62 protein-coding genes and 1 tRNA gene (2 of these 63 only partly in view) are annotated in these 53365 nt (G+C 75.5%); 28 read left to right on the forward strand and 35 right to left on the reverse strand.

What is annotated here, in order from left to right; genetic code table 11:
• The 3 genes from ACYVOF_RS04890 to ACYVOF_RS04900 all read right to left on the reverse strand — a co-directional run.
• On the reverse strand, positions 1–812 hold the 5' portion of the coding sequence (locus ACYVOF_RS04890; protein WP_460864404.1) for a hypothetical protein. The gene continues 1162 nt to the left of window position 1, outside the view; 812 of the gene's 1974 nt are visible here — the first part of the coding sequence; it begins with the start codon at positions 810–812; its stop codon lies off the left edge, out of view.
• 25 nt (positions 813–837) lie between these two features.
• Complete coding sequence (locus ACYVOF_RS04895; protein WP_460864405.1) at positions 838–2241, reverse strand: sigma 54-interacting transcriptional regulator; 1404 nt, start codon at positions 2239–2241, stop codon at positions 838–840.
• Positions 2242–2314: 73 nt separating this feature from the next.
• Positions 2315–3151 (reverse strand): class I SAM-dependent methyltransferase, encoded by an 837-nt coding sequence (locus ACYVOF_RS04900; RefSeq protein ID WP_460864406.1) that lies wholly within the window; start codon positions 3149–3151, stop codon positions 2315–2317.
• Between the two features lie 136 nt (positions 3152–3287).
• Here ACYVOF_RS04900 and ACYVOF_RS04905 point away from each other — a divergent pair, with 136 nt between their 5' ends.
• Positions 3288–4094, forward strand: coding sequence for a class I SAM-dependent methyltransferase (locus ACYVOF_RS04905; RefSeq protein ID WP_460864407.1), 807 nt, complete (start codon positions 3288–3290; stop codon positions 4092–4094).
• Entirely contained in the window at positions 4085–5068 is a 984-nt protein-coding gene (locus tag ACYVOF_RS04910; protein ID WP_460864408.1) for a phytanoyl-CoA dioxygenase family protein, read from the forward strand. Before ACYVOF_RS04905 ends, ACYVOF_RS04910 begins: the two co-directional genes overlap by 10 nt.
• 169 nt (positions 5069–5237) lie before the next feature.
• Here the strand turns inward: ACYVOF_RS04910 and ACYVOF_RS04915 are convergent, their stop codons facing one another.
• The 7 genes from ACYVOF_RS04915 to ACYVOF_RS04945 form a co-directional block, all read right to left on the reverse strand.
• Positions 5238–5549 carry a protealysin inhibitor emfourin gene (locus ACYVOF_RS04915; protein WP_460864409.1) on the reverse strand — a complete coding sequence of 104 codons (312 nt, stop codon included), beginning with the start codon at positions 5547–5549 and terminating at the stop codon, positions 5238–5240.
• An 11-nt stretch (positions 5550–5560) separates the two neighbouring features.
• Positions 5561–6664 (reverse strand): M4 family metallopeptidase, encoded by a 1104-nt coding sequence (locus ACYVOF_RS04920; protein WP_460864410.1) that lies wholly within the window; start codon positions 6662–6664, stop codon positions 5561–5563.
• 46 nt (positions 6665–6710) lie between these two features.
• The gene (locus tag ACYVOF_RS04925; RefSeq protein WP_460864411.1) at positions 6711–8150 is read right to left on the reverse strand and encodes an MFS transporter; all 1440 of its coding nucleotides are present in this window, start codon (positions 8148–8150) and stop codon (positions 6711–6713) included.
• Between the two features lies 1 nt (position 8151).
• Complete coding sequence (locus ACYVOF_RS04930) at positions 8152–9015, reverse strand: SCO1664 family protein (protein ID WP_460864478.1); 864 nt, start codon at positions 9013–9015, stop codon at positions 8152–8154.
• Positions 9016–9043: 28 nt separating this feature from the next.
• The gene (locus ACYVOF_RS04935) at positions 9044–9637 is read right to left on the reverse strand and encodes a DUF3090 domain-containing protein (protein WP_460864412.1); all 594 of its coding nucleotides are present in this window, start codon (positions 9635–9637) and stop codon (positions 9044–9046) included.
• A 58-nt stretch (positions 9638–9695) separates the two neighbouring features.
• On the reverse strand, positions 9696–10415 hold the full coding sequence (locus ACYVOF_RS04940) for a histidine phosphatase family protein (protein ID WP_460864413.1): 720 nt from the start codon (positions 10413–10415) through the stop codon (positions 9696–9698).
• A 74-nt stretch (positions 10416–10489) separates the two neighbouring features.
• Entirely contained in the window at positions 10490–11320 is an 831-nt protein-coding gene (locus ACYVOF_RS04945; protein WP_460864414.1) for an undecaprenyl-diphosphate phosphatase, read from the reverse strand.
• Positions 11321–11453: 133 nt separating this feature from the next.
• Between ACYVOF_RS04945 and ACYVOF_RS04950 the strand changes: the two genes are divergently transcribed.
• Positions 11454–12374, forward strand: coding sequence for an aldo/keto reductase (locus ACYVOF_RS04950; RefSeq protein ID WP_460864415.1), 921 nt, complete (start codon positions 11454–11456; stop codon positions 12372–12374).
• Positions 12375–12380: 6 nt separating this feature from the next.
• Here ACYVOF_RS04950 and ACYVOF_RS04955 read toward each other — a convergent pair whose 3' ends face one another.
• Entirely contained in the window at positions 12381–12776 is a 396-nt protein-coding gene (locus ACYVOF_RS04955; protein ID WP_460864416.1) for a hypothetical protein, read from the reverse strand.
• Positions 12777–12930: 154 nt separating this feature from the next.
• Between ACYVOF_RS04955 and ACYVOF_RS04960 the strand changes: the two genes are divergently transcribed.
• From ACYVOF_RS04960 to ACYVOF_RS04970, 3 genes are read left to right on the forward strand one after another with little or no spacing between them, the layout of a single operon-like run.
• On the forward strand, positions 12931–13950 hold the full coding sequence (locus ACYVOF_RS04960) for an NHL repeat-containing protein (RefSeq protein WP_460864479.1): 1020 nt from the start codon (positions 12931–12933) through the stop codon (positions 13948–13950).
• Positions 13947–14180, forward strand: coding sequence for a DUF5703 family protein (locus tag ACYVOF_RS04965; protein WP_460864417.1), 234 nt, complete (start codon positions 13947–13949; stop codon positions 14178–14180). The genes ACYVOF_RS04960 and ACYVOF_RS04965 overlap by 4 nt, the downstream gene beginning before the upstream one ends.
• A 1-nt stretch (position 14181) precedes the next feature.
• On the forward strand, positions 14182–15252 hold the full coding sequence (locus ACYVOF_RS04970; protein WP_460864418.1) for a quinone-dependent dihydroorotate dehydrogenase: 1071 nt from the start codon (positions 14182–14184) through the stop codon (positions 15250–15252).
• A 72-nt stretch (positions 15253–15324) separates the two neighbouring features.
• Here the strand turns inward: ACYVOF_RS04970 and ACYVOF_RS04975 are convergent, their stop codons facing one another.
• Genes ACYVOF_RS04975 through ACYVOF_RS05000 form a run of 6 tightly spaced genes read right to left on the reverse strand, consistent with a single transcriptional unit; the run spans position 15325 to position 20322 of the window.
• Positions 15325–15726 (reverse strand): arsenate reductase ArsC, encoded by a 402-nt coding sequence (locus ACYVOF_RS04975; protein WP_460864419.1) that lies wholly within the window; start codon positions 15724–15726, stop codon positions 15325–15327.
• A complete protein-coding gene (gene arsB, locus ACYVOF_RS04980; protein ID WP_460864420.1) occupies positions 15723–16793 on the reverse strand; it encodes an ACR3 family arsenite efflux transporter in 1071 nt (356 codons plus the stop codon). The genes ACYVOF_RS04975 and arsB overlap by 4 nt, the downstream gene beginning before the upstream one ends.
• The gene (locus tag ACYVOF_RS04985; RefSeq protein WP_460864421.1) at positions 16790–17146 is read right to left on the reverse strand and encodes an ArsR/SmtB family transcription factor; all 357 of its coding nucleotides are present in this window, start codon (positions 17144–17146) and stop codon (positions 16790–16792) included. The genes arsB and ACYVOF_RS04985 overlap by 4 nt, the downstream gene beginning before the upstream one ends.
• Before the next feature lie 41 nt (positions 17147–17187).
• Positions 17188–18168, reverse strand: a complete 981-nt coding sequence (locus ACYVOF_RS04990; protein ID WP_460864422.1) for an NADPH:quinone oxidoreductase family protein — start codon at positions 18166–18168, stop codon at positions 17188–17190.
• Complete coding sequence (locus tag ACYVOF_RS04995) at positions 18168–18968, reverse strand: SDR family oxidoreductase (protein ID WP_460864423.1); 801 nt, start codon at positions 18966–18968, stop codon at positions 18168–18170. Before ACYVOF_RS04995 ends, ACYVOF_RS04990 begins: the two co-directional genes overlap by 1 nt.
• Position 18969: 1 nt before the next feature.
• The gene (locus ACYVOF_RS05000) at positions 18970–20322 is read right to left on the reverse strand and encodes a M20/M25/M40 family metallo-hydrolase (protein ID WP_460864424.1); all 1353 of its coding nucleotides are present in this window, start codon (positions 20320–20322) and stop codon (positions 18970–18972) included.
• A 110-nt stretch (positions 20323–20432) separates the two neighbouring features.
• On the opposite strand from ACYVOF_RS05000, the gene ACYVOF_RS05005 reads away from it, so the two are divergent.
• A tRNA-Leu gene (locus ACYVOF_RS05005) sits at positions 20433–20518 on the forward strand.
• A 19-nt stretch (positions 20519–20537) separates the two neighbouring features.
• Here ACYVOF_RS05005 and ACYVOF_RS05010 read toward each other — a convergent pair.
• Positions 20538–21314 (reverse strand): SDR family NAD(P)-dependent oxidoreductase, encoded by a 777-nt coding sequence (locus ACYVOF_RS05010; RefSeq protein ID WP_460864425.1) that lies wholly within the window; start codon positions 21312–21314, stop codon positions 20538–20540.
• 169 nt (positions 21315–21483) lie between these two features.
• On the opposite strand from ACYVOF_RS05010, the gene ACYVOF_RS05015 reads away from it, so the two are divergent.
• The 3 genes from ACYVOF_RS05015 to ACYVOF_RS05025 are packed head-to-tail and all read left to right on the forward strand — an operon-like array spanning position 21484 to position 23579.
• Entirely contained in the window at positions 21484–21867 is a 384-nt protein-coding gene (locus tag ACYVOF_RS05015) for a phage holin family protein (protein WP_460864426.1), read from the forward strand.
• A gap of 50 nt (positions 21868–21917) precedes the next feature.
• The gene (locus ACYVOF_RS05020) at positions 21918–22061 is read left to right on the forward strand and encodes a hypothetical protein (protein WP_460864427.1); all 144 of its coding nucleotides are present in this window, start codon (positions 21918–21920) and stop codon (positions 22059–22061) included.
• 60 nt (positions 22062–22121) lie between these two features.
• Positions 22122–23579, forward strand: coding sequence for a protein adenylyltransferase SelO (locus tag ACYVOF_RS05025; RefSeq protein ID WP_460864428.1), 1458 nt, complete (start codon positions 22122–22124; stop codon positions 23577–23579).
• 129 nt (positions 23580–23708) lie between these two features.
• On the opposite strand, the gene ACYVOF_RS05030 is transcribed toward ACYVOF_RS05025, so the two are convergent.
• On the reverse strand, positions 23709–24386 hold the full coding sequence (locus ACYVOF_RS05030) for a TetR/AcrR family transcriptional regulator (protein ID WP_460864429.1): 678 nt from the start codon (positions 24384–24386) through the stop codon (positions 23709–23711).
• A gap of 83 nt (positions 24387–24469) precedes the next feature.
• On the opposite strand from ACYVOF_RS05030, the gene ACYVOF_RS05035 reads away from it, so the two are divergent.
• The 3 genes from ACYVOF_RS05035 (at position 24470) to ACYVOF_RS05045 (ending at position 28272) form a co-directional block, all read left to right on the forward strand.
• Entirely contained in the window at positions 24470–25195 is a 726-nt protein-coding gene (locus tag ACYVOF_RS05035) for a DUF998 domain-containing protein (RefSeq protein WP_460864430.1), read from the forward strand.
• Positions 25196–25452: 257 nt separating this feature from the next.
• Positions 25453–26082: a TetR/AcrR family transcriptional regulator gene (locus tag ACYVOF_RS05040; RefSeq protein WP_460864431.1), complete on the forward strand. Its 630-nt coding sequence runs from the start codon at positions 25453–25455 to the stop codon at positions 26080–26082.
• A gap of 3 nt (positions 26083–26085) precedes the next feature.
• Positions 26086–28272: an MMPL family transporter gene (locus ACYVOF_RS05045; RefSeq protein ID WP_460864432.1), complete on the forward strand. Its 2187-nt coding sequence runs from the start codon at positions 26086–26088 to the stop codon at positions 28270–28272.
• Here the strand turns inward: ACYVOF_RS05045 and ACYVOF_RS05050 are convergent.
• A complete protein-coding gene (locus ACYVOF_RS05050; RefSeq protein WP_460864433.1) occupies positions 28259–29221 on the reverse strand; it encodes a helix-turn-helix transcriptional regulator in 963 nt (320 codons plus the stop codon). The two genes, ACYVOF_RS05045 and ACYVOF_RS05050, sit on opposite strands and share 14 nt — an antisense overlap.
• A gap of 93 nt (positions 29222–29314) precedes the next feature.
• Between ACYVOF_RS05050 and ACYVOF_RS05055 the strand changes: the two genes are divergently transcribed.
• Positions 29315–29881 carry a DinB family protein gene (locus tag ACYVOF_RS05055; protein WP_460864434.1) on the forward strand — a complete coding sequence of 189 codons (567 nt, stop codon included), beginning with the start codon at positions 29315–29317 and terminating at the stop codon, positions 29879–29881.
• A gap of 28 nt (positions 29882–29909) precedes the next feature.
• On the opposite strand, the gene ACYVOF_RS05060 is transcribed toward ACYVOF_RS05055, so the two are convergent.
• Positions 29910–30413 (reverse strand): phenolic acid decarboxylase, encoded by a 504-nt coding sequence (locus tag ACYVOF_RS05060; protein WP_460864435.1) that lies wholly within the window; start codon positions 30411–30413, stop codon positions 29910–29912.
• A gap of 239 nt (positions 30414–30652) precedes the next feature.
• On the opposite strand from ACYVOF_RS05060, the gene ACYVOF_RS05065 reads away from it, so the two are divergent.
• The 4 genes from ACYVOF_RS05065 (at position 30653) to ACYVOF_RS05080 (ending at position 34682) form a co-directional block, all read left to right on the forward strand.
• Positions 30653–31831, forward strand: coding sequence for an acyl-CoA dehydrogenase family protein (locus ACYVOF_RS05065; protein ID WP_460864436.1), 1179 nt, complete (start codon positions 30653–30655; stop codon positions 31829–31831).
• A gap of 31 nt (positions 31832–31862) precedes the next feature.
• A complete protein-coding gene (locus ACYVOF_RS05070) occupies positions 31863–32999 on the forward strand; it encodes an acyl-CoA dehydrogenase family protein (protein ID WP_460864437.1) in 1137 nt (378 codons plus the stop codon).
• Positions 32999–33475, forward strand: a complete 477-nt coding sequence (locus tag ACYVOF_RS05075) for a nucleoside deaminase (RefSeq protein WP_460864438.1) — start codon at positions 32999–33001, stop codon at positions 33473–33475. The genes ACYVOF_RS05070 and ACYVOF_RS05075 overlap by 1 nt, the downstream gene beginning before the upstream one ends.
• A 241-nt stretch (positions 33476–33716) precedes the next feature.
• Positions 33717–34682 (forward strand): SDR family NAD(P)-dependent oxidoreductase, encoded by a 966-nt coding sequence (locus ACYVOF_RS05080; protein ID WP_460864439.1) that lies wholly within the window; start codon positions 33717–33719, stop codon positions 34680–34682.
• Between the two features lie 59 nt (positions 34683–34741).
• Here the strand turns inward: ACYVOF_RS05080 and ACYVOF_RS05085 are convergent, their stop codons facing one another.
• The 6 genes from ACYVOF_RS05085 to ACYVOF_RS05110 form a co-directional block, all read right to left on the reverse strand.
• Positions 34742–35140: a hypothetical protein gene (locus tag ACYVOF_RS05085; RefSeq protein WP_460864440.1), complete on the reverse strand. Its 399-nt coding sequence runs from the start codon at positions 35138–35140 to the stop codon at positions 34742–34744.
• Between the two features lie 65 nt (positions 35141–35205).
• A complete protein-coding gene (locus ACYVOF_RS05090; RefSeq protein WP_460864441.1) occupies positions 35206–36777 on the reverse strand; it encodes an AMP-binding protein in 1572 nt (523 codons plus the stop codon).
• On the reverse strand, positions 36777–37220 hold the full coding sequence (locus ACYVOF_RS05095; protein WP_460864442.1) for a hypothetical protein: 444 nt from the start codon (positions 37218–37220) through the stop codon (positions 36777–36779). Before ACYVOF_RS05095 ends, ACYVOF_RS05090 begins: the two co-directional genes overlap by 1 nt.
• A 105-nt stretch (positions 37221–37325) precedes the next feature.
• The gene (locus ACYVOF_RS05100; protein ID WP_460864443.1) at positions 37326–38648 is read right to left on the reverse strand and encodes an MFS transporter; all 1323 of its coding nucleotides are present in this window, start codon (positions 38646–38648) and stop codon (positions 37326–37328) included.
• Positions 38645–39067 (reverse strand): MarR family winged helix-turn-helix transcriptional regulator, encoded by a 423-nt coding sequence (locus ACYVOF_RS05105; RefSeq protein WP_460864444.1) that lies wholly within the window; start codon positions 39065–39067, stop codon positions 38645–38647. The genes ACYVOF_RS05100 and ACYVOF_RS05105 overlap by 4 nt, the downstream gene beginning before the upstream one ends.
• Before the next feature lie 122 nt (positions 39068–39189).
• Entirely contained in the window at positions 39190–39594 is a 405-nt protein-coding gene (locus ACYVOF_RS05110) for a VOC family protein (RefSeq protein ID WP_460864445.1), read from the reverse strand.
• 139 nt (positions 39595–39733) lie between these two features.
• Here ACYVOF_RS05110 and ACYVOF_RS05115 point away from each other — a divergent pair, with 139 nt between their 5' ends.
• Positions 39734–40228: a MarR family winged helix-turn-helix transcriptional regulator gene (locus tag ACYVOF_RS05115; protein ID WP_460864446.1), complete on the forward strand. Its 495-nt coding sequence runs from the start codon at positions 39734–39736 to the stop codon at positions 40226–40228.
• Between the two features lie 18 nt (positions 40229–40246).
• Here the strand turns inward: ACYVOF_RS05115 and ACYVOF_RS05120 are convergent, their stop codons facing one another.
• Together ACYVOF_RS05120 and ACYVOF_RS05125 are read right to left on the reverse strand one after the other, a co-directional pair.
• On the reverse strand, positions 40247–41035 hold the full coding sequence (locus ACYVOF_RS05120; protein ID WP_460864447.1) for a helical backbone metal receptor: 789 nt from the start codon (positions 41033–41035) through the stop codon (positions 40247–40249).
• Positions 41032–41541: a metallophosphoesterase family protein gene (locus ACYVOF_RS05125; protein ID WP_460864448.1), complete on the reverse strand. Its 510-nt coding sequence runs from the start codon at positions 41539–41541 to the stop codon at positions 41032–41034. The genes ACYVOF_RS05120 and ACYVOF_RS05125 overlap by 4 nt, the downstream gene beginning before the upstream one ends.
• Positions 41542–41550: 9 nt before the next feature.
• On the opposite strand from ACYVOF_RS05125, the gene ACYVOF_RS05130 reads away from it, so the two are divergent.
• The 7 genes from ACYVOF_RS05130 to ACYVOF_RS05160 all read left to right on the forward strand — a co-directional run bounded on the left by ACYVOF_RS05130 (position 41551) and on the right by ACYVOF_RS05160 (position 47790).
• Entirely contained in the window at positions 41551–42474 is a 924-nt protein-coding gene (locus ACYVOF_RS05130; RefSeq protein WP_460864449.1) for a pseudouridine synthase, read from the forward strand.
• Between the two features lie 147 nt (positions 42475–42621).
• Positions 42622–43815, forward strand: coding sequence for a CaiB/BaiF CoA transferase family protein (locus ACYVOF_RS05135; RefSeq protein WP_460864450.1), 1194 nt, complete (start codon positions 42622–42624; stop codon positions 43813–43815).
• Positions 43812–45311 (forward strand): carboxyl transferase domain-containing protein, encoded by a 1500-nt coding sequence (locus ACYVOF_RS05140; protein WP_460864451.1) that lies wholly within the window; start codon positions 43812–43814, stop codon positions 45309–45311. The genes ACYVOF_RS05135 and ACYVOF_RS05140 overlap by 4 nt, the downstream gene beginning before the upstream one ends.
• Before the next feature lie 43 nt (positions 45312–45354).
• Positions 45355–45780 carry a malonate transporter subunit MadL gene (gene madL, locus ACYVOF_RS05145; RefSeq protein WP_460864452.1) on the forward strand — a complete coding sequence of 142 codons (426 nt, stop codon included), beginning with the start codon at positions 45355–45357 and terminating at the stop codon, positions 45778–45780.
• Positions 45780–46541, forward strand: a complete 762-nt coding sequence (gene madM, locus ACYVOF_RS05150; RefSeq protein WP_460864453.1) for a malonate transporter subunit MadM — start codon at positions 45780–45782, stop codon at positions 46539–46541. The genes madL and madM overlap by 1 nt, the downstream gene beginning before the upstream one ends.
• Before the next feature lie 44 nt (positions 46542–46585).
• On the forward strand, positions 46586–47299 hold the full coding sequence (locus tag ACYVOF_RS05155) for a 2-phosphosulfolactate phosphatase (protein ID WP_460864454.1): 714 nt from the start codon (positions 46586–46588) through the stop codon (positions 47297–47299).
• Positions 47296–47790: a GNAT family N-acetyltransferase gene (locus ACYVOF_RS05160; protein WP_460864455.1), complete on the forward strand. Its 495-nt coding sequence runs from the start codon at positions 47296–47298 to the stop codon at positions 47788–47790. Before ACYVOF_RS05155 ends, ACYVOF_RS05160 begins: the two co-directional genes overlap by 4 nt.
• On the opposite strand, the gene ACYVOF_RS05165 is transcribed toward ACYVOF_RS05160, so the two are convergent.
• The gene (locus tag ACYVOF_RS05165; RefSeq protein ID WP_460864456.1) at positions 47768–48643 is read right to left on the reverse strand and encodes an NAD(P)H-binding protein; all 876 of its coding nucleotides are present in this window, start codon (positions 48641–48643) and stop codon (positions 47768–47770) included. The genes ACYVOF_RS05160 and ACYVOF_RS05165 overlap by 23 nt on opposite strands.
• Before the next feature lie 92 nt (positions 48644–48735).
• Between ACYVOF_RS05165 and ACYVOF_RS05170 the strand changes: the two genes are divergently transcribed.
• Positions 48736–49122 carry a winged helix-turn-helix transcriptional regulator gene (locus ACYVOF_RS05170; RefSeq protein WP_460864457.1) on the forward strand — a complete coding sequence of 129 codons (387 nt, stop codon included), beginning with the start codon at positions 48736–48738 and terminating at the stop codon, positions 49120–49122.
• Here ACYVOF_RS05170 and ACYVOF_RS05175 read toward each other — a convergent pair.
• Positions 49103–49822, reverse strand: coding sequence for a DUF6319 family protein (locus tag ACYVOF_RS05175; protein ID WP_460864458.1), 720 nt, complete (start codon positions 49820–49822; stop codon positions 49103–49105). The two genes, ACYVOF_RS05170 and ACYVOF_RS05175, sit on opposite strands and share 20 nt — an antisense overlap.
• A gap of 154 nt (positions 49823–49976) precedes the next feature.
• Between ACYVOF_RS05175 and ACYVOF_RS05180 the strand changes: the two genes are divergently transcribed.
• Entirely contained in the window at positions 49977–50675 is a 699-nt protein-coding gene (locus tag ACYVOF_RS05180; RefSeq protein WP_460864459.1) for a TVP38/TMEM64 family protein, read from the forward strand.
• A 30-nt stretch (positions 50676–50705) separates the two neighbouring features.
• Here ACYVOF_RS05180 and ACYVOF_RS05185 read toward each other — a convergent pair whose 3' ends face one another.
• From ACYVOF_RS05185 to ACYVOF_RS05200, 4 genes are all read right to left on the reverse strand, one after another.
• Positions 50706–51941: an SPFH domain-containing protein gene (locus tag ACYVOF_RS05185; protein WP_460864460.1), complete on the reverse strand. Its 1236-nt coding sequence runs from the start codon at positions 51939–51941 to the stop codon at positions 50706–50708.
• A gap of 79 nt (positions 51942–52020) precedes the next feature.
• Positions 52021–52452, reverse strand: a complete 432-nt coding sequence (locus ACYVOF_RS05190) for an NfeD family protein (RefSeq protein WP_460864461.1) — start codon at positions 52450–52452, stop codon at positions 52021–52023.
• 148 nt (positions 52453–52600) lie between these two features.
• Entirely contained in the window at positions 52601–52795 is a 195-nt protein-coding gene (locus ACYVOF_RS05195; RefSeq protein ID WP_460864462.1) for a hypothetical protein, read from the reverse strand.
• 83 nt (positions 52796–52878) lie between these two features.
• On the reverse strand, positions 52879–53365 hold the 3' portion of the coding sequence (locus ACYVOF_RS05200) for a DUF3097 domain-containing protein (protein WP_460864463.1). It continues 362 nt past the right edge of the window; the window shows 487 of its 849 coding nt (coding positions 363–849); the start codon falls outside the window, past its right edge; the stop codon is at positions 52879–52881.

The raw sequence follows: 53365 nt of genomic DNA on the forward strand, positions 1-53365 counted from the left end.
TGGTCGGCCAGCTCGGGGCTGCCGAACGCCTGCTGCGCGAGCTGGTCGAGCTCGGCGCGCTGCTCGGGGGTCATGGAGTTGCGGGTCCGCTGCGCGGCCGCGGCCTGCCGGGCCAGCGAGTCCAGCAGCTCCTCGACCGTGCTGGGCTGGTCGGGGAAGAAGTCCCCGTGCTTGGCCATGAACTCGTCGAAGGACTGGCTGGTGTCGTCGCCGCGGGCGTGCTCGGCGAGCAGCTCGTTGAGGTCGCGCAGCATGTCGTTCACGCGGCGGCGGTCCTCGTCGGTGGCGCCCTCCAGGGCCTGCTTCATGCCCTGGAACCGCTCCTCGAGCAGCTCGCGGCCCAGCAGGTCCTTGATCTTCTCGAAGTCCTCCCGGGCCTGGCTGGAGCGCCAGTCGTAGTCGCTGAGCTCGCGGACGGCCTGCGCGGTGGACGGGCTGCGCGCCTCGAGCTGCATCTCGGCGAAGCGGGCCTCGTCGTCGAGGTCGCGGGCCAGCTGCTTGCGCTCCTCGGTGACGGCGCGCTCCAGCAGCTCCTGGACCTCCTGCAGCGTGCCGTCGAGGTTGGTCTCGCGCAGCAGCTGCTTGCGCCGGGCGTTGGCCTGGCGGCGCAGCTCGTCGAGCCCGGTCGTGCTCTGCGTGCCGCGGCGCATCATCTCCCGCAGCGCGCGCCGCGGGCTGGTGCCGCCGAGGACGTCCTCGCCGATGGCGTCGAGCGCCTCGCGCAGGTCCACGGGTGGGGCCAGCGGGTCGGGGCCGCCGCTGAACCGGCCGTAGGCGTAGCGCCGGGCGCGCCGGCGTGCTTCCTCGCTCATGGGCGGGCCTCCCCCGTGGTGGTGGTCAGGACGAGTAGCGGGTGTTGCCGGCGTCGTCGGACTCCTTGGAGACCCGGCGCGCCAGGTAGAGCCCCTCGAGGGCCAGCTCGGCCGCGGCGGCGCGCTCGCCGTCGGTGTCGGCGTCGAGCCGGGCCTCGATCTCCCGGAGCACCGGCACCGAGGGCAGCGACCCCAGCAGGTCCGCGACGGCCACGGCGTCCCCGGAGACCACCGGCCGGCCCTGCTCCAGCGCCTTGACCAGGGGGCCGAGGTCGATGCCGCCGAGGGCGGCGCGGGCGGTCTCGGCCACCGAGCGGCGCAGCAGGTGCTCGAGGACCTCGTCCTCGCGGCCCTCCTCGCCGGACTCGAACTCGAGCTTGCCGCGCAGCACGTCGGGCACCGCGCCGAGGTCACCGACCCGGGCCACCGGGGTCTCCTCCCCCAGCAGGGCCGAGCGGCGCAGCGCGGCGGCGGCGACCGTCTCCGCGGCGGCCACGGCGAACCGCGCCGACACCCCGGAGCGCTGGTCGATCGAGGTGGACTCCCGCAGGTTGCGGGTGAACCGGGCGATGGCCTCGAGCAGGTGGTCCGGCAGCGTCGCCACCAGGTCCGCCTCCTGGGCGATGACGTCGATCTCGTCGCCCAGCTCGAGGGGGTAGTGGGTGCGCACCTCGGCGCCGAAGCGGTCCTTGAGCGGGGTGATGATGCGACCGCGGTTGGTGTAGTCCTCCGGGTTGGCGCTGGCCACCAGCAGCACGTCCAGCGGCAGCCGCAGGATGTAGCCGCGCACCTGGATGTCGCGCTCCTCCATCACGTTGAGCAGCGAGACCTGGATGCGCTCGGCCAGGTCGGGCAGCTCGTTGATGGTGACGATGCCGCGGTGGCTGCGCGGCACCAGGCCGTAGTGGATGGTCTCCGGGTCACCCAGGCTGCGGCCCTCGGCCACCTTGACGGGGTCGACGTCACCGACGAGGTCACCGACGGACGTGTCCGGGGTGGCGAGCTTCTCGGCGTAGCGCTCGCTGCGGTGCCGCCACGCCACGGGCAGGTCGTCACCGAGCTCGGCGGCGCGGCGGATCGAGGCCGGGGTGATCGGCTCGTAGGGGTGCTCACCGAGCTCGGCGCCCGCGATGACGGGGGTCCACTCGTCGAGCAGGCCGGTCAGGGTGCGCAGCAGCCGGGTCTTGCCCTGGCCGCGCTCCCCGAGCAGCACCAGGTCGTGCCCGGCGAGCAGGGCCCGCTCGAGCTGGGGCAGCACCGTGTCGGCGAATCCGACGATGCCGGGCCAGGGGTCGCGTCCCTCGCGCAGGGCGGTCAGCAGGTTGTGGCGGATCTCGTCCTTGACCCCGCGCTGCACGTGGTCGCTGGCGCGCAGGGCGCCGAGGGTGGTGGGACGGTCGGAGGTGGTGGTCTCGCTGGGGGCACTCACCCCGACCACGCTACGAGCGTGCGACGGACACCGCGCGACCGAGCGGGCCGGTGTTCGCCCCCGGCGAACCGTGTCAGGCGAGGGTGAAGGCGCACACCGGGTGCGGCAGGACGACGCGGTCGGGGTCGGTGCTGGCCGAGGCGAGCAGGGCCAGGACCTCCGCGCGGCGGTGCCCGGCCAGGCGGGCCTGCACGGCGAACTCGAGGACGGCGGGGTCCTGCTCCTCGCACCCGGTCAGGTCGACCTCGGCCGTCACCGGCTCCTCGGCGAGGCCGAGCCGCCCCGCCCGCGCGCAGTCCTGCAGGGCGGCGCGCACCGTCTCGTCCCACCACTGGGGGTGCCCCCCGGTCTCGGGCGCCAGCGCGGCCGCGACCTGGTTCAGCTCGCCGCGGGGGGCGTGCAGCACCAGCAGTTCCCCGCCCGGCACGAGGTGGGCCACCGCGGCACGCACGGACTCGGCCACGTCGCGGACGTAGTACAGCGAGTGGACGAACGTGACGACGTCGAAGCGTCCGGTCCCGGCGGGCAGGTCCTCCGGGAAGCGGCCCTGGTGGACGACGGTGGTGGCCCCGGTCGACCCGACGCGGCGCAGGAAGGCGGTGGCGCTCGGCCCGTGCGGCTCGACCCCGGTCCAGGCGACCGGCCGGCGGGGGTGGCGGGCCCGCACGGCCGTGGCGAGGGCGGCGTCCACGGTGCCGTCGCCGCAGCCGACGCTGAGCACCCGCAGCGGGCGGTCGGTGGGCCGCGCCGCGAGCCGGTCGGTGAGCCAGCCGACGATGGCGGCGCGCTGCCCGGAGCGGGCCTCGAACAGGTGGTGCCCGCGCGCGTAGGTGTCACCGTCGAGCGGGGGCAGCGGGTCCCACTCCTCGAGGAGCGCGGCCCGGTCGGCGAAGGTCTGCCTGGCGCTCACCCGTGGTCTCCGTCCCGGACCCCGCGGGGACCCCTGCCGGACCCGGCGGGCCGTCGGGGCCGACCGTAGTCTGGCTCACAGCGCACCACGGGCCACGCCGGCCCGCAGGGCGACCCCCGCCACCACCAGGAGCCCCATGTCGTCCGCGCAGGACACCGCCGCCCGCAGCCTCGCCCACTGGAGCGAGGAGGGCCGCCGGGAGATGGAGGCGTTCTACGTCCTCGCCACGGAGGACTACCGGCAGCTCGCGGCGGCCGCCGACTGGCCGGCGCTGCTGGCCGGGCGCTCCCGGGTGCTCGACGTGGCCTGCGGCTCCGGCAAGTTCCCCACCGCCCTGGTGCGGGACTCGCTGCCGCCCGAGCCGGCGATCACCGTCGACCTGCTCGACCCGTCGGCGTTCTCCGTCGCCGAGGCCCGCGCCGCGCTCGCCGCCCCGTTCACCCCGGGTGAGGACCTGGTGGTGACGCTGCAGGACCTGCCGCAGCGCGAGCCGTGGGACGTCGTGTGGGCCACCCACGCGCTCTACGCCCTGCCGCCCGACGAGCTCGGGGTGGCGGCGGAGCGCTTCGTCGCCGCGATCGCCCCGGGCGGGTTCGGGTTCGTCGCCCAGGCCGCGGCCACGTCGCACTACCTGGCCTTCTACGACGCGTACCGGGCCGGCATCCCCGCCGCCGCCGCCGTGGCGCCGTACACCACCGGCGAGCAGGTCCGCGACGCACTGGCCGCCGCCGGCGCGACGGTGCGCGACCAGCGGGTGCACTACACGACCTCGACCGACGACCGCGCCGTGGCCGAGGGCTTCCTGCAGCGCTGCGCGTTCGACGACTCCGTGAGCCTCGACGAGATGGAGGCCGCCCCGGTGCTGGGCGACTACCTGGCCGGCTGCCGTGGCACCGACGGCACCTACACCTTCACCCACGAGGCGGTCCTGCTGTGGCTCTGAGCTCCTCCGGTTCGAACGACCTGCTGCCCGAGGCCAACCGCGGCGAGGGCATCCACACCGAGTGGGCCGGTGACGACCAGCAGTGGTGGGACTGGTACGTCACCCTGGCCGAGAACCCGGAGGCCGCAGGGCCGCTCGTCGACGGCCCGGGCCTGCCCGACGTGCCCGCGGCCACCGACGAGGAGGTCGCCGTCCTGCTCAGCGAGCCCTACGCGGTGCCCGCCGAGGCCGTGGCCGCGTTCCGGGCGGAGGCGTTCGTCAAGCTGCCCGGGGTGCTGACCGCGCCCGTGGTGCGCAGGCTCGCCGAGCGGCTCGCCGAGCTGCTGCGCGCGGAGCACGGTGAGGACACCGCCGGGCGCTTCACGGCGCTGGAGCAGATGTGGCTGCACGACGACCTCATGCGGCTGGTCGCGACGTCCCCGCGCCTGGGCGGCATCGCGGCGACCCTGCTGGGCGAGGACGCGGTGCGGATCTACCACGACAACGCGTTGAGCAAGGAGCCCGGCTGCGGGCGCACCCCGTGGCACCACGACGACGAGCACTTCCCGATCGCCTCGACCCAGGCGGTCACCGCGTGGATGCCCGTCTCGGCCATCCCCGCCCCGATGGGTCCGCTGTCGTTCGCCCGGGGCGCGGACCTGCGGGGGGTGCTGGAGGGCCTGGAGTTCGACAAGGTCGGCACCACCTACGACGTGGCCGTGTCCCAGCGTTTCGGCACCGAGGGCGTCGCCGTCGAGGACGGGCCGTACGAGGTGGGCGAGGTGTCGTTCCACTCCTCGCTGTGCTTCCACACCGCGGGGCCCAACCGCACCACGCAGCCGCGTCGCGCCCTGGCCACGACGTACTACGCCGACGGGGCCCGGGTCGTGGACTCCCCCACGATGATCAGCGGCGCCTGGCGGGACTTCATCCCCGACACCGCGCCGGGTGCGGTCGCGGCCAGCCCGCTCAACCCCGTGGTCGGCCGCTCCTAGCCCTCCCCGTGGCCGCCGCGGCGGCCGCCGCGGCCGCGCCGGGCGCACTCTGCGGTGTCCTGGGCGCCGCGGGACCGCGCCGGGCGCACTGTGCGGTGTTCTGGGCGAAGCGGGACCGCGCCGGGCGCACTCTGCGGTGGCTGGGGGTCGCGGGGTGGCGGCGGGGGGATCAGGACCGGCGGGGGGCGCCCTCGCGCAGCGCCCGCTCGGCCAGGGTCCGCAGCGGTCCGGCCAGCTGGGTGTCGCCCAGCTCGACGTGCGTGGTGTCGGGCGCGGCGCTCTCGACGTGGGTGGTGACGATGCTGATCGACCAGGTGAACCCGTCACGCACCGCGGGGTCGGCCGGGGGCGGCGGGTCGGGGGGCAGCGCGGCCCGCACCAGCTCCTGCCACCCGGCGGGGTCGGCCGCCGCCTCGGTCTCGACCACGCCGCGGCGGGTCATCCCGGCCACCCCACCGGAGCGGCTCACCTCGATGCGCACCCCCGACCTCCTCAGGCCTTCGACGTGACCGGCACCCCGACCTCGCCCCACCCGGCCCGCACCGCCTGCTGCTCCGCCGAGCGGGCCCCGTAGCGCTCCCCGGCCGCGGCGACGGTGGCGGCCGCGAAGCCGGCGAAGTCGACGTCCGCCGCCAGTGTGCCCCCCGTCATCACGTCGAACCAGACCTGCCCGGCCCGCTCCCACGCCGGACCGCCCAGGGTGGTGGCCGCGACCTGGAACGCCTTGTTCGGGATGCCCGAGTTGAGGTGCACCCCGCCGTTGTCCTCTGTGGTCTCGACGTAGCCGGCCATCGTCGCCGGCTGCGGGTCGCGGCCCAGCACGTCGTCGTCGTAGGCGGTGCCCGGCGCGGCCATGTCGCGCAGCGCCCGGCCCTGCACCGCGGGGGTGAACAGCCCCTGCCCGACCAGCCAGGTCGCCTGCTCCGCGGTCTGGCCGAGCGCGTGCTGCTCGACGAGCACGCCGAACACGTCGGACACCGACTCGTTGAGCGCCCCCGACTGCCCCTGGTAGTCCAGCCCCGCGGTGAGCTGGGTGAACCCGTGGGTCAGCTCGTGGCCGATGACGCTGACCGAGATCGTGAAGCGGCGGAACACCTCGCCGTCCCCGTCGCCGAACACCATCTGCGTGCCGTCCCAGAACGCGTTGTCGTAGCCCTGCCCGTAGTGGACGGTCGCGTCGAGCCGCAGGCCCTTCCCGTCCAGGCTCGAGCGGCCGTACACCTCGTCGTAGAGCCGGTAGGTGTCGCCGAGGCCGTCGTAGGCCTCGTCCGCGGCGGCGTCCCCGGTCGTGGCGGCCCCCTCGGCGCGCACGAGGTCCCCGGGCAGCTCCTGGGTGCCGTGGGTGTCGTGGATCGCCCGCTGCAGCCCCGCGGCCGCGGTGGCGGTGGGCCGGGCGCCGACGCGGCCCGCCCGCATGGCCGCGTCGAGCTCGAGGGTGGCCCGGGCGCGGGCGGCGAGGTCACCGCCGCGGGCCGACGCACGGGCGGGCGCCTCGGCGATGCGCCGCAGCAGGAACGGCGGGACGACACCGTGCCGGACGACACCGTGCCGGACGACACCGTGGCGGACGGGGGCGGGGCGCTGGCTCCTCATCATGGGTCCCATGGTGCGCCCGCACCCCGACAGTCCGGGGACGGACGCGTCAGGCCGCGCCGGGGTGGTGCGCGGGCCCGCACGGCCCGGCGGGGGCGACCGGCACGGCCGGCTCGTCGGCCCCGGGGGTGCGGACCAGCGCCGCGGCCACCGCCGCCCCGGCCACCAGCAGCCCGGCCGCGATCGTCATGGCCACCCGGAAGCCGGGGCCGAACGCGCCCGCGTCGGTGTAGGCGTCACCGGTGAGCCCGGCCAGCACGGGCAGCGCGGCGACGGCCAGCAGCCCCGCGGTCCGGGCGACGGCGTTGTTCACCCCGGACGCGGTGCCCGCCAGGTGGTCCGGGGCCGCCCCGAGCACGGTCGCGGTCAGCGGGGCGACCATCGTAGCCAGGCCCAGGCCGAACACGACCACGGCGGGCAGCACGTCGGTCAGGTACGAGGCGTCCGCCCCCACCCGCAGCAGGAGCAGCAGGCCCGCGGCGGCGACGAGCGGCCCGGCCGTCATCGGCAGCCGCGGCCCGGTCCGCTGCGCCACCCGCCCGGCCCGCGCGGAGAGCAGCAGCATGAGCACGGTGACGGGCAGCGCGGCGGCGCCGGCGGCCAGCGCGGAGTACCCGCTGACCACCTGCAGCTGCAGCACCAGCAGGAAGAACACGCTGCTGATGGCCGCGTACACCACCAGGGTGACGAGGTTCGCGGCCACGAACAGCCGGGAGGCGAACAGCTCCAGCGGCACCAGCGGGTGCGTGCTGCGCCGCTCGACGAGGACGAACACCACCAGCACCGCCACCCCGCCCAGCCCGGCCGCCCAGGAGCCGCCGATCACGCCGTAGGTCAGCAGCCCGAGGCCGAGCGCGGCCAGCGCGGCGCCACCGAGGTCGAGGGCGGGGACCTCGTCGGTGTCCCGGCTCTCCGGCACGTGGCGCAGCGTCACCCACAGCACCACCGCGGCCAGCGGGAGGTTGATGAGGAACACCGCCCGCCAGGTGACCTGGTCGACGAGCCAGCCGCCGACGAACGGCCCGACGGCCCCGGCCACCCCGCCCAGTCCGGACCACGCGCCGACGGCGGCCCCGCGGTCGCGGTGGTCGAAGCTGGCCGAGATCAGGGCCAGGCTGCCCGGGGTGAGCAGCGCCCCGCCCACCCCCTGCAGCGCCCGCGCCGCCACCAGCACCTCGATGTTCCACGCCAGCCCGCACAGCAACGACGCCAGCGCGAACCACACCAGCCCGACGAGGAACACCCGGCGCCGGCCGTAGCGGTCGCCCAGCGACCCGCCGAGCAGGATCAGCGCGGCCAGGGTGAGCGTGTAGCCGTTCAGCGTCCACTGCAGCCCGGCGAACCCGGTGCCCAGGTCGCGCCCGATCGTCTCCAGCGCCACGTTGACCACGGTCGCGTCGAGCGAGGCCACCCCGGAGCCGAGGATGGTGGCGAGCAGCACCCAGCGCCCCCGGGCGGTGCCGGTGCGGACCAGGCCGGGGGTGCTCACCTCAGAACGCGGGCCACGGGATGGCCGGGCGCTCCCCGCTGGGCGAGGGCAGCTCGCGGTCGGCCAGCAGCCGGCGGACCCGGCGCTCGACGGCGGCGACCTCGCGCACGGTCAGGTGCTCGTGCAGCGTGTCCCCGAGCGCGCCGTGCAGCTGCGCGGCCAGCCGGGAGAGCACCTCGACGGCCTCGTCGCCGACGTCCTCCCCGGCCCAGCCCCACAGCACGGTGCGCAGCTTGTGCTGGGCGTGCAGGCAGATGCCGTGGTCCACCCCGTGCACGGCGCCGTCGAGGGCGGCCAGGACGTGCCCGCCCTTGCGGTCGGCGTTGTTGAGCACCACGTCGAGCACGGCCATCCGCCGCAGCCGCGCGTCGTCGGCGTGGGCGAGCACCACCCGCTCCCCGGACCAGTCCTGGGCGCGCAGCACGGTGCGGTACCCGGCGGGCACCTCCCGCGGCGGGCACAGCACGACGAGGTCGTCGCCGTCGAGCTCCTCCTCCACCACCGTGATGCCGTGCCCGGCACCGTCGTCCCGGTCGTCGACGTCGGAGATCGTGGCGGCGGCGGTGTCCACCCAGCGCTGCACCATGCCCTCGCCGAGCGGGCCGGAGCGCAGCACCGTCGTGGGCACCACGTCCCACCCGGTGGCGTCGGAGATGAGGTAGGAGGCGACCTCGCGGCCGGCCAGGGTGCCGTCGGGGAAGTCCCACAGCGGCCGCTCGCCGCGCACCGGCTTGTAGACGCACGGGGTGCTCACCCCGTCGAGGGTGGCGGTGCACAGCAGCGTCGCGTTGCTGGCCTCGACGAGCCGACCGGTGATCTCGAGCTCGCCGTGGCGCAGCACCTCGGCGACGTCCCCCGCGGGCAGCTCCTCGCCGGCCGCCGACACGCCCGCGTCAGTCCTCGTCCGGCTCGACCGCCGACGGCGAGATGCCGACGCCGCGCCGGTAGCCGTTGGTGCGGATGCAGACGTGCCCGGCGGGGTCGAGCGGCTCGCTGCACAGCGGGCAGGGCAGCCGGCCGGCGGAGATGACCCGGTCGGAGCGGGCCGCGAACTCCCGGGCCTGCTCCGGGGAGAGGAACACCCGCACGGCGTCGGGGCCCTCGTCGGTGTCGTCGAGCACGACGGACTCGTCGACCTCGGTGTCGGTGGCGGCGAGAAGCTCGACGACCACGGCGCCGGCCTCGGAGTCCCAGCCCAGGCCCATGGTGCCGACGCGGAACTCCTCCTCGACCGGGGTGGTCAGGGGGTGCAGGTCCCCGACGTCGTCGGTCTCGGCGGGCAGGTCGGCGCCGAAGCGGCGGTGCACCTCCTCGAGGAGGGCCCCGATGCGCTCGGAGAGCACCTGCACCTGCTGCTTCTCCAGCAGCACGCTGACCACGCGGGCCTGCTCGACGGCCTGCAGGTAGAAGGCGCGCTCCCCGGGCTCGCCCACGGTGCCGGCGATGAAGCGCTCCGGGGTGCGGAAGACGTGGATCACGCGTGCCATGGGTCCTCCGTCACGGTCGTGGGGGGTGCGGTCCGGGTGCGGGGGGCGGTGGGGGTGCTCATGCGCCGGCCCCGCCGCCGACGACGGCCCCGGCGGGCTCGTCCGACGCACCAGTCTGCCCGTCGGCACCGCCGTCCGCTGGCGGGGGTGCGGGGACGATCGAGCGCAGGTCACCGCCCGTGTCGTTGGTGCGCAGCACCAAGGGCAGCGTCTCGGTGTAGCGGACCACGCTGACCGAGCAGGGGTCGGCGGTGATCCGCTGGAACGTGTCGAGGTGGCAGCCGAGCGCGTCGGCCAGCACGGCCTTGATGGGGTCGCCGTGGCTGCAGGCCACCCAGAGCACGTCGCGGCCGTGCTCGGCGGCGAGCCGGGCGTCGTGGCGGCGGACGGCGGCGACGACCCGGGCCTGCACGGCGGCCAGGCCCTCACCCTCGGGGAACACCGCGGCCGAGGGGTGCTGCTGGACCACCTTCCACAGCGGCTCCTTGCCCAGCTCGCCGAGCTTGCGCCCGGTCCAGGTGCCGTAGTCGACCTCGGCCAGGTCGGGCTCCACGGTGGGCTCGAGCTCGCGGGCGGTGGCGAGCGGGGTGACGGTCTGGCGGCACCGCAGGACCGGGGAGGTGACGATGTCGACGATGGGGAGCTCGGTGAGCCGCTCGACCACCCGGTCGGCCTGCTCCCGCCCCTTCTCGTCGAGCTCGACGCCCTCGCTGCGGCCGGCGAGCACGCCGGCGGTGTTGGCGGTGGACCGGCCGTGGCGGAGCAGGATCACGGTCATGCACCGAGCCTATGTCGGACGGGCCCGCCGGGCCGCGCCCGGCGGGTGCGCCCGTGGCGAACGCCGGGGCCGGGTCAGGTGGCGCTGACCACGCCGGTGGCCAGCAGCACGAGCACCACGACGCCGAGGACGACCCGGTACCAGACGAAGACGTAGATCGTGTGGTTGACGACGTAGCGCAGCAGCCCGGCGATCGAGGCGTAGCCGACGACGAAGGCCAGCAGCGTGGCCACCGCCAGCTGGGCGCCGCTGGCCTCGAGCCCGGTGCCGGACGGGGAGAACGCGTCGGGCAGGGAGAACAGCCCGGAGGCGACGACGGCGGGGATGGCGAGCAGGAAGGAGTAGCGGGCGGCGGCCTCGCGGGTGAGTCCGAGGAACAGCCCGGCGCTGATGGTGCCGCCGGAGCGGGACACCCCCGGGACGAGGGCGAGGGCCTGCGCCGAGCCCATGACGACGCCGTCGCGCAGGGTCAGCCGCTCCAGCGGCCGGCGCTGGCGGCCCAGCTTCTCCGCGGCGAAGAGCACGGCGGAGAACACGATGAGCGCGGTCGCGATGAGCCACAGGTTGCGCGCGCCGGTGCGGATCTGGTCCTTGAACAGGTAGCCGAGCAGCCCGACGGGGATGGTGCCGATGATGACGTACCAGCCGAGGCGGTAGTCGAACCCCCGGGCAGCCCTGTTCGTCAGCCCGCGCACCCAGGCGGCGATGATCCGGGCGATGTCGCGGGCGAAGTAGACGAGCACCGCGGCCTCGGTGCCCAGCTGGGTGACGGCGGTGAAGGAGGCGCCCGCGTCGTCGCCGAAGAAGACGCCGGAGACGATACGCAGGTGACCCGACGACGACACGGGCAGGAACTCGGTGAGGCCCTGCACGAGGCCGAGCACGATCGCCTGGAGCCAGGTCATGGTCACGGGGTACGTCCTGCGGTCGGCACGGCGGCAGCGTACGGGGGTGCTGCCGGCCGACCGCTGAGAAGCCGCTCAGGTGGGCGGCGTGGCGGCGGGGGTGCGCCCGGGCCCCGCCCTAGGGTCGGCAGCCGTGGAGCAGCGGACGGTCGGGCGCAGCGGCCTGCGGGTGTCGTCGGTGGGTCTGGGCACCCTGACCTGGGGCCGCGACACCGACCCCGACGAGGCGGCCGCGCAGCTGGTGGCCTTCGTCGACGCCGGCGGCACGCTCGTCGACGTGTCCCCCGCCTACGGCGAGGGCGCGGCCCTGGAGGTGCTGACCGGTCTGGTCGGTGACCTCGTGCCGCGCGCGGACCTGGTGCTCTCCGCCAGCTCGGGGCACGTGGAGGGGGGCCTGGACTGCTCCCGGCGCACCCTGCTGGCCCAGCTCGACGCGACCCTGGCCGCGCTGGGCACCGACCACCTCGACCTCTGGCAGGTGGCGGGCTGGGACCCGCTGACCCCGGTCGAGGAGGTCGCGGCCACCCAGGCGCACGTGCTGGCCACCGGCCGCGCCCGCTACGTGGGGGTGCGGGGGCACCGCGGCTGGCAGCTGGCCACCGCGGCGTCGCTGCCCGGTGCGGTGCTGACCTCGGTGCAGGCGCAGTACTCGCTGCTCTCCCGCGGGGTGGAGGCCGAGCTCGCCGGGTCGGCCGCCCACCACGGGGTGGGCCTGCTGGCCGCGGTGCCGCTGGCCCGCGGGGTGCTCACCGGCAAGTACCGCGACGGCACCCCGGCCGACTCCCGCGGGGCCAGCCCGCACCTGGCCGCGGCCGTCGAGGCCCACCGCACCGCGCACGCCTCCCGCGTGGTGGAGGCGGTGGTGACGGCGGCCGACGGCCTGGCCACCTCGCCGCTGGCCGTGGCCCTGGCCTGGGTGCGCGACCGGCCCGGCGTGGCCTCCGCGCTGGTGGGGTGCCGGGACTCCGCGCAGCTGGCGGGGGTGCTGGCCGCGTCCGGGCTCGTGCTGCCGGCGGCGATCCGGGCCGCGCTGGACGACGTCTCGCAGGCCTGAGGCCCGCTACAGGCTGTCCACCACCGAGCCGAGCCGGCTGAGGAAGGCCATGACCGTGGTGTCAGGTACCCGGTCCGGGGGCTCGGCGGCCTCGACCAGCTCGGTGACGAGCGTGGTCACGGCGGCGTTCTCGTGCAGGTCGACGTCGGCCACGGACCGCGACGCCCGCCCCGCCACGTCCTCGGGGGTGGGGATGGGCTCGGCCGCCCCGTCCCGGTAGACCTCGACCACGGCGGTGGAGCCGCGCACCCGGAAGGCGAAGCGGCGGCCGTCGGCGGTGCGGCCGTGCCCGTGGGCGTACGGGCCGGTGGAGAGGTCGTCGAGCTGCAGGGCGGTGTCGGGGGCCTGGCCCTCGGCCTCGGTCGTCCCGTCCGGCCCGGTGGTGTCGTCGCTGGTGCTCATGTCTCCCTCGTCGCGTCCGCCGGGGCCGCGGCGTCCCCGGGACTGTGTCGCGACCCACGCTAGCCCCGCCGGAGCGGCCCCACGCGGGCGTCGGGGAGCATGGTGGAGCTGCTGCCCCGCTCCGCCCGCCCCGTCCTGGAGGTCCCCCCGCGTGATGACCCGTCGCCGCGCCCCCGGCGTCGTCGCGGCGGCGCTGGCCGCCGCGGTGCTGGCGGGCTGCTCCTCCTCGGGCAGCGCGGCCGACCAGCTGGCGACGATCGAGCCGGCCGGGCCCGCCGTGGCCACCGGCGCGACGGCCCCGGCCGCGGGCACCGTCCGCCCGGTGGGCGCCGTCGTCGACGCCGCGCAGGCCGTGCCCGGCACCAGCACCGTCGCCCTGCTCACCGCGAGCCCGGAGCGGGTCCTGCTGCTCGACACCGCCACCACCGACGCCCCCCGCAGCGTGGCGCTGCCCGGCGCGGCCACCTCCCTGGCCCCGGCCGGGCGCGACGGGCACGTCCTCGTCGCCGCGGCCGGCGCGGTGCTCGACGTGGACGCCGCCGCGGGCACGGTCACCTCGACCCCCGCCCCGGGCGACGTGGTCTCCGTCGCGGCCCTGCCGGACGGGCGGGTGGCGGCCGGGCTGGCCGACGGCTCCGTCGTCGCGCTCGGCCCGGACGGGGCCGTCGGGCCCACCGTCGGCGGCATCGCCTCGGCGGACGGGCTCGTCGTGGCCGGCGGGACGCTGCACGTGCTCGACCGCAGGCAGACCGCGCTGCTGCAGGTGGACCTGTCCGGGGAGGGCTCGCTGGGCCTGGGCCTGCGCGCCGGGGTGGGGGCGACCACGGCCGTGGCGGACCGGTTCGGCCGGGTCGTGGTGGCCGACACCGCGGGCGGGCAGCTGCTGCTCTTCGGCACCGACCCGTTCCTGGAGCGCCAGCAGTACCCCGTGCCCGGCGCGCCCTACGCCCTGGCCTACGACGCCACGCGCAACCTGGTGTGGGTGACGCTGACCGCCACCGACGAGGTGGTGGGCTACGAGCTGACGGGCGGCGAGCCCGTCGAGCGGTACCGTCTCCCGACCGTCCACGAGCCCGACAGCGTCGCCGTGGACCCCACCAGCGGCGTCGTCGTCGTCGGCTCCGCCGCCGGGGAGGGCGTCGCGCAGCTGGACCCAGCGGGAGGAGCCGGATGAGCCGGGAGCCCCAGGCGCCGCGGGAGTTCCGCGCCGACGACTACGAGTACCACCCGCTGCGGCTGCCGCCCGACGTCACCCGGGTGACGGCCGCGGTGCAGCTGGGCATCCAGGCCGAGTTCGGGGGCTGGGAGCTCTCCCGGACCCGGCTGTACTCCGACGGCAGCCGACGCGTGGTGCTGCGGCGGCGCCGCACCAGCCGTGACGACCTGCCCGGCCCGGCGACCTGAGGTGTACCCGCTGCTGTTCCGGCTGCTGCTGCGCCGGCTCGACCCCGAGCGGGCCCACCACCTGGGTTTCGCGCTGATCCGGCTCGCCGGCGCGGTGCCGGTGCTGCGCCGCGCCCTGGCCCGGGTGCTGGCCCGGCCGGACCCGGTGCTGGCCTCCAAGGTGCTGGGGGTGGACGTGCCCGCGCCGCTGGGCCTGGCCGCCGGGTTCGACAAGGACGCCACCGGGCTGCCCGCCTGGGGGGCGCTGGGCTTCGGCTTCGTCGAGGTGGGCACGGTGACGCCGCGCGCGCAGCCGGGCAACCCGGCGCCGCGGCTGTTCCGGCTGGCCGCCGACCGGGGGCTGCTCAACCGCATGGGGTTCAACAACCACGGCGCGTACGCGGCGGTCGACCGGCTGGCCCACGCGCACCGGGACGTCCCCGTCGGGGTCAACATCGGCAAGAACAAGCTGACCGACGCCGACGGGGCGCCCCGCGACTACGCGGCCTGCACCCGGGCGCTGGCCCCGCACGCCGACTACGTGGTGGTCAACGTCAGCTCCCCCAACACCCCGGGGCTACGCGACCTGCAGGCCGTCGCCTCCTTGCGCCCGCTGCTGGCGGCGGTGCTCGCGGAGACGTCGCGCCCGGTGCTGGTGAAGATCGCGCCCGACCTCTCCGACGACGACGTCGACGCGGTCGCGGACCTGGCCCTCGAGCTGGGGCTGGCCGGGATCGTCGCGACGAACACGACGGTGTCGCGGGCCGGGCTGGCGACGCCGGGGGTCGACGGGCTGGGCGCCGGCGGCGTGTCCGGCCCGCCGGTGGCGGCGCGGTCGCTGGCCGTGCTGCGCCGGCTGCGGGCCCGCGTGGGTGCCCGGCTGGTGCTGGTCTCCGTCGGTGGGATCGAGACCGCGGACGACGCGTGGGAGCGCATCACCGCCGGGGCGTCGCTGGTGCAGGGCTACACCGGGTTCATCTACCGCGGGCCGACGTGGGCGCGCGACGTGCACCGTGGGCTGGCGGCGCGGGTGCGGGCGGCGGGGTTCTCCTCGGTCGCCGAGGCGGTGGGCAGCGGGGTCCCGGCGCCCTGACCCCCGGGTCGGGACGTGCTCACCCAGCCCGGCTGCGCATTCTGCACAGAATGGACAGGGCGCCGCGGGCGGTCACCCGGCCAGCAGCTCGTCCAGCAACGCCTCGACGCGGCGGCGGATCTCGTCGCGGATGGGTCGGACGTCCTCGACGCCCTTCCCGGCCGGGTCGTCCAGCGCCCAGTCGAGGTAGCGGGTGCCGGGGAAGACGGGGCACACGTCGCCGCAGCCCATGGTGATGACGACGTCGGAGGCCTCGACCGCGTCGGGGGTGAGGACCTTCGGGGTGCGGGCGCGCAGGTCGATGCCGACCTCGGCCATGGCCTCGACGGCGGCGGGGTTGACCCGGTCGGCGGGCTCGCTGCCGGCGGAGCGCACCTCGACCCGGCCGGCCCCCAGCTCGGCGAGGAACCCGGCCGCCATCTGCGAGCGGCCCGCGTTGTGCACGCAGACGAAGAGCACCGACGGGGTGCTCACGCCGGGGCCTGCACCCGGAAGCGGCCGCGCAGCGCCAGCGAGACGTAGACCAGCGCGACGAGGACGGGCACCTCGATGAGCGGGCCCACCACCCCGGCCAGCGCCTGCCCGGAGGTGACGCCGAAGGTGGCGATGGCCACGGCGATGGCGAGCTCGAAGTTGTTGCCCGCCGCGGTGAACGCCAGCGTGGTGGTGCGCTCGTAGCCCAGGCCGAGCGCCGCCCCCAGGGCGTACCCGCCGCCCCACATGACGGCGAAGTACACGAGCAGCGGCAGCGCGATCCGGGCCACGTCGAGCGGCCGGGAGGTGATCTGCTCGCCCTGCAGCGCGAACAGCACCACGATGGTGAACAGCAGGCCGTACAGCGCGAACGGGCCGATGCGCGGCAGGAACCGGTCCTCGTACCAGGCGCGGCCCCGGCGGCGCTCCCCCACCCGGCGGGCCAGGAAGCCGAGCAGCAGCGGGATGCCGAGGAAGATCAGCACGCTGCGGGCGACGTCCCACGGCGAGGCGTCGATCGAGGCGCGGTCCAGTCCCAGCCAGCCGGGCAGCACGTCGAGGTAGAACCAGCCGAGCGCGGCGAACGCGACCACCTGGAACACCGAGTTGACCGCCACCAGCACGGCCGCGGCCTCCCGGTCGCCGCAGGCCAGGTCGTTCCAGATGACGACCATGGCGATGCAGCGGGCGAGGCCGACGATGATCAGCCCGGTGCGGTACTCCGGCAGGTCGGGCAGCAGCAGCCAGGCCAGGGCGAACATGAGCGCCGGCCCGAGCACCCAGTTGAGCAGCAGCGAGCTGACCAGCAGCCGGCGGTCGCCGGTGACGGTCCCCATCCGGTCGTAGCGGACCTTGGCCAGCACCGGGGTCATCATCACCAGCAGGCCGAGCGCGATGGGCAGGCTGATGCCGTCGACCTCGACGGCCTGCAGCACGTCGCCCAGGCCGGGGACGCCGCGGCCCAGCAGCAGCCCGAGCGCCATGGCCACCCCGATCCACACGGGCAGGAAGCGGTCGAGGGTGGAGAGCCGGCCGGCGACGGCCTGCGGCTCGCTGGTGACGGTCACGCGGGCACCTCGGCGGTCTCGGGGGTGGGGCTGGTGAGGACGGCCGCGAGCTGGGCCAGCGCAGCGGGGACCACGCGGTAGTACACCCAGGTGCCGCGGCGCTCACAGGTGAGCAGTCCGGCCTCGCGCAGCACCTTGAGGTGGTGGGAGATGGTCGGCTGCGCGAGGTCGAACGCGGGCGTGAGGTCGCAGACGCACGCCTCCCCGCCGTCGTGCGAGGCGATCATGCTCACCAGGCGCAGCCGCACCGGGTCGCCCAGGGCCTTGAACATCCGGGCCAGGTCCCCCGCCCAGTCCGCGGTCATCGGCTCGTGGGTGAGCGGCGCGCAGCACGGCTCGTCGTGGATCGACATGTGTCTATGTTGACAGACGTCGATGGACGGGCCGAGACGGGTCAGCGGACGAGGACGACCTTGCCCGTGGTCTTGCGGGCAGCCAGGCGGTCCAGGGCCGGCACCAGGTCGTCGAATGGGTGCTCCTCGCCCACCACCGGGTCGATCAGGCCGCGGGCGGACAGGTCGACCAGCGCGTCGTGCCACTGCCGCACCAGCTCCGGCGCCACGTCCTTGTACCGGCCCCAGTGCACCCCGACGATCGAGTAGTTCTTCACCAGCACGTGGTTGGCCGGGGCGTCGGGGATGCGGCCGGAGGCGAACCCGATGACCAGCAGCCGGCCCTCGAAGGCGACCACCCGGCGCACGGCGTCGAAGGTGTCCCCGCCGACGGGGTCGTAGACGATGTCGGCGCCGAGGCCGTCGGTGAGCTCGCGGACCCGCTCGACGAGGTCCTCGCTGCGGTAGTCGACCACGTGGTGCGCGCCGAGGGCGCGGGCCTGCGCGCACTTCTCGGGCCCGCCGGCGGTGGCGATGACGGTGGCCCCGGCGGCGAGGCCGAGCTGCAGAGCGGCGGTGCCGACCCCACCGAGGGCAGCGTTGACCAGCAGGGTCTCCCCGGCCTGCAGCTGCGCGCGGTGGTGCAGCGCGCAGTACCCGGTCTGGTAGGTGACGAAGAACCCGGCGGCCTGCGCGGCGCTCATCCCGTCGGGCCAGGCGTAGGTGCTCGCCGCGGGCAGCACTGTCTTCTCCGCGTACCCGCCGCGCGGCGGAGCGGGCTGGCCGATCACGCGGTCGCCCACCGCGAACGCCGCGCCCTCCCCGGCGGCGGTGACGGTGCCCGCCACCTCCATGCCGGGGGTGAACGGCCGCGGGGGCTTGACCTGGTACTCCCCGCGGCACACGAGCACGTCGGCGAAGTTGGTGGCCGCGGCGGCGACGTCGACGACGACCTCGCCGGGGCCGGGCTCCGGGTCGGCCACGTCCTCGAGGCGCAGCACGTCCCCCGGCTCGCCCAGCTCGTGGACCCGCCAGGCGCGCACTAGTGCCCCGGGGTGGGGTTCATCGCACCCATCGGGGGCGGCGGGGTGCCCTGCTCGGTGCGCGGGCCGGGGACGCGGCGGAACGCGAACGCCTCGGACTCGCGGCCGGGCTGGACGAACCACGCCTCGCCCGTGGTGCCCGAGGCCAGGATCTTCCGGAACGCGGTGACCACGTCGTCGGTGGTGAGCAGCGGGAAGCCGGCGTCGGTGAAGGCGCTGCGGAAGTCGGCGATCAGTGGGGTGTCGGCGAAGCCGGGGCAGATCGCGTTGACCCGGATGCCCTCGCCGGCCAGCTGCTGGCCCACGGAGCGGACGTAACCGATGACGGCGTGCTTGGTCAGCGTGTAGACGGGGTCGCCGGGGATGGGGACGAGCCCGGCCAGCGACGAGGTGGCGACGATGTCGCCGCCCCCGGCGCGGCGCAGCGCGGGCACGGCGGCCACCGTGCCGTAGACCACCGCGTCCTGGTTCACCCCGACCACGGCGCGGTAGCGGGCCAGGTCGAAGGCGTCGTCCACGGCGAGCTGCCCGCCGACGGTGCCGGCGTTGAGGAAGGCGAGGTCGAGCCGGCCCCAGCGCTGCTCGGCGTCGGAGACCGCCCGCTGGGAGGTGTCGGGGTCGGTGACGTCCCCGGCCACCGCGATGCCGCCGAGCTCCTCGGCCAGCGCGGTGGCGGCGTCGCCGTCGCGGTCGACGAGGCACACGTGTGCGCCCTCGCCCGCCAGCGTGCGGGCCACCGCCGCACCGAAGCCCGAGGCCCCGCCGGTGATCATGGCCACCTGGCCGTCGTGTGCACCCATGTCAGCAGCTCCTCAAGAAGTGGTCGAGCACGCGGACGCCGAAGGTGAGCGCGTCGACGGGGACGCGCTCGTCCACGCCGTGGAACAGGGCGGCGAAGTCCAGCTCGGCGGGCAGCCGCAGCGGGGCGTAGCCGAAACAGCGGATGCCGAGCTTCTCGAAGGCCTTGGCGTCGGTGCCGCCGGAGAGCATGTACGGGATGGTGCGCCCGTCCGGGTCGTGGGCCAGGATCGCCTCGTTCATCCGGTCCACGAGCTCGCCGTCGAACGTCGTCTCGTAGGGCTCGAGCCGGGTCACCCACTCCCGCTCCACGTCCGGGCCGATGATCTCGTCGACCTCGCGCTCGAAGTCGGCGGCGCGGCCGGGCAGCACCCGGCAGTCGACGACGGCCTCGGCGGTCTGCGGGATGACGTTGGCCTTGTACCCGGCGTTGAGCATCGTGGGGTTCGCGGTGTCCCGGAGGGTCGCGCCGACGATGTTCGCGATGCTGCCCAGCTTGGCCAGGGTGCCCTCGAGGTCGGGCGAGGTGGGGTCGAGGTCGAGGCCCGTCTCGCTGCCGACCTCACGCAGGAAGCCCTCGACGGACTCGGTCATGACGAGCGGGAACTGGTGGCGGCCCAGGCGGTCCACGGCGCCGGCGAGGGTGGTGACGGCGTTGTCGGAGTGCAGGAACGAGCCGTGCCCGGCCCGGCCCTTGGCGCGCAGCTTCATCCACGCGATGCCCTTCTCGGCGGTCTCCACCAGGTAGAGGCGGGCCTCGGTGCCGTCCGGGCGGCCGACGGAGAGCGAGAAGCCGCCGACCTCGCCGATGGCCTCGGTGACGCCGTCGAACAGCTCGGGGCGGTGCTCGACGAGCCAGTGCGAGCCGTACTTGCCGCCGGCCTCCTCGTCGGCGACGAAGGCGAAGACGAGGTCGCGCGGGGGGACGGTGCCCTCGGCCTTGTACTGCCGGGCCAGGGCCAGGGTCATCGCGACCATGTCCTTCATGTCGATCGCGCCGCGGCCCCACACGTAGCCGTCCTCGACGGCGCCCGAGAAGGGGTGCACCGACCAGTCGGCCGGCTCGGCAGGGACCACGTCGAGGTGGCCGTGGATCATCAGCGCGCCGCGCTCGCGGTCGGCCCCCTCCAGGCGGGCGAACACGTTGGCGCGGCCGGGGGCGCCGGACTCGACGCGGGTGACCTCGTAGCCCACCTCCTCGAGCTGGGCGGCCACCCAGTCGGCGGCCTCCTGCTCGCCGACGACGGTGGCCGGGTCACCCGTGTTGGAGGTGTCGATCTGCAGCAGGCGGCTGCACAGGTCGACCACCTCCTGCTCGGCGCGGGACGGGCTGGGGGCGCTCTCCTGGTCGGCCACCCCGTGGTTCTACCACCGGCCGGTGACGGGACCGGGGTGGTCGGGGGGCGGCGGGGCATCGGTTACGCTGTCCGCCGCACGGTCACCCGGTTCCCGGGCCCGCGCAGCAGGTCCGAGTGGCGGAATGGCAGACGCGCTAGCTTGAGGTGCTAGTGCCCTATTAACGGGCGTGGGGGTTCAAGTCCCCCCTCGGACACCCTGTCTCGGTCCCCGGTCTACTTCGGGGGCATGCGGATGCCGCCGTCGACGCGCACCGTCTCCCCGTTCATGTACGGGTTGGTCAGGCACTCGACGACCATGCGGGCCAGCTCGTCGGGCGCGCCGAGGCGCTTCGGGAACAGCACGCTCTCCCCCAGCTTCGCCTTGAACGCCTCCGCGGCGTCGCCCTGGCCGTAGATCGGGGTGTCGATCAGTCCGGGCGCGATCGTGTTGAGCCGGATCCCGGACGCGGCGAGGTCGCGGGCCACCGGCAGCGTCATCCCGACCACGCCGCCCTTGGACGCCGAGTACGCGGCCTGCCCGATCTGCCCGTCGAACGCGGCCACGCTGGCCAGGTTGACGATGGCCCCGCGCTCCCCGGCGTCGCTCGGGTCGTTGCGGCTCATCGCGGTCGCGGCGATGCGGGTGACGTCGAAGGTGCCCAGCAGGTTCACCGCAATCACGCGGCGGAAGGTCTCGAGGTCATGCGCCGAGGCGTACTGCCCGTCTCGGCCGATGGTGCGCTGCGCCGAGCCGATGCCCGCCGAGCTGACCACCGAGCGCAGCGGGCCCTGCTCGCACGCCAGGTCGACCGCCCCGATGATCTGGTCGGTGTCGGTGACGTCGACCCGCGCGAACACCCCGCCGATCTCCGCGGCCAGCGCCTGACCCTGCTCGGCCGCCAGGTCGGCGATGACGACGATGGCCCCCAGGCCGGCGAGCCGGCGGGCGACGGCGGCGCCGATGCCCGACGCGCCGCCGGTGACGAGCGCACTGGATCCCGTGATGTCCATGCGCCGGAGCCTAGGACGGTGTCGCGACGGTGGGACCGGACCCGCAGAGCGGACCACCCCTCGCGCGGCGGAGCTCTGTGCAGTCTGTGCAGAACCCACCGGTGAGACACCTGCACCAGCCGGACGCGGGCGGGCCGACCCCCTGCGCCGACACGGCTAGCGTGGCGCCATGAACACCCTGACGCGCTTCGGGCTGCGGGTCGTCGTGCTCGCCGTCATCTTCTTCGTCGTCGCCCGCTTCTACAGCGGCGTCACGGTCGTCGCCAACATCAGCGGCACGTTCGGCGAGGCGGGCACCTACCTGTGGGTGGCGCTGCTGTTCGCCCTGGTCAACTCGATCCTCGGGCCAGTGGTGCGGCTGCTCTCCCTGCCCTTCGTGGTGCTCACGCTGGGGCTGTTCCTGCTGGTGGTCAACGCGATCCTGCTGGCCGTCACCGCGGGGCTGTCCGACCGGCTCGACGTCTCCGGGTTCACCGGCGCCGTGGTGGGCGGGTTCTTCATCGCCCTGGCCAGCTGGGTCGCCGAGCTCGTCCTGCCGCTGCGCAAGCGCTGACCGGGGCGCCGTGGCAACGTCGCGACCTCACCGACCCGAGGAGTGCACCCGTGACGATGCCCAGTGACGCCGCCGAGGCCGTGCCTGAGAACGGCGACAACACCGGCCCCCGCGAGGGTGCGGCCGACCCGCAGCACGAGGCCTACGTCGACGAGGACAACGTTCCCCACCCGGGCGATGCGAACGAGTCCTGACGTCGCCACCCCGACCCCGGGGACCAGCACGGGGTCGGGGGCCGGACGTACCGTCGGGGCATGACTGTCGAGGCCACCCCCACCGTCAGCCTCTCCCACCAGTTCGTCGACGTGCTGCCCGAGATGGCGCGGCCCGGGCACGGGGCCGACACCCCCGCGCCGCAGCTGGTGGTGCTCAACGAGGCCCTGGCCGCCGAGCTGGGTCTGGACGCCGACTGGCTGCGCTCCCCCGCCGGGGTCGGCCTGCTCACCGGCACCGTCGTGCCCGAGGGCGCGCACCCCGTGGCCCAGCAGTACGCCGGGCACCAGTTCGCCCACTTCAACCCCCGCATGGGCGATGGCCGCGCGCTGCTGATGGGCGAGCTCACCGACACCGCGGGCCGGCTGCGCGACCTGCACCTCAAGGGGTCCGGGCCGACGATGTTCGCCCGCGCCGGGGACGGCCTGGCCGCGCTCGGGCCCATGCTGCGCGAGCACGTGGTCAGCGAGGGCATGCACGCCCTGGGCATCCCCACCACCCGCTCCCTGGCCGTCACCGCCACCGGCCGCGCCGTTCTCCGCGAGGACGGGCCGCTGCCCGGCGCCGTGCTCGCCCGCGTCGCCGCCAGCCACCTGCGGGTCGGCTCGCTCCAGCACGCCGCCGCCACGGGCGACCTCGGCCTGCTGCGCCGCGTCGCCGACCACGCGATCGCCCGGCACCACCCGCGCGCGGCCTCCGCACCCAACCCCTACCTCGCTCTGTACGAGGCGGTCGTCGCCGCGCAGGCCTCGCTGGTGGCGCGGTGGATGGGCGTCGGCTTCGTCCACGGGGTGCAGAACACCGACAACGTCACCCTGTCCGGGGAGACCATCGACTACGGCCCGTGCGCCTTCCTCGAGGCCTACGACCCGGCCGCGTCGTTCTCCTCCATCGACCAGCAGCACCGCTACGCCTACGGCAACCAGCCGGGCATTGCGCAGTGGAACCTGACCCGCCTGGCCGAGGCCCTGCTGCCGCTCATCGACGACGACCAGGAGCAGGCCGTCGCCCAGGCGACCGCCGTGCTGCGCACCTTCGCCTCCCGCTACGAGGCCGCCCGGCTGCGGATCTTCACCGCCAAGCTGGGGCTCACCGACGAGGCCACCGCCGGCCCGCTGCTGGTCGAGCTGCTGCCGCAGCTGCAGGCCAGCCACGTCGACCACACCGGGTTCTGGCGCGCCCTGGCCGGAGCCGCCCGCGGCGACGCCGAGGACGTCCGCGGCCGCTTCGTCGACCTGGCGACGGTCGACGCCTGGCTGGACCGCTGGCGGGCCGCCGGCCCGGACGCCGACGCGATGGACCGGGTCAACCCCGTCTACATCCCCCGCAACCACCTCGTCGAGGAGGCGCTGGCCGCGGCGCAGGCCGGCGACCTGGCCCCGCTGCACGGCCTGCTGGACGCGCTGGGCGACCCGTTCACCGTCCGGCCCGGGCTCGAGCGCTACGCCGAGGCGGCCCCGGTCGACTTCGGCGTCTACCGCACCTTCTGCGGCACCTAGCCGCCGACCGGTCCGGCCCCGGGACGAGGTGACTGCCCCAGACCCCGTGTACGTTCTGTACAGAACGTACAGCGTCGTGCTGGACGACCACCGGGACTCCGACGGGAGGGGCTCGGGGTGTCGAGCTCGTCAGGTCGTCCAGTGCGCGGCGAGGAACACCCGCACCGCGCGCGCCGCCCGGGCGTCGACCTCCGCCGGGCTCGGTGCCGCGGTGTCGACGTGGAACAGGCCGCGGTCCAACGGGGCTCCGAGCAGCAGGAACGCGAGGTCCTCGGCCGTGTCGGCCGGGTCACCGGGGGCGAGCAGACCGCGTGACTGCAGCCCCGCCACGAGCTCGGCCAGCGCACCCATCACCCGGGCCGGCGCCCGGCGGTGGTACTCCGCGGCCAGGTCCGGGAACCGGGAGGCCTCCCCGATGACGAGCCGGCGCAGCGCCAGCACCGTCGGGCTCAGCGTGGTGGCCAGGTAGCGGCGGGCCAGGGCGAGCAGCGCCGGCTCGAGGTCGGCCTCGGAGCCCACCTCGTCGGCCGTCGCCCCCACCCCGGCGGCGAACTGCTCGGCGGTCGCGGTGACACCCAGGACGACCGTGCGGAAGAGCTGCTCCTTGTCCCGAAACTGGTTGTAGACCGTCTGCTTCGACACCGCGGCGGCCGCGGCGACCTGGTCGGTGCTGGTGCCGGGGTACCCGTGACGGAGGAACAGCGCCGTCGCGGCCCGGACGATGTCCGCCCGCGCGTCACGGGTGGGCGTCACCGGGGCGGGCGCGTCGAGGCGGACCACCAGCTCGACCCCGTCGTCCTCGGCCACCGCTCCCCCTCCCTGGACTGACCAGTACCCGGCTCTGTACTGTCTGGTACTCCACCCCGACAGTACAGACGCAGGAGGCGACCGTGGCACAGACGTCCCGGGCCACGGGCCCGTCCGGCAGCCCGCTGGTGGGCCGCGGCGACGCCGACCGCACCGCCGCGATCACCCGCTCGCTGCTGGGCTACGGGGTGCTGGTCGGCCCGTTCTACGTCGTCGCCGGCCTGGTGCAGGCGCTGCTGCGGCCCGGGTTCGAGCTCACCCGCCACGACCTGAGCCTGCTGGCCCGGGGGGACTGGGGGTGGGTCCAGGTCGTCGTGCTCGTCGCGTCCGGGCTCATGGTCGTGGCCGCGGGCCTGGGGATGGGCCGTTCGCTGCGAGCCCTGGGCCGGGGCTCGCGCTGGGGCTCGTGGCTTGTCGTGGGGTACGGCGTCGGGCTCGTCGGGGCCGGGCTGTTCCGCGCCGACCCGATGAACGGCTTCCCGCCCGGCACCCCCGACGGCCCCGCGGTCACGACGACCGCCGGTGGGGTCGGGCACCTGGTGCTCGGTGGGCTCGGGTTCGTCAGCCTCGTCGCGGCGTGCGTGGTGCACGCCCGGCGGCTGCGGGCGGAGCAGCGCACCGGGCTGGCGACGCTCTCGGTCGTCACCGCGGTGGTGTTCACGGTCGCGTTCGCCGCGATCGCGACGGGCTCGAGCGCCCCGGCGGTGGTGCTCGGCTTCTGGGCCGCCGTGGTGCTGGCCTGGGTGTGGCTGGCCGCCGTCTCGGTCGACCTGTACCGCCGCACCCCGTTGCTGACCCCGGCGCGCTGACCCCGGCGCGCTGACCCCGACGCGCTGACCTCAGTCCTGCCGACGCCCCCCGGGTGGTGCGACTACGGGCGGCATGGACAGCGACCTGGACGTCAGCGCCCACCCCGACGACCTCGACGCGTTCGCGCGAGCCCTCACCGCGCGCGCCGCCCGGGAGGCCGGACCCGCGGTGTGACGCAGGTCGTGTGACCAAGGTGACCGACCGAGGTGGTCCGCGGACCGACCAGATCGGTCGGTGCGTCGGTACGGTCGTCGACGTGCCCACCCCCCTGCGCCAGCTGCTCGGCCAGCAGCTCGACGCCGGCATCCTCGACCACGCCGCCGCGTTGTTCGCCCGCCGCGGGGTGGCCAAGACGTCCGTGCAGGACGTGGCCGACGCGGTCGGGCTGTCCAAGGCCGGTCTGCTGCACCACTTCCCGAGCAAGGACCGGCTGCACCAGGCCGTCCTCGACCACGCCCGCGACCTGGGCCGCACCGTCGCCGCCACCGTGGCAGAGGAGCCGGCCGGCCCGGAGCGCGACCGCCGCGTGCTCGAGCTCGTCGTCGACGTCGCGCTGGCCCACCCCGGCACGGTCGCGCTCCTGCTCTCCCCGGAGACCCGCGCCCCCGACGGCCCCACGCCGACCGCCGCCGAGGCCGGGGACGCGCTCTTCGATGCCTTCGACGTCGACCCCACCGAGGTCACCGAGCGCTCCATCCGGGTCGCCGGGGCGCTGAGCGCGCTCGCCGTGCTCACCGTCGCCGCCCACGAGCACGGCGAGGCGGCGCTGTGGCGGCCCCACGTCGTCGCCACCTGCCTCGACGCGCTGGGCCACCACCACGCCACCGCGCCCAGCACCACCGTCATCTCCACCCACCCCCGCCCCACGCACACCCGGGAGACCTGACCCATGGCCGTTCTGTTGTCCCGCCTGGGGGCGTTCGCCCACCGGCACCGCCGCGCCGTCGTGCTGGTGTGGCTCGTCATCCTCGTCGGCGGCGGGGCCGGCGCAGCCACCCTGTCCGGCCCCACCTCCACCACGTTCTCCATCCCCGGGCAGGAGTCGACCAACGCCCTGGAGCGGATCTCCGAGGAGTTCGGGGCCGGGGCCGGCGGCGGCGCCGCGCAGGTCGTCGTGGCCGCACCGGCGGGCCAGACGGTCACCGACCCGGCCAACGCGGCCGCCGTGCAGAGCCTCGTCACCGAGCTCAAGGCCCTGCCGGGGGTCGTGTCCGCGACCGACCCGCTGAGCCCGCAGATGCCCACGAGAAACCCCGACCGCACCGTCGCCTACAGCACCGTCACCTACGGCGTGCCTGCCGGCGGGGTGACCCCCGAGCAGCAGGACGCGCTGCGCGCCACGCTGGACACCGCACGCAGCAGCGGGCTCACCGTCGAGGCCGGCGGGCAGGCCGTGCAGGCGCAGCCGCCGGTGGGCAGCATCTCCGAGGTGATCGGCGTCGTCGTCGCCCTCGTCGTCCTCGCCGTCACCTACGGCTCGCTCGTCACCGCCGGGCTCAACCTGCTCACCGCCCTGGTCGGCGTCGGGGTCGGGATCATGGGCATCACCATCGCCACCGGCTTCACCGACCTCTCCTCCACCACCCCGATCCTCGCGGCCATGCTCGGCCTCGCGGTCGGCATCGACTACGCGCTGTTCATCATCAGCCGCCACCGCCAGGAGCTCGCCCGCACCGGGGACGTGGCCACCGCGCTGCGCACCGCCGTCGGCACCGCCGGGTCGGCCGTCGTCACCGCCGGCACCACGGTCGTCATCGCGCTGGTCGGGCTCTCCGTGGTCGGCATCCCGTTCCTCACCCAGATGGGCCTGGCCGCCGCGGCCACCATCGTCGTCGCCGTCCTCGTCGCGCTGACCCTGGTGCCCGCCGTGCTCGGCTTCCTCGGCCGCCGGGTCATGCCCCGGGCGCAGCGCGGCGCGCACACCCCCGAGACCGAGGCGTCGGTGGCGGCGAAGGAGGAGCGCCTGCTCGGCCGCTGGGTCGACGCCGTCACCGGCCACCGCGTCGTCGCCGCCGTGCTCGCCGTCGTCGCCCTCGGGGTCATCGCCATCCCGGTCCTGTCGCTGCAGACCACCCTGGTGCCCGCCGCTCCGGCCGGGACGTCGCAGGCCCGCGCCGAGGCGCTGCTCGCGCAGGGCTTCGGCCCCGGCGTCAACGGCCCGCTCACGGTGCTGTTCGACGGGCCCGGCGCGGCCCAGGCCGCCGCCGCGGCCGCACCCCAGCTCTCCGGGCTGGCCGACGTCGTCCGCGTCACCCCGCCCATCCCCAACGCCGACGACACCGCCGCCCTGCTCACCGTCATCCCCGGCTCCGGGCCCGCCACCGTGGCCACCGAGGACCTCGTGGGCACGATGCGCGACACGCTGCGCAGCGCCGGCACGGGCCCCGTGGAGGCCTCGGTCACCGGCGCCACCGCGGTCAGCGTCGACGTCTCGTCCAGCCTGAACGCGGCCCCGCCGGTCTACCTGGTGCTCGTCGTCGGCCTCGCCCTGGTGCTGCTGGTCCTGGTGTTCCGCTCGCTGCTGGTCCCGCTGGTCGGCGTGCTCGGGTTCCTGCTCACCATCGGGGCGTCGCTGGGCGCCACGGTCGCGGTCTTCCAGTGGGGCTGGCTGGGCTCGCTGGTCAACCTCTCCGGGCCCGGCCCGCTGATCAGCCTCACCCCGATCCTCATGATCGGCATCCTGTTCGGCCTGGCCATGGACTACCAGATCTTCCTGGTCTCGCGGATGCACGAGGCGCACAGCCGCGGCACCGACCCCGTCGAGTCGGTGCGCACCGGGTTCCGGCAGGCCGCCCCGGTCGTGGTGGCCGCCGCGCTGATCATGTTCTCGGTGTTCGCGGGCTTCGTCCCCGAGGGCGACGACACGGTGAAGTCCATCGCCTTCGCCCTGGCCGCGGGCATCCTGTTCGACGCCTTCGTGGTCCGGATGGTGCTGGTGCCCGCCGCGCTGAGCCTGCTCGGGGAGCGCGCGTGGTGGCTGCCGGGCTTCCTGCAGAAGCTGCCCCACCTCGACGTCGAGGGCGCCGGGCTGGAGCAGCGGTCGGACGCCCCCCGCGAGGAGGTCAGCGCGGGCTGACCGCCCGGTCGAAGCGCTGCGACCACTGCCCCAGCAGGGCGGCGAGCTCGGCCGGCGCGACGTCGCTGACCTCCACCCCGGCCACGCCCAGGGCGAACGCGGCCCACGGCAGGGAGTCGGTGCGCATCGTGAGCGCGCACCGCTGCCCGGGCAGCTCCTCGAGCCGGGCCCACCGGCCCAGCCGGGCCCGGGCGGTGGCGGCCGGGCAGTCCAGCACCGCGCGCACGTCGTGGTTGGTGGGGGCGGCGACGATGTTCTCCCGGACGAACGCCGCGGCGTCGGTGGCGGGGAGGTCGCGGGCGCGGAACCGGCGGCCGTCCACCTGGGCCGCCCCGACCCGGTCCACGCGGAAGCTGCGCCACGCCTGGCGGTCGAGGTCGTAGGCCACCAGGTACCAGCGCCGGCCCAGCGACACCAGCCGGTGCGGCTCGACCCGCCGCTGCGTGCGGGCGCCGTCGGCCGCCGTGTAGTCCAGGGTCAGGCCCTGCTCGCCGCGGCAGGCCTGGGCCACGGTGAGCAGCACGGCCGGGTCCGGCCCGGCGCCACCCGGCCCCCACGCCGCGGTGACCGTGACCGCGCGCAGGGCGTCGACCTGGCGGCGCAGCCGCGGCGGCATCACCTGGGTGACCTTGGCCAGCGCCCGCAGCGACGGCTCGGCCATCGGGGCGACCGTGCTCGCCGTGGCGGCCTGCAGCCCGACGGCCAGGGCCACGGCCTCCTCGTCGTCGAGGGCCAGCGGCGGCAGGGCGGCGCCGGCGGCCAGCTGGTAGCCGCCGTCGGTGCCCCGGGCGGCGCGCACCGGGTACCCGAGGTCCCGGAGGCGGTCGACGTCGCGGCGCAGCGTGCGCGGGGAGACCCCGAGCCGATCGGCCAGCTCGGGGCCCGGCCAGTAGCGCTGGGACTGCAGCAGGGAGAGCAGGCGCAGGGTCCGGGAGCTGGTGTTCGCCACGGGGTCGATCCTGCCCCGCACAGCGGCCAGGAAGTGACCGCAATGCCTCCTAGCGTGGTCCCGACGCCAACAACCACTCCCCCGGAGGTCCCCGTGTTCGCTCCCGCCCCGTACACCGAGTCCGAGGTCCTCGTCGGCTTCCTCGCCCAGCAGCTCGACGGGCTGCGCGCCGCCGCCCACGGGCTGACCGACGAGCAGGCCCGCGCGACGCCCTGCCGCAGTGCGCTGTCGGTCGGCGGGCTGCTCAAGCACGCCACCTACGTCATGACGGGCAGGCAGCGCGACCGGCTCAGCGAGCCGCTCGACGCGGCCGGCGCCGCGGTGTTCGCGGCCAGCTTCGTCCTCGGCCCGGACGAGACCCTCGAGGGCACCCTCGCCGCGTTCGACGCCGCGCGCGAGACCTACCTGGCCGACGTGCGGACCACCGACCCGGGCGCGCCGATGACGGAGCCGCCGGCGCCGTGGGACGGCCTGCCGGACCCGACCCCGTCGGTGCAGCGGTTCGCGCTGGTGCACCACGTGGAGGAGCTGGCGCGCCACGCCGGGCACGCCGACATCATCCGCGAGCAGATCGACGGGGCGGGTGCGCTGCCGCTGCTCATGGCCGTGGAGGGGCGGCCGGGCAACCGGTTCGTGCAGCCGTGGTCGCCCGCGACGTGAGCGGGGGTCGCCCGCGACGTGAGCGGGGTCAGCCCCGGCGGTCGGCCCAGCCGTCGGGCAGGTCGCCGGGTGCGGTGTCGATGACCGTCTCGTCGTCGGTGCCGACGTGCTCGAACAGGGTGATCTCGGCGAACTCCGGGATCACCTCGACCGGGTAGGTCGGCCCCGCGTCGCGGAGCGCGCGCATCTCGTCGAGGTGGTCGTTCTGAAAGCAGACGGTGGCGCTGCCGTCCTGGGTGATCCAGGCGGGGAAGAAGATCGTGCCGTGCACCCGGCGCAGCTCCGGCAGCACGTTGACCACCACGCAGGTGCCGGTGGGCTCCACCCAGCACACCTTGTAGCTGCCCGGGGAGATCTCGACGAGGTCGACGGCCTGGTCCTTCACCCAGCGCCCGCCGACCTTCCCGGAGTGGATGCGGTAGTCGATGGTGGCGTCGTCCTTGACGTACATCTCGTACTGCCAGCCGGTGTCGTAGGTGTAGACGAACCGGTGGCCCACGATGCCGCTGAGGTCCTGCTGGTCGTTGCTCATGCGAACAGTCTGCGGCGGTGGGGGGTGACCTGCAGCCCGGGTGGGACGCGCGGCGGGCTCTGTACAGGACGTACATCTTGTACATGAACCCTGAGACGACACCCCCGACCTCCGGGCGGTCGGTCCGCCGCCGGGCGGGCCGCTCACGGTGCCGACCTACCGACCGGTAACAGGTGTGGGAAAGTGGGTCCATCACCCGCGGCACCGCCGCCGCAGCGGCGAGCAGAGACGAGGCCCCGATGCAGCTCCACCTGTCCCCCGAGGACGAGAAGTTCCGCGACGAGATGCGGACGTTCTTCACCACCCAGGTGCCGCAGGAGATCCGCGACACCGTCGCCGCGCGCCGCCACCCGTCCAAGGAGCAGGTCGTCGAGACCCAGCGGATCCTCAACGCCGCCGGGCTCGCCGTGCCGCACTGGCCGCAGGAGTGGGGCGGCCGCGGCTGGACCCCGCTGCAGCGCCACATCTGGCACGAGGAGATGCTGCTGGCCTGCGTGCCGCCGCCGCTGGCGTTCAACGCCACCATGGTCGGGCCCGTCATCGCCGCCTTCGGGTCGCAGGAGCAGAAGGAGCGCTTCCTGCCCGCCACCGCGAACCTCGACATCTGGTGGTGCCAGGGCTTCTCCGAGCCCGAGGCCGGTTCCGACCTCGCCTCGCTCAAGACCACCGCCGTCCGCGACGGGGACGACTGGATCGTCAACGGGCAGAAGACGTGGACCACCCTCGGCCAGCACGCCGACTGGATCTTCTGCCTCGTCCGCACCGACCCGGGCGCGGAGAAGCGGCAGCGCGGGATCTCCTTCCTGCTCTTCCCGATGGACAGCCCCGGGGTGACCCTGCGCCCGATCGAGCTCATCGACGGTGGCCACGAGGTCAACGAGGTCTTCTTCGACGACGTCCGCGTGCCCGGTGAGAACCTCGTCGGCGAGGAGAACAAGGGCTGGGACTACGCCAAGTTCCTGCTCGGCAACGAGCGCGTCGGCGTCGCCCCCATCGGGTCGACGAAGCGGCTCATCGCCCAGGCCAAGGAGCACGCCGGCGAGGTCAGCGTGGGGGGCGTCAAGCTCATCGACGACCCGCGCATGGCCGCCCGGGTCGCCGACCTGGAGAACGACCTGCTCGCCCTCGAGCTGACCGCGCTGCGCGTCGTGGCCAACTCCGCCGACGGCAAGCCCCACCCCGCGTCGTCGGTGCTCAAGCTGCGCGGCACCGAGCTGCAGCAGGCGGCGACCGAGCTGCTGGTGGACGTGGCCGGCCCGCTCGCGCTGGCCTCCGGGGCGACTGACAACGACTCGGACGTCCCCGAGTGGGCGCGTGTCGCCACCCCGCAGTACCTGAACTTCCGGAAGGCCTCGATCTACGGCGGGTCCAACGAGGTGCAGCACCAGATCATCGCCGGCTCCATCCTCGGACTCTGAGCTCCACGGACAGCAAGGGACCCACGCAGACATGGACTTCGAGTTCGACACCGAGCAGTCCGCCCTGAGCGACGCCGTCGGCGCGCTGCTGGGCAAGGCCTACGACGCGGAGAAGCGCCGGGCCACCACCAAGGCCGAGCCGGGCTTCGACGAGGGCGTGTGGACCCAGCTCGCCGAGATGGGCGTGCTGGGCCTGCCCTTCGCCGAGGAGGACGGCGGGATGGGCGCCGGGCAGGTCGAGGTCGCCATCGTGGCCACCGAGATGGGCAAGGTGCTCGCCCCCGAGCCGTTCGTCGAGTCGGTCGTCCTCGCCGGCGGTCTCGTCGCCGACGTCGGCACGGCCGAGCAGCGCCAGCGGGTGCTCGGGGCGCTGGCCGAGGGGACCTCGGTGCTCGCCCTGGCCCACGCCGAGCCCACCGACCGCTGGTCGACCGCGGCGCACTCCGTCACCGCGGAGCGCTCCGGTGACGGCTGGGCGCTGACCGGGGTGAAGGAGCCCGTGGCCCACGGGGCGCGGGCGGACCTGCTCGTCGTCAGCGCCGTCGTCGAGGGCACCACCCGGCTGTTCCTGGTGACGGGCGACGCCACCGGGCTGACCCGCACCGGCTACCGCACCCACGACGGCGGCCGGGCCGCCAAGGTCGAGCTGGCCGGCACCCCCGCCGAGCTGCTGGGCGAGGGCGACGCCGACCGCAGCGACGACCTGGAGCGGGCCCTGGCCCGCGGCCGGATCGCCTACTGCCACGAGGCCGTCGGTGCCATGAACACCGCGCTGTTCACCACCAGCGACTACCTGAAGAACCGCAAGCAGTTCGGCGTGACGCTGAGCAAGTTTCAGAACCTCACCTTCCGCGCCGCCGACATGTACGTCGAGGTCGAGCTGGCCCGCAGCACCGCGCTGTGGGCGACGATGGTGCTCGACGCGGGCGGTGACGTGGTCGCGGCCGCGGACCGTGCCCGGCTGCAGGTCTCCAAGGCCAGCCGCCACGTCGGCAAGGAGGCCATCCAGCTGCACGGCGGCATCGGGGTCACCGCGGAGTACTCGATCGGCCACTACACCAGCCACCTCACGGCGCTGGACCACCAGCTGGGCGACGGCGACTGGGCGCTGGGCCGCCTCGCCGGGCGCGTGCGCTCGTACGAGACCGTCGAGGCCCTGCCGGGCTGATGCTGACCGGGACCGACCGCGAGCACCTGCGCCGGTGCGTCGCGCTCGCCGCCGAGGCCCTGGCGGCCGGGGACGAGCCCTTCGGCTCGCTGCTGGTCGCGGGGGACGGCGTGGTCCTGGCCGAGGACCGCAACCGCGTGGGCGGCGGCGACCACACCCGCCACCCCGAGATCGAGCTGGCGAGGTGGGCGGCCCGGCACCTGGACCCGGACGAGCGGGCCGCGGCCACGGTCTACACCTCCGGGGAGCACTGCCCCATGTGCGCGGCCGCGCACGGCTGGGTGGGCCTCGGTCGCATCGTCGTGGCCAGCACCAGCGCGCAGCTGACGGGCTGGCTGGCCGAGCTCGGGGTCGCACCGGGTGCGGTGCGGCCGCTGCCGGTGGTCGAGGTGGTGCCCGGCCAGGTGGTCGACGGCCCCGACCCGGAGCTCGCCGAGCAGGTCCACGCCCTGCACCGCACCCTGCACACCCGCTGACCCGCACCCCCAGGGACCGCGCCGGGCGCACCTTCCGGTAGCGCCGCACTCCCAGGACCGCGCCGGGCGCACTTTCCGGTGTGGACGCACCCCCAGGGACCGCGACGGGCGCACTGTCCGGTGTCGGCGCGCCCCCCAGAGCGCGCCGGGCGCACTGTCCGGTGTGGGCGCGCCTCCGGGACAGCGCCGGGCGCACTTCCCGGTGCTGCTGCGGCCCCCGGCGGGGCCTAGCGTCGGAGGCATGACGAGCACCCCGCAGCACCCGGTCGACTCCGGCTTCGGCCACGACTCCACCGCCTCCGACGTCCTCGAGGGCATCGACCTCACCGGCCGGCTGGCCGTCGTCACGGGCGGCTACTCCGGCATCGGCCTCGAGACCACCCGTGCCCTGGTGGCCGCCGGCGCGCACGTCGTCGTCCCCGCCCGCCGGCCCGACGCCGCCCGCGAGGCCCTCGCCGGACTGGAGCGCACCGCGGTCGACGAGCTGGACCTCGGCGACCAGGACAGCATCCGCGCCTTCGCCGAGCGGTTCCTGGCCTCCGACCGCGCGATCGACCTGCTCATCGGCAACGCCGGCATCATGGCCTGCCCGGAGACCCGCGTCGGCCCGGGCTGGGAGGCGCAGATCGGCACCAACCACCTCGGCCACTACGCCCTGGCCAACCGGCTCTGGCCCGCGCTCGTCCGCGACGGTGGCGCCCGGGTGGTGTCGCTGTCCTCCGCAGGGCACCACCGCGGCGGCATGCGGTGGGACGACGTGATGTGGACCGACGGCGAGTACGACAAGTGGGCCGCCTACGGCCAGGCCAAGACGGCCAACGCGCTGTTCGCGGTCGCGCTGGACGCCCTCGGGCAGTCCCAGGGGGTGCGGGCGTTCTCGGTGCACCCCGGCGGCATCCTCACCCCGCTGCAGCGCCACCTGCCCAAGCAGGAGATGGTCGACCTCGGCTGGATCGACGAGCAGGGCAACGAGATCGGCCAGGGCTTCAAGACCCCCGAGCAAGGTGCCGCCACGACGTGCTGGGCCGCCACCTCACCCCGGCTCGAGGGCGAGGGCGGGGTGTACTGCGAGGACTGCGACGTCGCCGTGGACTCCGAGGGCCGCTTCCGCGTCGGGGTGGCCGACTGGGCCACCGACCCCGAGCAGGCCGCCCGGCTGTGGGCGCTGTCGGCCGAGCTGACCGGGCTCGACGCCGTCTCCCGCTAGCCCGCGGGTACTAGAAGACCCCCGGGGCCGCGGCTCCGGGGGTCTTCTCGTGCAGGGGGTCAGACGCGGGCGGCCCGCCCGAACGACCAGACCATGACCCACACCGCGCCGACGGTCAGCACCATCGCACCCGGGATGTGGTACTCGAGCAGGTCGCGCTCCCCGGTGAGCGGCTGGATGAAGGTGAGGACGAACAGCACCCCGGCCAGGACCGTCGGCCAGACCGGCCCGGAGGTCTTGCGCCAGTGCCAGCCCGCGGCGGCCAGGGCCAGGAAGCTGACGACGTGCAGCACGAGCGCGCCGGCCTCGTGGGCCTCGAGCAGCCCATCGCCGGGGAACATCGTCCCCGCGGTGACGAACTGCCAGAACACGTTCAGGGTGGTGAGCGTCGTGAAGACCTGCAGCAGGCGCAGCGAGGTGGTGTGCGTCGACGCGGGCCGGGTGTCGGTGGCGGTCATGACCTCACTGTCGCAGGACCGGCGCTGACCAGCACCTCGACGCGGGCTGCGGGCTGAGACGGCTCTCAGCCGCTGCGGCCGCGGTCGCGCAGCACGAACTTCTGGATCTTGCCCGTCGACGTCTTGGGCAGCTCCCCGAACACCACGCGCTTCGGGGCCTTGAAGCGGGCCAGGCGCTCCCGCACGTGCTCGACGATCTCCGCCTCGGTCGCGCTCGCCCCCGCGTGCAGCGTCACGTACGCCACCGGCACCTCGCCCCAGCGCTCGTCGGGCTCCCCCACCACCGCGACCTCGAGCACGCTCGCGTGGTCGGCGATGGCCTGCTCCACCTCGACGCTGGCGATGTTCTCCCCGCCGGAGATGATGACGTCCTTGGTGCGGTCGCGGAGCTCGACGTAGCCGTCCGGGTGGCGCACCCCGACGTCCCCGGTGCGGAACCAGCCGTCGGGCGCGGCGGCCCGGGTGGCCTCGTCGTCCTTGAGGTAACCGAGCATGAGGTTGTTGCCGCGCAACGCGATCTGCCCGGTCGTGGTGCCGTCGGCCGGCACGTCCGCGCCGTCGTCGTCGATCACCCGCACCCGGCAGGCGATCATGTTGCCGACGCCCTGCCGGGCCTGCAGCCGGGCCCGGGCCTCCCCGTCCAGGCCGTCCCACTCGGGGCGCCAGTCGCACAGCATCGCGGGCCCGTAAGTCTCGGTGAGCCCGTAGAGGTGGGTCACCTCGAAGCCGAGCTCGCCCATGCGCCGCAGGATGGCCGGGCTCGGGGGCGCTCCCCCGGTGGCCACCCGGACGGTCGGGCCGTCGACGACGCCCTGGCCCGCGTCGTCGGCGTAGCCGATCATCGACAGGACCGTCGGCGCCCCGCACAGGTGGGTGACGCCCTCGGTGCGCACCAGCCGCCAGATCTCGGCCGCGTCGACCTTGGGCAGGCACACGTGGGTGCCTGCCGCGGCGGTGACCGCCCACGGGAAGGTCCAGCCGTTGCAGTGGAACATCGGCAGCGTCCACAGGTAGACGCTCGACGGGGTGAGCCCGACGTGGCCGACCATGGCCAGCGCCTGCAGGTAGGCGCCGCGGTGGTGGTACATCACGCCCTTGGGCCTGCCGGTGGTCCCCGAGGTGTAGTTGACCGACAGCAGGGCCCGCTCGTCGTCCGGGGTCAGCGCCAGCTCCTCGGCCCCGTCGAGCAGCTCCTCGTACTCCGGCCCGGTGCGCACCCGCCGCGGCGGGTGCTCGAGGCGGCCGCACGCGTCGGCCACCACGTCGTCGAACGCGGTGTCGTGCACCAGGACAGCAGCCTCGGAGTGCTCCAGGATGTAGGCGACCTCGGCCGCGGCGAGCCGGGTGTTGACCGCGACGAGCGGCACCCCCGCCCACGGCACGCCGAAGCTGGCCTCGAGCAGCACGTGGGTGTTCGGCGCCATCACCGCGACCGGGGAGCCCGCCGCGAGCGGGGCCAGCGCGCCCGCCAGCCGGCGGCAGCGCTGCCGCAGCTCGGCGTAGGTCCAGCGCTGCTCGCCGTCGACCACCGCGACCCGCTCGCCGTGCGCCTCCGCCGCCCGGTCCAGGTAGGCGGTGGGGGTGAGCGGCTCGAACGACAGGCCCGCCACCGGGTCGGTCGGGGTCGGCAGCGCCATCAGGGCGCGGTGTAGCTGGGGCAGACGCGCTGCTGGGCGAAGATCGCCAGCCCGGCGGCGTCGGACACCGAGGGCAGCGGCTCGTCGGCCGTGGGCTGGGTGAAGGCGCGGGTGGCGGCGTCGGCGCCGGTGGCGCGGGGGACGTTGCCCGTCGGGATCTCCGCCGTGCTCAGCGGCGGCATGGCCAGCGTGGCGCACGTGTCGGCGAAGGACTGCACCACCTGGGTGTCGCTGCGCCCGTTCGACAGCGCCGCGTACTGGGTGCGGAAGTCGCGGACGAGGTTCGCGACCTGGTCCGACGTCAGGTCCAGGCCCGGCACCGGGGCAGCGCTGACCGACGTCGACGGCGGCTGGGTCAGCGTCTGGTCGGGGGTCCCACCGCACGCCGCGAGCGCGAGCAGCACCGCGGGACCGAGCACGAGCAGGGCGGGACGAGCGGGCACGGGGACTCCTGGCGGGGGCACGGCGGTGTGCTGACCGACACAGTCAAGCCGACGACCCCGCCGCAGGCGAGCGCGGCGGGGCCCTCGGTCGGTCGTGTCGGGGGCTCAGCCCCGCGCGCGGGCGTCGGCCCGCAGCGCGGACTCCGCCATCACGGCCTCCTCGGCGACGGTGGGGACCTCGGTGACGGCCTCCTCGTCCGCGGCCCGCCCGGCGCTGTGCGGCGCGGTCTCCTCGCGGTCGGCGGCGTCGAGCGCGCCGTGGACGGTGGACAGGACGACGGCGCCGGAGAGCACGACGACGGTGGCGATGAGGTAGGGCACGTGGGCGTTGAGGTGCTCGGCGAGCTGGCCGGCCGCCAGCGGGGCCAGGCCGCCGCCGATGAACCGGACGAAGCCGTAGGTGGCCGAGGCGACGGGCCGCGGCACCGGGGCGATGGACATGACCGCGGTGGTGACCAGCGTGTTGTTCACCCCGACGAACACCCCGGAGACGATGACCGCGACGATGACCACGGCCGGGCTGCCCGCCCACACCCCGATCACCGCGAGGACGGCGGAGATGCCGACGAGGTTGGCGTACAGGGTGCGCGGGGTGCCGAGGTGGGCCTTGAGCCAGGGGGCGAGGAACACCGAGCACAGGGCGACGAGCAGGCCCCAGCCGAAGAAGACGAAGCCGAGCTGGATGGCCTCGAGCTTCATGAGGAACGGGGCGTAGCCGAGGATGGTGAAGAAGCCCCAGTTGTAGAGCAGCCCGGTGACGCTGGTGGTGGCCAGCGCCCGGTGCCGCAGCGCCCGGATCGGCTCGCTGATCGACTCCTTGCGGGCGGGCTTCGGGGTGGCGGGGACGAAGAGGACCGAGGCCACCAGGGCGATGGCCATGAGGACGGCGACGCCGAAGAACGGGCCGCGGAAGCTGATGTTGCCCAGCAGCCCGCCGACGAGCGGGCCGGTCGCGATGCCCACCCCCAGCGCGGTCTCGTAGAGGATGATCGCCCCGGCGAACCCGCCGCTGGCCGAGCCGACGATGACGGCCAGGGAGGTGGCGATGAACAGCGCGTTGCCCAGCCCCCACCCGGCGCGGAACCCGACGATGCCGTCGATGCTGCCGGCGGACCCGGCGAGCGCGGAGAACACGACGATGACGGCGAGCCCCAGCACGAGGGTCTGCTTGGCCCCCAGCCGGCTGGACACCCACCCGGTGACCAGCATGGCGACCGCGGTGACCACGAGGTAGCTGGTGAACAGCAGGGTCACCTGGCTGGGCGAGGCGTCCAGCTTGTCGGAGATGGCCGGGAGGATCGGGTCCACCAGGCCGATGCCCATGAAGGAGATGACGCAGGCGAACGCCACCGCCCACACCGCGCGCGGCTGGCGGAAGGGGCTCGGGGCGGCCTGCGCCCCCGTGGGGGCCGGGGCGGCGGTGCTCATGCGGTGTCTCCAGACGTCAGTCGGGTCAGCGCGGGGATCGCGGCGGCCAGCGCGCGACGGTCCTCGTCGGTCAGGTGGGTGAGGCGGCGGCGCAGGTCGTCCGCGCGGGCCAGCCGGACGCCGGCGAGGCAAGCGCGTCCGGCGTCGGTGATCGACACGACGGCGACGCGCCCGTCGGACGGGTCGGCGGCGCGGGTGACCAGGCCCTCGTCGACCAGGCGGGTGACCAGCGAGGTCATCCCGGGCTGGGTGAGCCGCTCCCGGGCGGCGAGCTCGGACACGCGGTGCGGGCCGAGGACGTCCAGGGCGTCGAGCGCGGACAGCGAGCTCGTCGGCAGGTCCGAGACCGGGGCGGTGCGCCGCCACCAGCTGTGGAAGCGGGTCAGCCCCTCGGCGGGGTCCTGCGTCGTCGTCCTCACATCCATCATTACATCACCGGGTTATGTACCTCGGCAAACCATCTGTCCGGGGTGTGACGCACGAGTCGGCTGCGCCACCCCGGGGTGGGGTGGCGCGGCCGTGGGTGGGGCGGTGCGGGCGGTCAGCCGGCGGGCGGGGCGAAGAACTCCAGCGCGGTGCCGTCGGGGTCGCGGAAGCTCAGCCCGCTGCCGTAGTGGGCGTCGACCACCCCGCCGTGGCTGATGCCGAGCTCGTCGAGGCGGGCGGCCCACGCCTCGAGCTCGCCGCGGTCGGAGCAGGCGAAGGCCAGGTGGTCCAGGCCCGCGGAGTGCTCGTCGAACGTGGAGCCCGCCGGGGTGGAGGGGTGGGAGTGGATGCCGAAGAGCTGGTCGCCGGGCAGCGCCCACACGGTGTGGTGGTACCCGCCGGTGGTCTCGTCCTCGTCCAGGACCGGGTCGGAGCCCAGCAGCGCGGTGTACCACCGGGTGCTGGCCTCGAGGTCGGTCACGGTGACGGCGGCGTGGCTGAGCGGGGGGAACGAGGGCACGGGGGCCTCCAGGTCTCGGGGTGGCGGCGCGGGCGGGCCGACGGGGTCGGCGCGGCGCCGGTACCCCTCGTGTCTAGCAGCGCGGGTGACGCCGGTCACCTGCCCGGCCGGGCAGGTGGGCCCGACTACCGTCTGTGCCGTGACCGCGCCGCTGGACCCCATCGCCGAGGCGCGCCGGCAGTGGGTCGCCCACGGCTGGGGCGAGGTCGCCGACGGGATGGCGGCGGTGACCTCCCTGATGCGGGCCCAGCAGATCGTGCTGGCCCGGGTCGACGAGGTGCTGCGGCCGTTCGGGCTGACCTTCGCCCGCTACGAGCTGCTGGTGCTGCTGCTGTTCACCCGCCGCGGGGCCATGCCGATGACACGGGCCAGCCGCCGGCTGCAGGTGCACCCCACGAGCGTGACCAACGCTGTCGACCGGCTGCAGGCGGCCGGCCTGGTGCGCCGCGACCCCGACCCCGCCGACGGCCGCGGCAAGCTCGTGGCCATCACCGACGCCGGCCGGGCCACGGCCACCGCGGCGACCGACGCGCTCAACGCCGCGGTGTTCGCCGCCCCGGGCCTCGACGACGACGGCGTGGCCACGCTGGTGGCGACACTGACCCAGCTGCGCCGGGCCGCGGGCGACTTCTGACCCCTGCTGCCCCAGCGCCTACCGTCCCAGCGCCTGCTGCCCCAGCGCCGCGCGGACGGGCCCGAGCAGGGTCTCCGGCGCGGTGAGCAGCGACGGGCCGTACCAGGTGAGGCTGCGGCCCTCGACCAGGGCGCAGGGCGTGCCGGGGAACGCGTCCGGCCCGTCCTCGGCCGTGAACAGGTAGGGCTCGTCGGGCAGCAGCACCACGTCGGGACGGGTGGCCAGCAGCTGGGCGGGGGTGAGCGCCGGGTAGCGATCGGCGTGCCCGGCCAGGGTGTTGCGCAGGCCCAGCCGCGCGCAGAGGTCGCCGGTGAAGGTGCGCGCACCCACCGCCATCCACGGGTCGCGCCACACGGGGACGACGACGTCCGCGGACACCCGCGGCGGGTCGGCCCACGTGGCCCCGGCCTGCGCCAGCCACGCCGGCTCGTCGAGGGCGAGGACGTCGACCAGCAGCCGACGCATCGAGGCCAGGGCCTGCTCGACCGACTCGATCACCGTGACCCACACCGGGATCCCGGCCTCGCGCAGGCGCCGCACGTCGAGCTCGCGGCTCTCCTCCTGGTTGGCGACGACGAGGTCGGGCCGCAGGTCGGCGATCGCGCGGCGGTCGGGGTTCTTGGTCCCCCGCACCCGGGGCACGTCGAGGTCGGCGGGGTGGGTGCACCAGTCGGTGGCGCCGACGAGACGCTCGGGGCAGCTGGTGGCCAGCGCCTCGGTCAACGACGGCACCAGGCACACCACGCGGGCGACCTCGTCGGCCAGCTCGACCGGGGTGCCGCGGTCGTCGTCGAGGGTGCGGGTCACGGCCGCGACCGTACGGGCAGCCGGTGCAGGACGACGTCGGTGAGCGCCCCGTCGTCCGCCGTCGCGGTGAGGTAGGTGCAGTGGGGCTGGCGGCGCCGGTCGGTGGGCGAGCCGGGGTTGAGCAGCCGCATCCCCCCGGGAGTGGTGCTGTCCCAGGGGATGTGGCTGTGGCCGAACACGAGCACGTCCGTCCCCGGGTGGGCGGTGTCCATCCTGGTCTCGCGGCCCGCCCGGCCCCCCGTCTCGTGGACCACGGAGAACCGCAGCCCGCCGAGCTCGACGCGGGCCACCTCGGGCAGCCTCGCCCGCAGCTCGGCACCGTCGTTGTTGCCGTGCACCCCGACCAGCCGGCGGGCACGCGACTCGAGGGCGTCCAACGACTCCTCCGACACCCAGTCCCCCGCGTGCAGCACCACGTCGGACCGGTCCACCTGCTCCCACACCTCGGCGGGCAGGTCTCGCGCCCGCCGCGGCAGGTGGGTGTCGGCCAGGATCAGCAGGTCCATGATGCGAGTGTGCCCCGCGCCCCCCGCCCGGCCTCACCGCTGCCGCAGCGCCACGGGGTCGGGGCCACCCGGCTGCGGGTGACGCCCGGGCCGTGGCGCACGGTGGCGGACTTCCTGCTCGCACGGTTCCCGGACGACGCGGTGCGGCTGCGCGCGGTGCTCGCGGCGGGCGGGGTGGTCGACGGCGACGGGAGGGTGCTGACGGCGACGACCCCGGCCCGCGTGGGGTCCACGGTGCACCTGCACCGCGACCCGCCCGACGAGGTGCCCGTGCCGTTCGCGGTGGACGTATTGCACCGCGACGACGACCTGCTGGTGGTGGACAAGCCGCACTTCCTCGCCACCACCCCGCGCGGGGCGCACGTGCGCCAGACCGTGCTCGCGCGGCTGCGCCACGAGCTCGACCTGCCCGAGCTGAGCCCCGCGCACCGCCTCGACCGGCTCACCGCGGGGGTGCTGGTGCTGACGGTGCACCGGGCGGCGCGGCGGCCCTACCAGGAGCTCTTCGCCGCCCGCGGGGTCGAGAAGGTCTACGAGGCGGTGGCGCCGGTGGACCCGGCGCTGGCCCTCCCCCGCACGGTGCGCAGCCGGGTCGTGAAGACCCCCGGGGTGCTGGCTGCCCGGGAGGTCCCGGGGGAGCCGAACGCCGAGACGGAGGTGGAGCTGCTCGGCTCGGCCGCCGGGCTGGGCCGCTACCGGCTGCGCCCGCGCACCGGCCGCACCCACCAGCTCCGCGTGCACCTGGCCTCGCTGGGGCTGCCGATCTGCGGTGACCCGCTGCTGCCGGTGGTGCTGCCCGACGCCCCGGGCGACTTCTCCACCCCGCTGCAGCTGCTGGCCCGGTCGGTGGCGTTCGACGACCCGGTCACCGGGGAGCCGCGTCGGTTCACGAGCCGCCGCGCGCTGTCGCGGTGGGCCGAGGCGGGCGGGTAGGCGCCCTCCCTCGGGCCCAAGTGGTCAGGCCAATTTGCCACCGAGCCACCTGGCAGGTGATGATCGTCACGTGTCCCGGCCCACACCGGACACGTCCTGCGACGTCCGGAGCGGTGATCGCCGCCCCGCCCCACCCCGAGGAGACCCATGCCCCGACCAGATCACGGGCCGCTGCACGACGTCCTCGTCGTCGACCTGAGCCGCGCCCTCGCCGGCCCCCACGCCACGATGATGCTGGGCGACCTCGGCGCCCGGGTCGTCAAGATCGAGAACCCGACGTCGGGGGACGACACCCGCGGCTGGGGTCCGCCCTTCGTCGGCGAGGCCGGTGCGGAGCAGTCCACCTACTTCCTCTCCGCCAACCGCAACAAGGAGTCCGTCGCCCTCGACCTCAAGGCCGAGGAGGGCCGGGCCACGCTGCGCGAGCTGGTCCGCCGCGCCGACGTGCTGGTCGAGAACTTCCGCGTCGGCGTCCTGGACCGGCTGGGCTTCAGCACCGACGAGCTCTTCGCGCTCAACCCCCGGCTGGTCGTGCTGTCCGTCACCGGGTTCGGCCACGACGGGCCGGAGGCGACGCGCTCGGGCTACGACCAGATCGCCCAGGGCGAGGCCGGCCTGATGTCGCTCACCGGCTCCGGTCCGGACGACCCGCAGCGCGTCGGCGTGCCCATCGCGGACATCCTCGCCGGCATGTACGGCGCCTACGGTGTCCTCGCCGCGCTGCACGAGCGGGAGAGCACCGGCAAGGGCGGCGTGGTGCGCTCCTCGCTGCTCTCCGCCGTCGTCGGGGTGCACGGCTTCCAGGGCACCGCGTGGACCGTGGCCGGCACGGTCGGCCACGCCCGCGGCAACCACCACCCGTCGATCTCCCCCTACGGCATGTTCCGCTGCGGGCAGGGCAGCGTCCAGATCTCCTGCGGCTCCGAGGGTCTGTGGCACCGGCTGTGCACCGAGTTCGCGCTCGACCCCGACGCCGAGGGCATGCGCACCAACCCCGAGCGCGTCGAGCACCCCGACCTCGTCCGGGGCACGGTCGAGCAGGCCTTCGCCGGGCAGGACGCCGAGGCCGTGCTCGCCCGCCTCGAGCGCGCCGGGGTGCCCGCCGGGAAGATCCGCACCATCGACGAGGTCTACGCCTGGGAGCAGACGCGCAGCCAGAACCTGCTGGTCGACGTCGAGCACGCCACCCTGGGCAGCCTCACCATCCCCGGCCCGCCGCTGCGCTTCTTTGGCCCCGACGGCGCCGAGACCTCCCCGACGGGCCACGGCGCCCCGCCGGTGCTCGACCAGGACGGCGACGCGGTGCGCGCCGAGTTCGCCGAGCGGGGCGGGCAGGGGTGAGCGCCCCCGCACCGACCCGGTCCCGGTCCGCCGAGCTGCTCGACACGGTGCTCGACGCCGGCACGTTCCGCTCCTGGGACCTGCCCGCCGCGCCGGCCACCGCCCCCGGGCCCGCCTACCGCCGCGAGCTGGCCGAGGCGGCGGCCCGGGCCGGCACCGACGAGGCCGTCGTCTCCGGCGAGGGGCGCGTGGGCGGTCGCCGCCTCGCCGTGGTGTGCAGCGAGTTCCGCTTCCTCGGCGGGTCCATCGGCACCGGCACCGCCGACCGCGTCGCCGCCACCGTCGCGCGGGCCACCGCCGAGCGGCTGCCGCTGCTGCTGGCGCCGGCGTCCGGGGGGACCCGCATGCAGGAGGGCACGCCCGCGTTCCTGCGGATGATCGGCATCGCCGACCGGGTGGCCGAGCACCGCAGGGCGGGCCTGCCCGTCGTCGTGCTGCTGCGCCACCCCACCACCGGCGGCGTCCTCGCCTCCTGGGGGTCGCTGGGCAGCATCACCCTGGCCGAGCCCGGTGCGCTCGTCGGCTTCCTCGGACCCAAGGTCCACCGCGCCCTGCACGGCACCGACTTCCCGCCCGACGTCCAGACCGCGGAGAACCTGCACGCCCGCGGCGTCCTCGACGCCGTCACCACCCCCGAGCAGGCGCGGGAGCTGCTGCGCCGCGTCCTCGCCCTGACCTCCCCCGGACCCGTCGCCGCACCCACCGGGACCGGGCCCACCGACGAGACCGGGCCCGCTGGGGACACCGACGTGTGGGCGTCCGTGACGGCCACGCAACGGGCCGACCGCCCGGGCGTGCTGGACCTGCTCGAACGCCACGCGGACGACGTCGTCACCCTGCACGGCACCGGGGAGGGCGAGACCGCGGCCGCCACCGTGCTGTGCCTGGCCCGGCTGGCGGGCACCGCGTGCGTGCTGGTCGGGCAGGACCGTGTCGCGCAGCGCACCCGGGCGGTCGGCCCCGCGGACCTGCGCGTCGCCCGCCGCGGCATGGCGCTGGCCCGAGAGCTGCGGCTGCCGCTGGTCACGGTCGTCGACACCCCCGGCGCCGAGCTCAGCGCCGCCGCCGAGTCGGCCGGGCTGGCCGGGGCGATCGCCCGCTGCCTCGCCGACCTCACGGCGCTGCCCGTGCCCACGGTCGCGGTGATCCTCGGCGAGGGCGCCGGCGGTGCCGCGCTGGCCCTGGTCGCGGCCGACCGGGTCGTCGTCGCCCGGCACGGCTGGCTCACCGCGCTGCCCCCCGAGGGGGCGAGCGCCATCGTCCACGGCCGGCCCGACCGGGCCGCGGAGACGGTCGCGGGACAGCGCGTGCGCAGCGTCGACCTGCTGGCCGACGGCGCGGTGGACCGCGTCGTGGACGAGCGCCCCGACGCCGCCGACGAGCCCGAGGCCTTCCTGGCCCGCGTCGCCGCCGCCGTCGCCGAGGAGGTGGCCGCGGCCGCCGCGGGCCACGGCACCCGGCCCCGCTCGGGCCGTCCCCCCACCGGGTCGTCCTGACCCGTCCCCGCCGCCGGCGGGGACCACGAGAGAGGAAGAAACGATGGTCATCCTGGGACTCGCAGTCCTGGCCGGGTGCTACCTGCTCGGCTCGCTGCTGGGCGAGGTGCTCGGCCTCGTCATCGGCGTCGACGCCAACGTCGGGGGCATCGGCTTCGCGATGGTGATCTTCCTGGTCGTCGCCGACCAGCTGCGGCGCCGCGGGAAGTTCCCCGCCGCCACCGAGATGGGCGTCCTGTTCTGGAGCGCCCTGTACATCCCGATCGTGGTGGCCATGGCCGCCACCCAGAACGTCGCCACCGCGCTCAGCGGCGGCCCCATGGCGCTGCTGGCCGGCGTCGTCGCCACGCTCGTCGCGCTCGCGCTCGTGCCCGTGATCTCGCGCATCGGCGGCCGGGCCGAGCCCCTGCCGCCGCTGGACGAGGACGGGTCCGACGCCCCCGTGAGCACCGTGAAGGAGACCACCTGATGGACCGCATCACCGGAGTGTTCGAGGACAACGGGCTGGTGTTCGCCTTCTTCGTCATCGGCGTCGTCGTGCTCGTCTCGACCGTGCTCTCCACGAAGCTGACCCGCGGCCGGCTGCAGGCCTCGGCCATCGCGATCGTCATCGGGCTCGGCCTGGCCTACGTCGGGGGCAAGGCGACCGGCGGCACCCACGGCATCGCCGACGTCGCCCTGTTCACCGGGCTCGGCGTCATGGGTGGGTCGATGCTGCGTGACTTCGCCATCGTCTCCACCGCCTACGGCGTCGACCTGCGCGAGATCCGCCGGGGCGGGGTCTCCGGCATCCTCTCGGTGCTCATCGGCGTGACCGTGGCCGCGGTCGTCGGCGCGCTCATCGCCCTGGCCTTCGGCTACACCGACCCCGTCAGCATGGCCACCATCGGCGGCGGCGCCGCGACCTACATCGTCGGGCCCGTCACCGGCACCGCGCTCGGGGCCAGCAGCGAGGTCATCGCCCTCTCCGTCGCCGCGGGCCTGACGAAGTCCGTGCTGGTCATGATCGGGACCCCGTTCATCGCCCGGTTCATCGGGCTGAACAACTCGAAGTCCGCCATGGCCTACGGCGGCCTGATCGGCACGACCTCGGGGGTCGCGGGGGGCCTCGCCGCCACCGACAAGCGCCTCGTGCCCTACGGCGCCATGACCGCGACGTTCTACACCGGGGTGGGCGCGCTGCTCATCCCGTCGGTGTTCTACCTGGCGCTCGTCGCCATCATGGGCTGAGCCTCTCCGCCGGCCACCTCAGGAGCACGTGCCAGGCTGGGGTGGTGCGGGTGCACCCGGAGTGGGGGCCTGCCGGCGCGACCGTGCCCGCGGGGACGGTGGCCGTGGTGGTCGACGTGCTGTCCTTCACCACCGCCGTGTCGGTCGCCGTGGACCGGGGCGTCGAGGTGCTCCCCCACCCCGCCGACGGGGACGCGGCAGGCCTCGCCGAGCGGGAGGACGCCGTCCTGGCCCGGCCCCGGGGCTCCGCCGGACCCACGCTGTCCCCGGTCGCGCTGCGCCGGGTCGACCCCGCTCCGGCGCGGCTGGTCCTGCCCTCGCCTAACGGCTCGCGGGTCAGCCACCAGCTCGCGGACAGCGGCGCGGACGTCGTGGCCGCGTGCCTGCGCAACGCGGCGGCCGTCGCCACGTGGGTCGCCGCGACCCACCCCGGGGCCGCCGTCGCGCTGGTCCCGGCCGGGGAGCGGTGGCCCGACGGCTCGCTGCGCCCCGCGGTCGAGGACCTCTGGGGCGCCGGGGCAGTGGCGCACCACCTCGCCACGGCGGGACCCGTCGACCTCACCCCGGAGGCGGCCGCAGCGGCCGCGGCGTGGCGTGCGGTCCGGGGCGCGGCGGCAGAGGCGTTGCACGGCTGCGTGAGTGGCCTCGAGCTGGCCGCAGGTGGGCACGCCGGGGACGTGGACGTCGCCGCCGAGGTCGGCGCGAGCGCGCTGGTGCCGGTGCTGGTCCACGGACGGTTCCGCGGGACCGCGGCGTGACCGTCCGGCTGCTCGACCGCACCGTCACCGCGGCCGAGGCGGCGGTCCTCGCCACCTGGGTCTACCCGCCGCCCTGGGACCACTACAGCCACGACCGGGTCGACCCGGCTGTGTTCCTCCGCCGCGGCGGCGGCGAGGGGTACCACCCGCCGGTGGACGACGACGGCACCCTGGTCGGGTTCAGCGTGCTCGGCGCCGAGGCCCGCATCCCCGCCCAGGCCGCCGAGCCCGGCACGGTCGACCTCGGCATCGGGGTCCGCCCCGACCTCACCGGCCGCGGGGTCGGCACCGCGCTGCTCGCCCGGGGCGTCGAGCTCGCCCGCACCCGGCCCGGGTCCCGGCGGGTGCGGGTGGTCGTCGCGACGGACAACGCCCGCTCGCTCGCGCTGTGCCGACGGGCGGACCTCGCACCGCTGCGCGAGCTCGAGGGGCCGGGTGGACGACGGTTCGTCGAGCTCGCGGCGGGGCTCAGTCCTCCCGCGGGGCGCTGACCCCGGCGCGGACGACGTCGAGCAGCGGGGTGGTCGGCCGGCCCAGCAGCCGGGTGAGGTGGTCGGACGGGGTGTCCAGGTCGCCCCGGGCGGTGGCGGTGTCGAGGCCGACCACGAACTGCGCAGTCCCCTCGTCAAGGCCGGCCCCGCGCAGCGCGGCCAGGTGCTCCTCGGCGCTGACGCCGTGGTGCGCGACGTTGGTGCCCGTCGCGGCGGCGAACGCCTCAGCCAGCTCGGCCATGGTGAACGGCGTGCCTCCCAGCTCGTAGGTCGCGCCCTCGTGACCCTCCCCGACCAGCACCGCGGCGGCAGCCTCGGCGTAGTCGTCCCGTGCCGCGGCCGCGACGCGCGCGGTGCCCCCGGCCGAGGTGGTGAGCGCGCCGGTCGCGAGCACGCCGGGCAGCTGGGAGAGGTAGTTCTCGGTGTACCAGCCGTTGCGAAGCAGCGTCACCGCCAGCCCGGACCCGGCCAGGAGCTCCTCCGTCGCCCGGTGCTCCGGGGCCAGGGCGAGCTCGGTCGTCGTGGCCCGCAGCACCGAGGTGTAGGCGATCCGGCGCACGCCGGCGGCGACGGCCGCGTCGACGACCGCGCGGTGCTGCGGCACCCGCTGCCCCACGGCGTTGCCCGAGACGAGCAGCAGGGTGTCCACCCCGGCGAGGGCCGGGCCGAGGGTGTCGGGGCGGTCGTAGTCCGCCTCGCGCACCGTCACACCACGGTCCGCGAGGTCGGTGGCCCGGGTGGTGTCCCGGGCGAGCGCCACCACGTCGGACGGGTCGACCCCGCGCTCGAGGAGGCTCTCGACGACTCGGTGCCCGAGCGGGCCGGTCGATCCGGTGACGGCGTAGGTGGTCATGGGGCTCTCCTCGGGTGGCGCTGGCGGTGTCGCAGGCACTAACCAGTAGTTAGTGCCTGCTGTTCCCCGGGTGGACCTCGTAGGCTCGGGGCGTGACCGACCCGACCGACGCGCTCGTCACCGACGTCCTCGCCCGGGACTGCACCTCGCGGGCCGCGCTCGAGGACGTGGCCTCGACGTGGGGGCTGCTCGTGCTGCTCGCCCTCGGCGAGGGCGACCACCGGTTCAACGCGCTGCGCCGCCGCGTGTCCGGGGTGAGCGAGCGCATGCTCTCGCGCACCCTGCAGACCCTGGAGCGCGACGGGCTGGTCGACCGGACCGTGCTCAGCGCGATCCCGCCGAGCGTCGAGTACTCCCTGACCGACCTGGGCCGCCGGGTCGCGGGACGGGTCCGCGGGCTCGCCGACCTGCTCGAGGACGCCGCATCGGACATCGGGGCCGCCCGGGAGGCCTACGACGTCAGGCGTCCCGCCCGCTGAGGTCGGCCAGCGCGCGGCGGGCCGCCTCGAGCTCGGCGGCCAGCTCCTCGACCCGGCGTGCCGCGGCGGCGCGGGCGGCGGCGAGCACCTCGTCCGCGGCCTTGAGCGCCGAGGGGTGGCCGAGCGCGGCCACCGCCTCCCGGGCCGCCTCCGGGCTGACGGGGACGGCCGGCCCCGGTGCTCCCCCGCCGCGGGCCAGGGTCAGGTTCCACCCGGCGTCGGGCTCCCCCCGCAGCACCACCGTGAGCGGCTCGACCGGGCGGCGGGCGCGGGGCGCCCGGGTGGTGCGCCGGGGCGGCGCGATCGGTGGCGGGGCGGGCGGCGCGGCGGCGGCTGGTGCCTCGGGGCCGGCGGCGGGCGTCGCGGCGGCGGGCGGGGTCGACACGGGTGGGGTGGGAGCGGCGCGACGCGGGCCCGGACGGGTGCGGCGGGGCTGCGGTGTGTCGTCCTCCGGGCGGGGCTTGCGGGCCAGCAGCTCAGCGGCCTCGAAGGGCAGCGCGTCCTCCACACCCTTGGGTCGGGCCGTCACGGTCTCCCCGTCGACGGAGACCACCCGGGCCGAGCTGCCCGCCGGCAGCCCCAGGCCGGGCACGGCGTCACGCAGGTGCACGGTGGCGCGGCGTCCCCCGGCCACGGCGGACGCGAGCCGGGCGAGGTCGTCGGCGGTGAGCCCGGACGGGGCACGACGGCGAGGCGGCACAGCTGCTCCGAGGGGGCTCCGAGGGGGCGGGCGAGCGGGGACGGGGGTGCCCGGGTGCGCTCGACCACCCGGCCGGGGCACGGTAGCGCGCCCGTCCGACACCCCGGCGGCGACGTCGGCGGCCGGTCGCGGTGGTCGCCTACGGTGGACCCCCGTGACCGTCCCGCCGCCCGAGGCCCCCGCCCCGGACGGCCCGCCCCGGCGGCCGGGGTGGCGCGGCGACCCCCGCGCCCGCCTCGTCCTCGGCGCGCTGCTGCTGGCCGGGCTCGTGGTCGCGGCCCTGGTGCTGCCCGTCCCCACCCCGGAGGACCTGCGCGGCTGGGCCCGGGAGGTGGGGCCCGCGTTCCCGCTGGTGTTCCTGGCGCTGCACGCCGTCGTCACGATCACCCCGGTCCCGCGCACCGTGTTCACCGTCTCCGCGGGTCTGCTGTTCGGCCCCGTCACCGGGGTCGCGGTCACCGTCACGGCCACCGTGCTCAGCGCGCTGGCCGCGCTGCTGCTGGTCCGCGCCGTGGGCCGCGAGGCCGTGGCCCGCCGGCTGCGCCACCGCGCGCTGCGCTCGGTCGACGAGCGGCTGGCCCGCCGCGGGTGGCCCGCGGTGCTCTCGCTGCGGCTGATCCCGGTGGTGCCGTTCTCGCTGCTGAACTACAGCTGCGGGGTCTCCGCCGTCCGCGTCGGGCCCTACCTCGCCGGCACGGTCGTCGGCATCCTGCCGGGCACCGTCGCGGTGGTCGTGCTCGGTGACGCCCTCACTGGGAGCACCTCGCCGCTGCTCGTGGCCATCTCGGTGGCGGGGGCGTGCCTCGGCCTGCTCGGCCTGGTGGTCGACGCGAAGGTCCCCGTCCGCGGCTGAGCGCAGCGCGGACGGGGACCGGCGGACGTGCTAGGAGCGGTCCTGCTCCTTGTCCCACGAGATCGCGGGGACCTCGTCGGACGAGCCGAGGTCGCGCCCACCGCGGCTGGCCTGCGCGGCCCGCTCGGCGGACTTCGCCCCGGTGCGCCGGGCCTGCTCGGCCGGGCTCTCCACGTCGGTCCGGGCCACGGCCTCCGCCGCGGCGACGGCCTCGGCGATGCGCGGGTCGGTGGTGGTGTCGAACCAGTCGGCCACCTCGGCCGAGTCGTCCTCGGGCCGCGTCGAGGCCTCGTCGACCGGGCTGGGCTCGAAGCGGAACACCCCGTCCTCGCCCGGCGCGCCGAGCATCTTCGCGAACCCCTGCAGCGAGGTGCCGAAGTCGCTGGGCAGCAGCCACACCTTGTTGGCGTCGCCCTGCGCCATCTCCGGCAGCGTCTGCAGGTACTGGTAGGCCAGCAGCTCGGGGGTCGGCTTGCCCGCCTTGATCGCGGCGAACCGCTTCTCGATGGCCTTCGCCTCGCCCTGCGCCTGCAGGTACTGCGCGGCCCGGTCGCCCTGCGCGCGCAGGATCTGCGACTGCCGGTCGGCCTCCGCGTCGAGGATGGCGGCCTGCTTGGCGCCCTCCGCGGCGAGGATGCGGGACTGCTTGTCCCCCTCCGCCGTCTTGATCGCGGACTCGCGGTGGCCCTCGGCGGTGAGGATGGTGGCCCGCTTCTCGCGGTCCGCCTTCATCTGCTTCTCCATCGACTCCTGGATCGACGGGGGCGGGTCGATCGACTTGAGCTCGACCCGGGCGACCTTGAGGCCCCACGGGCCGGTCGCCTCGTCGAGCTGGGCGCCGAGCTGGGTGTTGATCGCGTCGCGGGAGGTCAGGGTCTCCTCCAGCGTCATGCCGCCGACCACGTTGCGCAGCGTCGTCGTCGTGAGCTGCTCGACGGCGGTGATGTAGTTCTGGATCTCGTAGACCGCCGAGTGCGGGGTGGTCACCCGGAAGTAGATGACGGTGTCGATCGCGACGGTCAGGTTGTCCTGGGTGATGACGGCCTGCGGGGGGAAGGACACGACCTGCTCGCGGAGGTCGACCTTGGCGCGGACCCGGTCGACGAACGGGACCAGGAACGTCAGCTGGCCCGAGATGGTCTTGTTGTAGCGGCCGAGCCGCTCGATGATCGCGGCCTGCGCCTGGGGCACGAGAGTGACCGACTTGGCCACGACGACGACCACGAACAGGACGACGACGGCCAGGGCGATGAGGGCTACATCCATCGGTGCTCCTTCGTGAGGGGGACGGAGTGCTGCGGGCCGGTGGGGTCGCCGCCGGCCCGCGGGGGTGGTGCGGGCGCGGTCACGGCTCCCGGTAGACGACGGCGGTGGCGCCGGTGATCTCGGCGACGCGGACGGTCTCCCCCGCCTCGATGGCGTCGGTGGAGTCCATGGCGCGGGCGCTCCAGTCGCTGCCGTCGAGCCGGACCCGGCCGGCGTGCGCGGTGATCGGCTCGACCACCAGCGCGCTGCGCCCGCGGAGCGCCTCGACCCCGGTCGTGATGCCGGGGGCCTGCTTCATGCGCCGCAGCAGCGGCGGCCGGACCCCGACGACGAGGCCGACGGAGACCAGCGCGAACGCCAGCACGTCGACCCACACCGGGAGCCCGAGGGCGGCGGAGCCGGCGCCGGCGAGCGCGCCGCCGGCGAGCGAGAGCAGGAAGAGCTCGCCGGTCAGCGCCTCGGCGGCACCGAGCACCACCGCGACCACGAACCAGACAAGTGCGACTCCCACAGCCCCCAGTGTGTCACTGGTCGCCGCGGGCGGCCGTGGGTTCCGCTCCGGGCGCAGCGCCTGGGGCCCGCCCCCGGGCATCCGCCCCCCGGGTGTCCCGCAGTGCTCAGCCAGCCGCGCTCACCCAGCTGTGCTCAGCCGGCGGTGCTCAGCTCTCGTCCCCCGGCTCGGCCGCTGACTCGGTGTCCTTGCTCGGGGTGGGGGCGCCCAGCGCGCCCGCGGTCTCCGCGCCGGCGGGCTCGGGGCCACCGGCGCTGTCGTCCCCGCTCTCGGTGCGCTCGGCGGTGTCGTTCTCCCCGACGTCGGCGGGCTCGTCGTAGTCGCGGGCGTCGTTGGCGGCCATGCGGGTCTCCCTCGTCCGGCGCGCCTCCGACGGGCGCGGGACCACAGCCTGCCCAGCGGCCGGCGGCCCCGCACGCCGAGCGCTCAGCCGGGCTCGGTGACGAAGTCGACGAGCCGCTCCACCGCGCCGATCATGGCCGGCTCCAGGTCGCGGAACGTGCGCACCGCGGCCTGCACGCGGCGCCACCCGTCCCGCGGGTCGCCCCACCCCAGCCGGGCGCACACCCCGGTCTTCCAGTCCTCGCCGCGGGGCACGTCGGGCCAGGCGCGGATGCCCAGCGACGCGGGCCGCACCGCCTGCCACACGTCGACGTAGGGGTGCCCGGTGACCAGGACGTGCTCGCCGAGCGAGCGGGTGAGTCGCGTCTCCTTCGAGCCGGTGACGAGGTGGTCGACGAGCACCCCGACGCGGCGGCCCGGCCCCGGCCGGAACCCGTCGAGCCACGCCGGCAGGTTGTCCAGGCCCTCGAGCTGCTCGACGACGACGCCCTCGACGCGCAGGTCGTGGCCCCACACCCGCTCGACCAGCGCCGCGTCGTGCACGCCCTCGACCCAGATGCGGCTGGGCAGG

The sequence above is a fragment of the Rhodococcus aerolatus genome, from assembly GCF_054783215.1.

What these genes read in the sequence shown, in the direction of transcription:
- ACYVOF_RS04945 (WP_460864414.1), bottom strand. Translation starts at nt 11,320, where the DNA reads ATGACCTGGCTCCAGGCGATCGTGCTCGGCCTCGTGCAGGGCCTCACC.
- madL (WP_460864452.1), top strand. Translation starts at nt 45,355, where the DNA reads ATGGTCATCCTGGGACTCGCAGTCCTGGCCGGGTGCTACCTGCTCGGC.
- ACYVOF_RS04905 (WP_460864407.1), top strand. Translation starts at nt 3,288, where the DNA reads ATGTCGTCCGCGCAGGACACCGCCGCCCGCAGCCTCGCCCACTGGAGC.
- ACYVOF_RS05065 (WP_460864436.1), top strand. Translation starts at nt 30,653, where the DNA reads ATGCAGCTCCACCTGTCCCCCGAGGACGAGAAGTTCCGCGACGAGATG.
- madM (WP_460864453.1), top strand. Translation starts at nt 45,780, where the DNA reads ATGGACCGCATCACCGGAGTGTTCGAGGACAACGGGCTGGTGTTCGCC.
- ACYVOF_RS05070 (WP_460864437.1), top strand. Translation starts at nt 31,863, where the DNA reads ATGGACTTCGAGTTCGACACCGAGCAGTCCGCCCTGAGCGACGCCGTC.
- ACYVOF_RS05135 (WP_460864450.1), top strand. Translation starts at nt 42,622, where the DNA reads ATGCCCCGACCAGATCACGGGCCGCTGCACGACGTCCTCGTCGTCGAC.
- ACYVOF_RS05075 (WP_460864438.1), top strand. Translation starts at nt 32,999, where the DNA reads ATGCTGACCGGGACCGACCGCGAGCACCTGCGCCGGTGCGTCGCGCTC.
- ACYVOF_RS05080 (WP_460864439.1), top strand. Translation starts at nt 33,717, where the DNA reads ATGACGAGCACCCCGCAGCACCCGGTCGACTCCGGCTTCGGCCACGAC.
- ACYVOF_RS04995 (WP_460864423.1), bottom strand. Translation starts at nt 18,968, where the DNA reads ATGGGTGCACACGACGGCCAGGTGGCCATGATCACCGGCGGGGCCTCG.
- ACYVOF_RS04920 (WP_460864410.1), bottom strand. Translation starts at nt 6,664, where the DNA reads ATGATGAGGAGCCAGCGCCCCGCCCCCGTCCGCCACGGTGTCGTCCGG.
- ACYVOF_RS05185 (WP_460864460.1), bottom strand. Translation starts at nt 51,941, where the DNA reads ATGGATGTAGCCCTCATCGCCCTGGCCGTCGTCGTCCTGTTCGTGGTC.
- ACYVOF_RS05045 (WP_460864432.1), top strand. Translation starts at nt 26,086, where the DNA reads ATGGCCGTTCTGTTGTCCCGCCTGGGGGCGTTCGCCCACCGGCACCGC.
- ACYVOF_RS05090 (WP_460864441.1), bottom strand. Translation starts at nt 36,777, where the DNA reads ATGGCGCTGCCGACCCCGACCGACCCGGTGGCGGGCCTGTCGTTCGAG.
- ACYVOF_RS05195 (WP_460864462.1), bottom strand. Translation starts at nt 52,795, where the DNA reads ATGGCCGCCAACGACGCCCGCGACTACGACGAGCCCGCCGACGTCGGG.
- ACYVOF_RS05125 (WP_460864448.1), bottom strand. Translation starts at nt 41,541, where the DNA reads ATGGACCTGCTGATCCTGGCCGACACCCACCTGCCGCGGCGGGCGCGA.
- ACYVOF_RS05060 (WP_460864435.1), bottom strand. Translation starts at nt 30,413, where the DNA reads ATGAGCAACGACCAGCAGGACCTCAGCGGCATCGTGGGCCACCGGTTC.
- ACYVOF_RS05100 (WP_460864443.1), bottom strand. Translation starts at nt 38,648, where the DNA reads ATGAGCACCGCCGCCCCGGCCCCCACGGGGGCGCAGGCCGCCCCGAGC.
- ACYVOF_RS05010 (WP_460864425.1), bottom strand. Translation starts at nt 21,314, where the DNA reads ATGGACATCACGGGATCCAGTGCGCTCGTCACCGGCGGCGCGTCGGGC.
- ACYVOF_RS05015 (WP_460864426.1), top strand. Translation starts at nt 21,484, where the DNA reads ATGAACACCCTGACGCGCTTCGGGCTGCGGGTCGTCGTGCTCGCCGTC.
- ACYVOF_RS05085 (WP_460864440.1), bottom strand. Translation starts at nt 35,140, where the DNA reads ATGACCGCCACCGACACCCGGCCCGCGTCGACGCACACCACCTCGCTG.
- ACYVOF_RS04960 (WP_460864479.1), top strand. Translation starts at nt 12,931, where the DNA reads ATGACCCGTCGCCGCGCCCCCGGCGTCGTCGCGGCGGCGCTGGCCGCC.
- ACYVOF_RS04985 (WP_460864421.1), bottom strand. Translation starts at nt 17,146, where the DNA reads ATGTCGATCCACGACGAGCCGTGCTGCGCGCCGCTCACCCACGAGCCG.
- ACYVOF_RS04935 (WP_460864412.1), bottom strand. Translation starts at nt 9,637, where the DNA reads ATGGCACGCGTGATCCACGTCTTCCGCACCCCGGAGCGCTTCATCGCC.
- ACYVOF_RS05165 (WP_460864456.1), bottom strand. Translation starts at nt 48,643, where the DNA reads ATGACCACCTACGCCGTCACCGGATCGACCGGCCCGCTCGGGCACCGA.
- ACYVOF_RS04965 (WP_460864417.1), top strand. Translation starts at nt 13,947, where the DNA reads ATGAGCCGGGAGCCCCAGGCGCCGCGGGAGTTCCGCGCCGACGACTAC.
- ACYVOF_RS04955 (WP_460864416.1), bottom strand. Translation starts at nt 12,776, where the DNA reads ATGAGCACCAGCGACGACACCACCGGGCCGGACGGGACGACCGAGGCC.
- ACYVOF_RS04940 (WP_460864413.1), bottom strand. Translation starts at nt 10,415, where the DNA reads ATGACCGTGATCCTGCTCCGCCACGGCCGGTCCACCGCCAACACCGCC.
- ACYVOF_RS05025 (WP_460864428.1), top strand. Translation starts at nt 22,122, where the DNA reads ATGACTGTCGAGGCCACCCCCACCGTCAGCCTCTCCCACCAGTTCGTC.